Origin of the sequence: Pseudomonas sp. F8002 (assembly GCF_013385495.1) — a bacterium.
In the GTDB taxonomy this organism is placed as follows: Bacteria; Pseudomonadota; Gammaproteobacteria; order Pseudomonadales; family Pseudomonadaceae; genus Aquipseudomonas.
Window position 1 is genome coordinate 434,324 of the sequence record NZ_JACAPW010000001.1, and the last position, 50,569, is coordinate 484,892.

Annotated in this window: 50 protein-coding genes and 2 tRNA genes (1 of these 52 only partly in view); 30 read left to right on the plus strand and 22 right to left on the minus strand. The window is 60.5% G+C overall.

What is annotated here, in order from left to right; translation table 11 throughout:
* The 14 genes from HX811_RS01990 to recX all read left to right on the plus strand — a co-directional run.
* Positions 1 to 1,418: the 3' portion of a hypothetical protein gene (locus HX811_RS01990; protein ID WP_177044513.1), read on the plus strand. Its footprint begins 199 nt before the window's first position; the window shows 1,418 of its 1,617 coding nt (coding positions 200-1,617); its start codon lies off the left edge, out of view; it ends in the stop codon at positions 1,416 to 1,418.
* On the plus strand, positions 1,405 to 2,643 hold the full coding sequence (locus HX811_RS01995) for a DNA circularization protein (RefSeq protein WP_177044514.1): 1,239 nt from the start codon (positions 1,405 to 1,407) through the stop codon (positions 2,641 to 2,643). The genes HX811_RS01990 and HX811_RS01995 overlap by 14 nt, the downstream gene beginning before the upstream one ends.
* 3 nt (positions 2,644 to 2,646) lie before the next feature.
* Positions 2,647 to 3,684 carry a phage baseplate assembly protein gene (locus HX811_RS02000; protein WP_177044516.1) on the plus strand — a complete coding sequence of 346 codons (1,038 nt, stop codon included), beginning with the start codon at positions 2,647 to 2,649 and terminating at the stop codon, positions 3,682 to 3,684.
* Positions 3,685 to 3,700: 16 nt separating this feature from the next.
* On the plus strand, positions 3,701 to 4,210 hold the full coding sequence (locus HX811_RS02005; RefSeq protein WP_177019268.1) for a phage baseplate assembly protein V: 510 nt from the start codon (positions 3,701 to 3,703) through the stop codon (positions 4,208 to 4,210).
* The gene (locus tag HX811_RS02010; protein WP_177044517.1) at positions 4,210 to 4,608 is read left to right on the plus strand and encodes a phage GP46 family protein; all 399 of its coding nucleotides are present in this window, start codon (positions 4,210 to 4,212) and stop codon (positions 4,606 to 4,608) included. Before HX811_RS02005 ends, HX811_RS02010 begins: the two co-directional genes overlap by 1 nt.
* Complete coding sequence (locus HX811_RS02015) at positions 4,598 to 5,638, plus strand: baseplate J/gp47 family protein (RefSeq protein WP_177044518.1); 1,041 nt, start codon at positions 4,598 to 4,600, stop codon at positions 5,636 to 5,638. The genes HX811_RS02010 and HX811_RS02015 overlap by 11 nt, the downstream gene beginning before the upstream one ends.
* Positions 5,626 to 6,225: a YmfQ family protein gene (locus tag HX811_RS02020; RefSeq protein ID WP_087695306.1), complete on the plus strand. Its 600-nt coding sequence runs from the start codon at positions 5,626 to 5,628 to the stop codon at positions 6,223 to 6,225. The genes HX811_RS02015 and HX811_RS02020 overlap by 13 nt, the downstream gene beginning before the upstream one ends.
* An 11-nt stretch (positions 6,226 to 6,236) precedes the next feature.
* Positions 6,237 to 7,358: a hypothetical protein gene (locus HX811_RS31900; protein ID WP_371132333.1), complete on the plus strand. Its 1,122-nt coding sequence runs from the start codon at positions 6,237 to 6,239 to the stop codon at positions 7,356 to 7,358.
* A complete protein-coding gene (locus HX811_RS02030; RefSeq protein WP_256344339.1) occupies positions 7,358 to 7,819 on the plus strand; it encodes a phage tail assembly chaperone in 462 nt (153 codons plus the stop codon). Before HX811_RS31900 ends, HX811_RS02030 begins: the two co-directional genes overlap by 1 nt.
* 27 nt (positions 7,820 to 7,846) lie before the next feature.
* Positions 7,847 to 8,404 carry a glycoside hydrolase family 19 protein gene (locus HX811_RS02035; protein ID WP_177044519.1) on the plus strand — a complete coding sequence of 186 codons (558 nt, stop codon included), beginning with the start codon at positions 7,847 to 7,849 and terminating at the stop codon, positions 8,402 to 8,404.
* Entirely contained in the window at positions 8,392 to 8,883 is a 492-nt protein-coding gene (locus HX811_RS02040; RefSeq protein ID WP_177044520.1) for a lysis system i-spanin subunit Rz, read from the plus strand. The genes HX811_RS02035 and HX811_RS02040 overlap by 13 nt, the downstream gene beginning before the upstream one ends.
* Positions 8,884 to 8,954: 71 nt before the next feature.
* The gene (locus HX811_RS02045) at positions 8,955 to 9,455 is read left to right on the plus strand and encodes a CinA family protein (protein ID WP_003208648.1); all 501 of its coding nucleotides are present in this window, start codon (positions 8,955 to 8,957) and stop codon (positions 9,453 to 9,455) included.
* Between the two features lie 83 nt (positions 9,456 to 9,538).
* Positions 9,539 to 10,597 (plus strand): recombinase RecA, encoded by a 1,059-nt coding sequence (gene recA / locus HX811_RS02050; protein WP_003208645.1) that lies wholly within the window; start codon positions 9,539 to 9,541, stop codon positions 10,595 to 10,597.
* Between the two features lie 8 nt (positions 10,598 to 10,605).
* Positions 10,606 to 11,073 (plus strand): recombination regulator RecX, encoded by a 468-nt coding sequence (recX, locus tag HX811_RS02055; RefSeq protein WP_003208644.1) that lies wholly within the window; start codon positions 10,606 to 10,608, stop codon positions 11,071 to 11,073.
* A 168-nt stretch (positions 11,074 to 11,241) separates the two neighbouring features.
* Here the strand turns inward: recX and HX811_RS02060 are convergent, their stop codons facing one another.
* Positions 11,242 to 12,351: a TIGR00730 family Rossman fold protein gene (locus tag HX811_RS02060; protein ID WP_177044521.1), complete on the minus strand. Its 1,110-nt coding sequence runs from the start codon at positions 12,349 to 12,351 to the stop codon at positions 11,242 to 11,244.
* Between the two features lie 375 nt (positions 12,352 to 12,726).
* The gene (locus tag HX811_RS02065; protein WP_003208640.1) at positions 12,727 to 13,167 is read right to left on the minus strand and encodes a PA3611 family quorum-sensing-regulated virulence factor; all 441 of its coding nucleotides are present in this window, start codon (positions 13,165 to 13,167) and stop codon (positions 12,727 to 12,729) included.
* 205 nt (positions 13,168 to 13,372) lie between these two features.
* On the opposite strand from HX811_RS02065, the gene HX811_RS02070 reads away from it, so the two are divergent.
* The 3 genes from HX811_RS02070 to HX811_RS02080 all read left to right on the plus strand — a co-directional run bounded on the left by HX811_RS02070 (position 13,373) and on the right by HX811_RS02080 (position 15,426).
* Entirely contained in the window at positions 13,373 to 14,083 is a 711-nt protein-coding gene (locus HX811_RS02070; protein ID WP_177044522.1) for a tRNA-uridine aminocarboxypropyltransferase, read from the plus strand.
* 254 nt (positions 14,084 to 14,337) lie between these two features.
* A complete protein-coding gene (gene erdR, locus HX811_RS02075; RefSeq protein ID WP_003208636.1) occupies positions 14,338 to 14,988 on the plus strand; it encodes a response regulator transcription factor ErdR in 651 nt (216 codons plus the stop codon).
* A gap of 75 nt (positions 14,989 to 15,063) precedes the next feature.
* Positions 15,064 to 15,426 (plus strand): diacylglycerol kinase, encoded by a 363-nt coding sequence (locus HX811_RS02080; RefSeq protein WP_003208635.1) that lies wholly within the window; start codon positions 15,064 to 15,066, stop codon positions 15,424 to 15,426.
* Here HX811_RS02080 and HX811_RS02085 read toward each other — a convergent pair.
* Entirely contained in the window at positions 15,423 to 16,349 is a 927-nt protein-coding gene (locus HX811_RS02085; protein ID WP_003208633.1) for a LysR family transcriptional regulator, read from the minus strand. The two genes, HX811_RS02080 and HX811_RS02085, sit on opposite strands and share 4 nt — an antisense overlap.
* 124 nt (positions 16,350 to 16,473) lie before the next feature.
* Here HX811_RS02085 and fpr point away from each other — a divergent pair, with 124 nt between their 5' ends.
* Positions 16,474 to 17,253, plus strand: coding sequence for a ferredoxin-NADP reductase (fpr, locus tag HX811_RS02090; RefSeq protein WP_003189055.1), 780 nt, complete (start codon positions 16,474 to 16,476; stop codon positions 17,251 to 17,253).
* A gap of 217 nt (positions 17,254 to 17,470) precedes the next feature.
* Here the strand turns inward: fpr and tsaA are convergent, their stop codons facing one another.
* The 5 genes from tsaA to rimO form a co-directional block, all read right to left on the minus strand.
* Positions 17,471 to 18,166 (minus strand): tRNA (N6-threonylcarbamoyladenosine(37)-N6)-methyltransferase TrmO, encoded by a 696-nt coding sequence (gene tsaA, locus HX811_RS02095; RefSeq protein ID WP_177044524.1) that lies wholly within the window; start codon positions 18,164 to 18,166, stop codon positions 17,471 to 17,473.
* Between the two features lie 4 nt (positions 18,167 to 18,170).
* On the minus strand, positions 18,171 to 18,632 hold the full coding sequence (locus tag HX811_RS02100) for a DUF1456 family protein (RefSeq protein ID WP_003208629.1): 462 nt from the start codon (positions 18,630 to 18,632) through the stop codon (positions 18,171 to 18,173).
* Positions 18,633 to 18,709: 77 nt separating this feature from the next.
* On the minus strand, positions 18,710 to 19,420 hold the full coding sequence (locus tag HX811_RS02105) for an rRNA pseudouridine synthase (RefSeq protein ID WP_003208627.1): 711 nt from the start codon (positions 19,418 to 19,420) through the stop codon (positions 18,710 to 18,712).
* Between the two features lie 71 nt (positions 19,421 to 19,491).
* Entirely contained in the window at positions 19,492 to 19,965 is a 474-nt protein-coding gene (locus tag HX811_RS02110; RefSeq protein ID WP_003208626.1) for a GNAT family N-acetyltransferase, read from the minus strand.
* A 103-nt stretch (positions 19,966 to 20,068) separates the two neighbouring features.
* Positions 20,069 to 21,409 carry a 30S ribosomal protein S12 methylthiotransferase RimO gene (gene rimO, locus HX811_RS02115; protein ID WP_218172220.1) on the minus strand — a complete coding sequence of 447 codons (1,341 nt, stop codon included), beginning with the start codon at positions 21,407 to 21,409 and terminating at the stop codon, positions 20,069 to 20,071.
* 301 nt (positions 21,410 to 21,710) lie between these two features.
* Here rimO and HX811_RS02120 point away from each other — a divergent pair, with 301 nt between their 5' ends.
* Positions 21,711 to 23,612, plus strand: coding sequence for a potassium transporter Kup (locus HX811_RS02120; protein WP_010170040.1), 1,902 nt, complete (start codon positions 21,711 to 21,713; stop codon positions 23,610 to 23,612).
* A gap of 54 nt (positions 23,613 to 23,666) precedes the next feature.
* On the opposite strand, the gene HX811_RS02125 is transcribed toward HX811_RS02120, so the two are convergent.
* The 4 genes from HX811_RS02125 to HX811_RS02140 all read right to left on the minus strand — a co-directional run bounded on the left by HX811_RS02125 (position 23,667) and on the right by HX811_RS02140 (position 28,235).
* A complete protein-coding gene (locus HX811_RS02125) occupies positions 23,667 to 24,953 on the minus strand; it encodes a virulence factor family protein (RefSeq protein ID WP_177044525.1) in 1,287 nt (428 codons plus the stop codon).
* Entirely contained in the window at positions 24,953 to 27,595 is a 2,643-nt protein-coding gene (gene mprF / locus HX811_RS02130; RefSeq protein WP_003208619.1) for a bifunctional lysylphosphatidylglycerol flippase/synthetase MprF, read from the minus strand. The genes HX811_RS02125 and mprF overlap by 1 nt, the downstream gene beginning before the upstream one ends.
* A 280-nt stretch (positions 27,596 to 27,875) precedes the next feature.
* Positions 27,876 to 27,952: transfer RNA gene (locus HX811_RS02135), tRNA-Met, on the minus strand.
* Positions 27,953 to 28,158: 206 nt separating this feature from the next.
* A tRNA-Met gene (locus HX811_RS02140) sits at positions 28,159 to 28,235 on the minus strand.
* A gap of 291 nt (positions 28,236 to 28,526) precedes the next feature.
* Between HX811_RS02140 and dinB the strand changes: the two genes are divergently transcribed.
* Entirely contained in the window at positions 28,527 to 29,585 is a 1,059-nt protein-coding gene (gene dinB / locus HX811_RS02145; RefSeq protein ID WP_134327257.1) for a DNA polymerase IV, read from the plus strand.
* Positions 29,586 to 29,700: 115 nt separating this feature from the next.
* Here dinB and HX811_RS02150 read toward each other — a convergent pair whose 3' ends face one another.
* The 4 genes from HX811_RS02150 to HX811_RS02165 form a co-directional block, all read right to left on the minus strand.
* Positions 29,701 to 30,654 carry a hypothetical protein gene (locus HX811_RS02150; RefSeq protein ID WP_177044526.1) on the minus strand — a complete coding sequence of 318 codons (954 nt, stop codon included), beginning with the start codon at positions 30,652 to 30,654 and terminating at the stop codon, positions 29,701 to 29,703.
* A gap of 20 nt (positions 30,655 to 30,674) precedes the next feature.
* Positions 30,675 to 32,390, minus strand: coding sequence for a proline--tRNA ligase (locus HX811_RS02155; protein WP_003208614.1), 1,716 nt, complete (start codon positions 32,388 to 32,390; stop codon positions 30,675 to 30,677).
* Between the two features lie 179 nt (positions 32,391 to 32,569).
* Complete coding sequence (locus HX811_RS02160) at positions 32,570 to 34,111, minus strand: AmpG family muropeptide MFS transporter (protein ID WP_008433581.1); 1,542 nt, start codon at positions 34,109 to 34,111, stop codon at positions 32,570 to 32,572.
* Positions 34,112 to 34,154: 43 nt separating this feature from the next.
* Positions 34,155 to 34,508 (minus strand): MGMT family protein, encoded by a 354-nt coding sequence (locus HX811_RS02165; protein ID WP_177044527.1) that lies wholly within the window; start codon positions 34,506 to 34,508, stop codon positions 34,155 to 34,157.
* Between the two features lie 163 nt (positions 34,509 to 34,671).
* On the opposite strand from HX811_RS02165, the gene HX811_RS02170 reads away from it, so the two are divergent.
* Complete coding sequence (locus tag HX811_RS02170; RefSeq protein ID WP_003208606.1) at positions 34,672 to 35,679, plus strand: DUF481 domain-containing protein; 1,008 nt, start codon at positions 34,672 to 34,674, stop codon at positions 35,677 to 35,679.
* A gap of 15 nt (positions 35,680 to 35,694) precedes the next feature.
* Here the strand turns inward: HX811_RS02170 and HX811_RS02175 are convergent, their stop codons facing one another.
* Positions 35,695 to 36,453, minus strand: coding sequence for an SDR family oxidoreductase (locus HX811_RS02175; protein ID WP_003208604.1), 759 nt, complete (start codon positions 36,451 to 36,453; stop codon positions 35,695 to 35,697).
* A 74-nt stretch (positions 36,454 to 36,527) separates the two neighbouring features.
* Between HX811_RS02175 and HX811_RS02180 the strand changes: the two genes are divergently transcribed.
* From HX811_RS02180 to groL, 4 genes are all read left to right on the plus strand, one after another.
* Positions 36,528 to 37,259 carry a HugZ family protein gene (locus tag HX811_RS02180; protein WP_003208603.1) on the plus strand — a complete coding sequence of 244 codons (732 nt, stop codon included), beginning with the start codon at positions 36,528 to 36,530 and terminating at the stop codon, positions 37,257 to 37,259.
* Between the two features lie 66 nt (positions 37,260 to 37,325).
* Positions 37,326 to 37,802, plus strand: a complete 477-nt coding sequence (locus HX811_RS02185; protein ID WP_003208601.1) for an FxsA family protein — start codon at positions 37,326 to 37,328, stop codon at positions 37,800 to 37,802.
* A 248-nt stretch (positions 37,803 to 38,050) separates the two neighbouring features.
* Complete coding sequence (groES, locus tag HX811_RS02190) at positions 38,051 to 38,347, plus strand: co-chaperone GroES (RefSeq protein WP_003208599.1); 297 nt, start codon at positions 38,051 to 38,053, stop codon at positions 38,345 to 38,347.
* A gap of 50 nt (positions 38,348 to 38,397) precedes the next feature.
* Positions 38,398 to 40,041 (plus strand): chaperonin GroEL, encoded by a 1,644-nt coding sequence (gene groL, locus HX811_RS02195; RefSeq protein ID WP_003208597.1) that lies wholly within the window; start codon positions 38,398 to 38,400, stop codon positions 40,039 to 40,041.
* Positions 40,042 to 40,172: 131 nt separating this feature from the next.
* Here groL and HX811_RS02200 read toward each other — a convergent pair whose 3' ends face one another.
* From HX811_RS02200 to HX811_RS02220, 5 genes are all read right to left on the minus strand, one after another.
* A complete protein-coding gene (locus tag HX811_RS02200) occupies positions 40,173 to 41,600 on the minus strand; it encodes a glycosyl hydrolase family 8 (RefSeq protein WP_177044528.1) in 1,428 nt (475 codons plus the stop codon).
* Between the two features lie 85 nt (positions 41,601 to 41,685).
* Positions 41,686 to 42,981, minus strand: a complete 1,296-nt coding sequence (locus HX811_RS02205) for a HAMP domain-containing sensor histidine kinase (protein WP_177044529.1) — start codon at positions 42,979 to 42,981, stop codon at positions 41,686 to 41,688.
* Positions 42,971 to 43,669: a response regulator transcription factor gene (locus HX811_RS02210; RefSeq protein WP_102369812.1), complete on the minus strand. Its 699-nt coding sequence runs from the start codon at positions 43,667 to 43,669 to the stop codon at positions 42,971 to 42,973. Before HX811_RS02210 ends, HX811_RS02205 begins: the two co-directional genes overlap by 11 nt.
* A 73-nt stretch (positions 43,670 to 43,742) precedes the next feature.
* Positions 43,743 to 44,486, minus strand: a complete 744-nt coding sequence (locus tag HX811_RS02215; RefSeq protein ID WP_177044530.1) for a phosphatase PAP2 family protein — start codon at positions 44,484 to 44,486, stop codon at positions 43,743 to 43,745.
* A gap of 54 nt (positions 44,487 to 44,540) precedes the next feature.
* A complete protein-coding gene (locus HX811_RS02220) occupies positions 44,541 to 46,490 on the minus strand; it encodes an LTA synthase family protein (RefSeq protein ID WP_177044532.1) in 1,950 nt (649 codons plus the stop codon).
* A gap of 201 nt (positions 46,491 to 46,691) precedes the next feature.
* Between HX811_RS02220 and colR the strand changes: the two genes are divergently transcribed.
* From colR to HX811_RS02245, 5 genes are all read left to right on the plus strand, one after another.
* Entirely contained in the window at positions 46,692 to 47,375 is a 684-nt protein-coding gene (gene colR, locus HX811_RS02225) for a two-component system response regulator ColR (RefSeq protein ID WP_003208587.1), read from the plus strand.
* Positions 47,365 to 48,645, plus strand: a complete 1,281-nt coding sequence (locus HX811_RS02230; protein ID WP_102369809.1) for a HAMP domain-containing sensor histidine kinase — start codon at positions 47,365 to 47,367, stop codon at positions 48,643 to 48,645. The genes colR and HX811_RS02230 overlap by 11 nt, the downstream gene beginning before the upstream one ends.
* 188 nt (positions 48,646 to 48,833) lie before the next feature.
* A complete protein-coding gene (locus HX811_RS02235) occupies positions 48,834 to 49,514 on the plus strand; it encodes a class I SAM-dependent methyltransferase (RefSeq protein WP_008433602.1) in 681 nt (226 codons plus the stop codon).
* A gap of 4 nt (positions 49,515 to 49,518) precedes the next feature.
* Positions 49,519 to 50,235: a lipopolysaccharide kinase InaA family protein gene (locus tag HX811_RS02240; protein ID WP_023659223.1), complete on the plus strand. Its 717-nt coding sequence runs from the start codon at positions 49,519 to 49,521 to the stop codon at positions 50,233 to 50,235.
* Entirely contained in the window at positions 50,235 to 50,465 is a 231-nt protein-coding gene (locus HX811_RS02245; protein ID WP_008433604.1) for a hypothetical protein, read from the plus strand. The genes HX811_RS02240 and HX811_RS02245 overlap by 1 nt, the downstream gene beginning before the upstream one ends.
* Positions 50,466 to 50,569: the final 104 nt, after the last annotated feature.

A 50,569-nucleotide genomic window follows, 5' to 3' on the forward strand; every position in this document is an offset into this window, starting at 1 on the left:
CGGCGTTGGCGTTCAAGGCTGAGGTCGGCGAGGTCAATGCCGCCGTGGGGCAGGGCGTTACCGAAACGGCGGCGCAAGGGCTGAAGGATTTCAACGCGTCGCTGGACAAGGTGTCGGTGGCGTTTGGTACTGCACTGTTGCCGGCCGTCACGGCGGTGGTGGTCGGGTTGGAGCCGTTGCTGACGACGGTGGCCCAGGTGCTCACCGAAAATCCGCAACTGGTGCAGGGCCTGGCTGCCGGCGCAGTAGCGTTTACCGCGATGCAGGCGGCCGTCACCGGCGTGTCTCAGGCACTGGGCTTGATGCAGCTGGTGCTCAGCGCCAATCCGATAGTTTTGGTGGCTGTAGGCATTGCCGTGGCGGCAGGCTTGATCGTTGCCAACTGGAAGCCGATTTCGGCATTTTTTGTCGGGCTCGGCGAACGGGTGATGGCGGCGATTGGAACCTTGGGCGATTTTTTCCAGACGGTCTTTGCGTTTCGTCCGCTGGAACAGGTGATGCGCTTGTGGGGGCCGATCACAGGCTTTTTTGCCGGGTTGTGGACGTCGCTGAAGGTGATGGCGCAGCCCTTGGTCGGCTTTTTCACCACACTGTTTTCCTGGTCGCCAATGGGTTTGATCGTCAACAACTGGACGCCGTTGAGCGGCTTTTTTGCGGCCCTCTGGGACTTGCTCAAGGCACTGAGTGTGCCGGTGGTCGAGTTCATGAAAAGCCTGTTCAGTTGGTCACCCCAAGGGCAAATCATTGCCAACTGGGGCGTGATCAGTGAGATGTTTGCGGCGATCTGGAGTGACTTCAAACTCACCGCGCTGGCGGCTTTTACCATCGTCAGCAGTTACTTCGATTGGTCGCCCCTGGACAAGGTTTCTGCCGTCTGGGGTAGCGTCAGCGGTGCATTCGCCTCGATCTGGGGCGATATCAAGTTGCAGGCCCAGGACGCCTTTGTAGTGTTGAGTGGCCTGTTCGACGACTGGCATCCGATGGAGCAACTTGAAGCCATGTGGGCACCGGTGCTGAGTTGGTTCACCGCGCTGTCGGAGAAGCTTGCGGTGATCACCGCACCGATTCGCAAGCTGTTCAACGGTGGGCTGGGTGAAGTGATCAACCAGGCGACCGGCAGTGTGCTGGAGTTGACCACCGAGCAACAGGAACGTAATGCCGAAAGCGCGCGTAACCCATCCTGGTTCCGCAAGGGTCCTGGCTTGGTATCACCGCTGGCGTCCAGCTCCAGTTCGCTGCTGCAACAAACCGCTGCCAACAACCGCACGCAGCTCAACGGCGATTTGCGGGTGAGCTTCGACAATGCACCGGCCGGCCTGCGGGTCGACCAGCCCAGAACCAACCAGCCCGGCCTGAGCGTCACCCCACGTGTCGGCTACCGTTCCCTGTCCCTTGGAGGCTCCAATGAGCTGGCGTGATCGTTTGTTGCCGGCGTCGTTTCGTGGCGTCGGGTTTTGGGTTGACCAGGCGAAAGTCCCGGTCGGCAAGAAGGGCCAGTTGCACGAATACCCTCAGCGCGACCTGCCTTTTTTTGAAGGGCTGGGCCAACAGTCCAGGGTGCATGAGCTGACGGCATTTGTAGTGGGCGAGGATTGCCTGGAGCAACGCGACAAGTTGCTCAAGGCCCTGGAGGAGGGGGCCGGCGAGCTGGTGCACCCGTGGCTTGGACGGTTGCAGGTCAAGGTCGGCGAATGCGAGATGACCCAAACCCGCCAGGACGGCGGGCTGGTGACCTTTGCCCTGAAGTTCTATCCCGACGAACCTTTGAAGTTTCCCACTACGGCGGTCAATACCCGCCAGCTGTTGCTGGTGTCGGCCGACAGTTTGCTGGGTTCGGCGGTGCTGCGCTTTGAGCAGGCCGTCGCACTGGTGAAGCAGGCGCGGGTGGGCATCCAGGCGTTGCGCAATGGCCTGGCAGAGGTTTACCAGGTAATTGAGCAGCAGTTTGCCCCACTGATTCAGTTGTATGGCGACCTGAATGCCTTGGTCAAAGCCATCAAGGAAGTGCCCAAGGAATTGAGCGCCGAGTTCAAGGGCTTGCTCGGTGATGTGAAGGAGTTGAAGGCATTTGCCCGCAGCGGCTATCGCGGCATGTTGGCCAACCTCTCGCAGCAGGTGGAAGCGGCTCGCACTATCGACGTGCCGAAGCTGACCACCGGCAAGGACAGCGTGGCGGCGGTGCAAGCCACTGCCAACCTGGTACAGGATGCGTTGTGGGTGAAGATCGCCCATTGGCTGGCGGACGTACCGGTGGCGACAAAAGCGGTGACGCTCAGTACCACGCCATCCCTGGCGCAACAGGCGGCACAGCCGGTGCAGCGCCGCGAAGTGCCGGTGGCCGACGATGTGCTGGTGCTGCGTGACCTTCTGAACGAAGCCATGTGGCAAGCCGCATTGAAGGCCGACGCCGGGCACTATGTTGCGCTGAACGACCTGCGCCAACAGATGTTCGCGCATCTGACGGCAGTGGCTTCGTCCGGTGTCCGGCTGGTCAATCTGACGCCGATGCGCAGCATGCCCGCCTTGCTGTTGGCCTATCAGCGTTTCGGTGACGCGACGCGAGTGGGCGAGGTGGTGCAGCGCAATCGGGTGGCCCATCCGGGCTTCCTGCCACCGGCGGATCTGCAAGTGGTCAGGGAGTAACCCATGAACGAGTTGGACAATGCCGTCACCCTGACCGTGGACGGCCTGGACTATGGCGGCTGGAAAAGCGTGGAAATCAGCGCCGACCTGGAGCGTCAATTTCGCACCTTCACCCTCAACATCACCTGGCAATGGCCCGGGCAAACCCTGGCGGCGCCGATCAAGCCCGGCGCCCGTTGCCAGGTACGCATCGGTTGCGACCTGGTGCTCACCGGCTTTGTGTTCAAGGCGCCCATCAGTTACGACGGCCGACAGATCAGCCTGAGTATTCAGGGCGGCTCAGTGACCCAGGACCTGGTGGACTGCGCAGCGATAAACCAGCCCGGCCAGTGGCGCGGGCAAAGTGTGCTGAGCATCGTCCGGGCGCTGACGGCCGCCTATGACGTGGAGGTGCACAGCGAGATTGCCGAAACCGCGCGCCTGCATACCCACAGCATCGTGCCCGGGGAGACGGTATTTCAATCCATCGACCGCTTGCTGACGTTGTATCGGGTGTTCTCCACCGACGATGCGGATGGGCGCCTGGTATTGGCATCGCCCGGTAGTGCAGGGCGTGCGAATGACAGCCTGGAGCTGGGCCAGAACATCCTTTCGGCTAACGCACCGATGGACTTCAGCTCGGTATTTTCCGAGTACCGCGTCATCGGCCAGCACAAGGGCGATGATCAAAAAAACGCAGCGGCGGTCAGTGAGGTTTCAGGGATTTCCCGGGATGAAAAAGCCACGCGAAAACGCGTCACGGTGATCAGCGAACCGACGCAGTTGACCCCCGAGCTGGCCCAGCAACGCGCCGACTGGGAACGCGCCACCCGTACCGGAAAAGCCCTGACCACCACCTACACCGTGCAAGGCTGGCGGCAGTCCAACGGCGATTTGTGGCGCCACAACCTGTTGGTGCGGGTGATCGATCCGGTGCTGGGCTTTGACCAGGACATGCTGATCTCCAAGGTCACCTGGTCGCTCTCCGACCAAGGTTCGATCACCACGCTACAGGTGGCGCCGCCGTCCACCTTTGATGCCAATCCGTTGCCATCCGCTTAACCACCAAGGAATTTCCATGAGCTTACTGACTCGCCTGCTGGCGCGCGGCACTGTCGTGCTCGCCCACTCGGCCACCAAGCTGCAATCGCTGCAAATGCGCCTGACGGCAGGCGAAGTGAACGACGACATGGAGCACTTCGAACCCTACGGTTTTACCAGCAACCCTCTGGCGGGTGCTGAAGGCATCGCCACCTTCCTGGGCGGTGACCGCTCCCATGCCATCGTGCTGGTGGTGGCAGACCGTCGCTATCGCTTGCAGTCCCTGGCGCCGGGTGAAGTGGCGATCTATACCGACGAAGGCGACAAAGTTCATTTCAAGCGCGGGCGGGTAATCGACATTGAAACCGGCACCTTGAATATCCGCGCCAGCCAGGCGGTGAACATTGATACGCCGACCCTGACCCAGAGCGGCAAGATCATCTCCCAGGGCGACCAGATTGCCGGCGGCATCAGCCAGATCCAGCACGTGCATGTGGGCGTCCAGCCCGGCAGCGGCCAGACCGGTGCGCCGGCGGGAGGCCAGTGATGTTTGTCTCCGACAACCTGAAAAAGGCCCTGACCCGCTCGGTGCTGATCAGCCTGTTCACCTGGCGCCGTGCCGCGCCCGACGATGCGGTTGACGATGACGAGCGCTTCGGCTGGTGGGGCGACAGTTTTCCCAGCGTGGCCGACGACCGTATCGGCTCAAGATTGTGGTTGCTGCGCCGGGTCAAGCTGACCCACCAGACGCAACTGGACGCCGAATTCTATGCCCGCGAAGCCTTGCAATGGCTGATCGACGACGGGCATTGCAGCGCCATCGAAGTCCTCAGTGAGCGCCTCGACGCCCAGCGGCTCAACCTGCGAACGCAGCTGACCCTGGCCGATGGCGAACGCCTGGACATCAACCCTGATAACAGTTGGCAGGTGATCTATGCCGTTTGAAACCCCTTCGCTGCCGGTGCTGATCAAACGCACCCAAAGCGACCTGGCCAGCGATTCGCTGCGCCAGTCCGATGCCCAGGTCCTGGCGCGCACACTGAGTGGCGCTGCGTTCGGCCTGTACGGTTATCTCGATTGGATCGCTGAGCAGATCCTGCCGGATACCGCCGATGAATCCACCCTGGAACGCATCGCTGCGCTGCGTTTGAACCAGGCACGCAAGGCGGCGGTAGCCGCCAGTGGCACCGTGAGTTTTACCGCAGCGGCGGGCGCGGTGCTGGATGTGGACACGGTGCTGCAAGCCAGTGATGGTCGCAGCTTCAAAGTCACCGCTGCCGGTACCACCCATGCAGGCCTCAACACCGCCACGGTGCAGGCGATTGATGCCGGCACGCTGGGCAACGCTGATGCCGGGCTGAGCCTGATCGCGGTCCAGCCGCTGCAAGGTATTGGTTCGACCTTTACCGTGCTGGCGCCGGGGCTGACCGGCGGTGTGGCGCGAGAAACCCTGGAGTCGCTGCGGGCGCGGGTGATTCGTTCCTATCGCGTTATTCCCCAGGGCGGTTCGGCACAGGATTACGAGACCTGGTCCCTCGAAGTGCCCGGCATTACCCGCGCATGGTGTCGCGGCAATTACCTGGGGCCGGGGACGGTGGGGGTGTTCGTGATGCGTGACGACGACCCGCAGCCGATCCCCAATGCAGCGCAGTTGGCGCAGGTTCAAGCCCATATCGAACCGCTGCGGCCAGTGACCGCTGATGTGTATGTGTTGGCGCCGGTGATGAAGCCAGTGGTTTATCAACTGCGCTTGACCCCCGACACCAGCGCCGTGCGCGCGGCCGTCGAGGCCCAACTGCGAGACTTGCACAATCGCGAGGCGGGGCTGGGCGACAGCTTGTTGCTGACCCACATCGCCGAAGCCATCAGCACCGCCACCGGTGAGACCGATCACACACTGACAAGCCCGCTGGCGGACGTTACGGCGGCGACAAACCAGTTACTGGTGTTTGGAGGTATCACATGGCTGGGATAAGGACGGCTGGCCAGTACGAGGAACAACTGATCGCCCTGTTGCCCAGCGGTCCGGCCTGGGACCTGGAGACCATGCCGCAGTTGCAGACGGTGCTCAAAGGCATCGCCGAAGAACTTACGCGCATCGACGCCCGCGCCTGCGACCTGCAAAACGAAATGGACCCCGTGACCGTCAGCGAACTGGTGCCGGAGTGGGAAAGGGTGATGCAACTGCCCGACCCTTGCCTGGGCTTGAGCCCGCTGTACGACGACCGTCGCCTGGCGGTGCGTCGACGTCTGTTGGCGGTGGGCAGCCAGCGCGCCGCGTACTACATCGAAATCGCCCGCAGCCAGGGTTATCCCGACGCCAGTGTCACTGAACATCGCGCCCCGCGCATGGGCCGCTCACGGTTTGGCGCGGCGCATTTTGGCACCTGGCAGGCGCACTTCATGTGGACGCTCAACACCGGCGGCCGCCAGCACCTGGGGCGGCGGTTTGGGGCGAGTTATTGGGGAGAGCGGTTTGGCGTCAACCCGGGCAATGCCCTGGAGTGCCTGATTCATCGCAGCGCACCTGCTCATACGCAGGTGCACATCAATTATGACTAGAGGGTAGAAGCGTGGATTATCCAAAGAGTGTGCCCAGCGTTGGGCTGGTGAATGGCAAGTTTGTGGATGAAAACCCGGTGACCGGGACGCCGGGGAGTTTGATTCCGGCGGCTTGGGGGAATGGGGTTACGCAGGAGATTTTGAATGTGCTGGCGGCGGCGGGGATTGCGCCGGATGAGACGAAGACCGATCAGTTAGCGCAGGCGCTTAGCGTTTTGAGTGATTGGTTGAAGTTGAAGAATAAGCCGACGACGTTGGCGGGGTATGGGATTAAGGATGCCATGCCTGCGGGGGCGGGCGGACTTCTTACTATTCCTGCCGTGGTGAAAGGAAACTCCTCAGAGTTAACTTCCACGCAGTTCGTGACACTCGCCGACGCTACGACGGATCGGCCCGATGCGGTCAGATACGGCGCTGGGCTGCATATAAAGTATCCCGATGGTAAGTATGGGTTTGATCTCCTTGCGGGGATTACAGGCGAATGGTTCGGAGTACGTCGAGTTGCAGATGATGGCAAGGGAACTTGGCGCATGTTGTGGCATGACGGAAACTTCAATCCGGCAGCCAAAGCAGATAAGGCAACATCGCTGGCAGGATATGGAATCACTGACGCATTGGTGGTTGGGGGGACCAGTCGTCAACGACCTAGTTTGTCCGCGCAAGTCTTGGGAGAACTTGGCAATGGTGTTGGTGGTGCGTTGGAAATTCGAGAGGCGCAGGAAGTCAGTAATACCCAGACCAGTTTCGATTACGCACCGCGAATCCTGTTTCACTGGGCGGGGCTGATTGCCAGGTCTTTGGCTATGAACTCTGCTGGAGAACTCTCGTGGGGATCACAGACGGTTTGGACCTCCGGCAATTTTGACCCTGCCCGTAAAGCGAACGTGGCTACGACGCTGGCGGGTTACGGGATTACCGATGCTCTGTCAGCTTCCAGTTTTTTAAAACCGGTAGCAGGGCAATGGATCGCGCTAGGCGGTAGCGGTGTACTTCCGGCAGGCGGAACGTGGGCCTTTTTCTGCGCCAATTACAACGGCAATGGGGCCGCACTTGGCGGCAACGCTGGAGTGGCCGCCGGAGGCACTGCAGTGGGCAATGGAAACTGTGTTGGTTTTGCATGGAGGATCCAGTAATGGATAACAAGACGACTGTTGAGGATCTGGATGCCACCTCGTCTACGAGTTACAAAATCGAGGACATTTTTCTAAAAGCCGATGGTAGCTACCTGGTGACGCTGGATGGCTATCCGTACCATGCTACCGAGGCCGAAACACCGGATGTTTATCGCGCGGTGCGTTTGCTGATCGATTCGGGTGAGCAGTGCCAGGAACATATCGCCCCGGTCATTTCCGATGCTGAAGTCAAGGCTAATGAGCGCATGTGGCGTGATTCAGAAATTCAGCGCATCAGTTGGGTACGTGATCGTCATCGTGACCAGTTGGAAATGGGATTGAAAACCACGCTGTCAGATGAGCAGTTCAAAGAGTTGCTCAAATACACTCAAGCATTGCGTGACTGGCCCCAGGCTGAGAGCTTTCCTTCGATAACTAAACGGCCCGTTGCATTACCTTGGTTGGATGCTGTTGCTCAGTAAACGTGTCGGCTGCGAGAGTAGAAATCGATGGTAATAACCCTTCCCCAACTTATCCAGGTAATGCCTGGAGCCCGCCTCAGAGCGGGCATTTTTTTGGCTCCTTTAAATGAGGCTACCGCACGTCACCAAATCACAACATCCAAACGCATCGCCGCCTTCCTCGCCCAAATCGGCCACGAATCCGGCGAACTGCGCTACGTACGTGAACTGGGCAGCGATCAATACCTGAGCAAATACGACACCGGTACCTTGGCCGCCCGCCTGGGCAACTCCCCTGAAGCCGATGGCGACGGCCAGAAGTATCGCGGCCGCGGCCTGATCCAGATCACCGGCCGGCGCAACTACCTGGCGTGCAGTCAGGCACTGTTCGGCGATGAGCGTTTGTTGCACCAACCGGAGTTGCTGGAGACGCCGCAATGGGCGTGCGAATCTGCCGCGTGGTTCTGGCAGCGCAATGGCTTGAACGAGCTGGCTGACCAGGACCAGTTCACCACGATCACCCGGCGCATCAATGGTGGCCTCAACGGTCTGGAGAACCGTATGCAACGGTGGGCGCGGGCGAAGGCGGTGTCATGGGCTTCCTGACGTCGTATCGCCTGCTTGGGTTTTGCCTGTTGTTCGCAGTTTCGGCGGGTGTTGCCTGGCAGGTACAGGCTTGGCGATATGGCGCACAAATCGAGCACCTGCAGGCTCTGCATGCCGCAGCACTCAGCCAGCAACAACAGGTGGAACAGGACAAACGGCTGGCACTGGAGCAACAACTCAGCGCCAGCGACCAACAACACACCCGGGAGCTTTCCGATGCACAACGCGCTCAGGCTCACCTGCGGGATCGCCTGGCCACTGCTGATGTGCGGTTGTCAGTCCTTCTCGACGCCAGCGATTCAGCCAGCGGCTGTGCAATGCCAGCCACCGCCCCCTCCGGCAGCCTGGTTCATGGCGCCCCGCGAGCCCGACTTGACCCGGCGCATGCTCAACGAATTATCGGCATCACCGACGACGGCGATAACGCAATGATCGCCTTGCGCGCCTGCCAGGCGTATGTCCGGGCCGTCGCGCGTTAGTCTCTTGTAACTTGCATGGCCCATGGGCTCCTGTAGGGTAGGCAAACGCCCGTCCACTCCAGGAGATGACCGTGAAGGAAATTACTCAACTCGCCGCTGAACTTGGCCGACGCTTGCAGGTTCTCAATGCCCACGTCACGACGGCCGAGTCGTGCACCGGCGGCGGTATCGCCGAGGCAATCACGCGGATTCCCGGGAGTTCGGCCTGGTTCGAGGCGGGCTATGTCACGTATTCCAATCGCCAGAAGACGCGGCAACTGAATGTGCCGGAAGCTCTGTTCCCCAAGGTCGGTGCCGTCAGCCGCGAAGTGGTGGAGGCGATGGTGCGGGGCGCCCAGGAGAAAAGCCTGGCGCGTTTTGCCGTGGCAGTCAGCGGCGTGGCCGGGCCCGATGGCGGTTCGCCGGACAAGCCGGTGGGCACCGTATGGCTGGCCTGGGGCGTGGGCGATGAGGTTACCGCCGAGCTCGAACACTTCCCCGGCAACCGCGACGAGGTCCGCCGACAAACGGTAAAGGCCGCGCTAGAGGGCTTGTTGCGACGAGCTGCAGCAGAAATAGAAAATCAGGGGTAGGCGATCACGGATCTTTGTGGAACAATACTGTCTACTTATACAGGTGTTGGCCGTCAGGCCTTATTGATTACGTGAGGACTTTAATGGACGACAACAAGAAGAAAGCCTTGGCTGCGGCCCTGGGTCAGATCGAACGTCAATTCGGCAAGGGTGCCGTAATGCGTATGGGCGATCACGACCGTCAGGCGATCCCGGCTATCTCCACAGGCTCTCTGGGTCTGGACATCGCGCTCGGCATTGGCGGCCTGCCAAAAGGCCGTATCGTTGAGATCTACGGTCCTGAATCTTCCGGTAAAACCACCCTGACCCTGTCGGTGATTGCCCAGGCACAAAAAATGGGCGCCACCTGTGCGTTCGTCGATGCCGAGCACGCCCTGGATCCTGAATACGCCGGCAAGCTGGGCGTCAACGTTGACGACCTGCTGGTTTCGCAACCGGACACCGGTGAGCAAGCGCTGGAAATCACCGACATGCTGGTGCGCTCCAACGCCATCGACGTGATCGTGGTCGACTCCGTGGCAGCCCTGGTACCCAAGGCTGAAATCGAAGGCGAAATGGGCGACATGCACGTGGGCCTTCAAGCCCGCTTGATGTCCCAGGCCCTGCGTAAAATCACCGGTAACATCAAGAACGCCAACTGCCTGGTGATCTTCATCAACCAGATCCGGATGAAGATCGGCGTGATGTTCGGCAGCCCGGAAACCACCACCGGTGGTAACGCGCTGAAGTTCTACGCTTCGGTCCGTCTGGACATCCGTCGTACTGGCGCGGTGAAGGAAGGTGACGAGGTTGTCGGTAGCGAAACCCGCGTTAAAGTCGTGAAGAACAAGGTGGCCCCGCCGTTCCGTCAGGCCGAGTTCCAGATTCTCTACGGCAAGGGTATCTACCTGAACGGCGAGATGATCGACCTGGGCGTGCTGCACGGTTTCGTCGAGAAGTCCGGTGCCTGGTATGCCTACAACGGCAGCAAGATCGGCCAGGGCAAGGCCAACTCGGCCAAGTTCCTTGCGGATAACCCGGATGTTGCCGCTACGCTCGAGAAGCAGATCCGCGACAAGTTGCTGACCCCGGCACCTGACGTCAAGGCTGCCGCCAACCGCGAGCCGGTTGAAGAAGTAGAAGAAGTCGACACTGACATCTGAAGCAAACGATGAGCGTTGTCCTGGATACACCCGTCGCCGTAAGGCGCACTGCAATGGACCTGCTCGCACGGCGCGAGCATGGTCGAGTCGAGCTGACGCGTAAGCTGCGTCAGCGTGGCGCAGATCCCGAGATGATCGACGCAGCCCTTGACCGTTTGACGGAAGAAGGGCTGCTGTCGGAGTCCCGTTACCTCGAAAGTTTCGTCTCCTACCGAGCCCGATCCGGCTATGGCCCTGCACGAATTCGTGAAGAGCTGAGCCAGCGTGGCTTGCAGCGTGCTGATATCGAACTCGCGTTGCGTGAGTGCGGCATCAGTTGGCAGGCACAACTGGAAGAAACCTGGCGGCGCAAGTTTGCCGGTCATCTGCCTATTGATGCGCGTGAGCGGGCTAAGCAAGGTCGCTTCCTGAGTTATCGCGGGTTTTCGATGGAGATGATCAGTCGCCTGTTGAGCGGTCGGGATATGGATGACTGAAGGCTGCGCCTGGTAAATGGTTGCTCTGATCACTACGGGGCTTGGTGTGGCGAGGGAGCTTGCTCCCGCTGGGCTGCGCAGCGGCCCCAACCTGCGCATCGTTCTACCTGACACAACCCAAAAGGCCCGCTATGAAAATAGCGGGCCTTTTTTCGATTCAGTGTCAGGTCACGCCGTCTCCGTCACCCGCTGCTGCGTTTTCCCCTGAGCCTGGGCCCAGTTTTCCGGCAAGTTGATGTAATCCACCAATTCCCGCAACCGTCCCTGATCACGCCCGTTGAAGTTGAACACCAGCCGCGTCAGATGGCTGAAGCTTGGCTCGTCATGCTCTTCGCCGGTGTACGGAATTTGTTGGAAGTCGCCACTGAGGCGAAGACTGGCAAATGCCTCCTGCAGATGGGCCAGTGCGCGGTCACTCAACGGATGATTCATGCGAATTACAAACTGGCGCTTCAGCCAGCGGGTGGAGTGGAAGTTGGCGTAGAACTGGTTGATTTCGTCCACCGCCTCTTCGGCGCTGTACACCAGGCGGACCAGCTTGAGGTCGGTGGGCAGGATGTAGCGATTGGCCTCAAGCTGGCTGCGGATAAAGTCCAGTGCGCCTTGCCAGAAGCTACCGCCCGGTGCATCCAGCAGTACCACCGGTACCAGCGGGCTTTTGCCGGTCTGGATCAGGGTCAGCACCTCCAGCGCTTCATCCAGGGTACCGAAACCGCCCGGGCACAGGATCAAGGCGTCGGCTTCCTTGACGAAGAACAGCTTGCGGGTAAAGAAGAAGTGGAAGGACAGCAGGTTCTCGGTGCCATCGATGGTCGGGTTGGCGTGCTGTTCAAAGGGCAGGGTGATGTTGAACCCCAGGCTGTGCTCCAGGCCGGCACCCTCGTGGGCCGCCGCCATGATGCCGCCGCCACCGCCCGTGATCACCATCAGGTCCGAACGGGCCAGGACCGCGCCCACTTCCCGGGCCAGTGCATACAACGGGCTTTCCACCGGCGTGCGCGCCGAGCCGAACACCGTGACTTTGCGCCGCCCCTTGAACTGTTCGAGCACGCGGAAGGCGTGGTCCAGTTCCCGGATCGCCTGCAAGGTGATCTTGGCATTCCAGCGGCTGCGGTCGTCCTGGGCCATGCGCAACACGGTGAAGATCATGTCGCGATAAAGGGGGATATTCGGGCTGTTGGGCGCAATCGAGTGGAGTTGCGCGTCGACCTGCTGCGTGAGGTCGGTGCCGTTTTCTTCAAATTGACGGATCAGGAGTTCATTCGGTTCGTAAGGCATTCAACTTCTCCTTCTTCACAGAACCCTGGGTGCCGACGAGAGATTCGTCGGGACCACGACACTGCATGTGTCGTTGCCTCTGGTTAACGAGGTGGGCGAAACCGGTTCTGTATATTCCTTATGATTAAAAACCTTTGCATTGCACGCTCAGGAGGGCAACCCTCTTTTGCCCTGAAAATGTTACAGGACGGTGTGAAAACCCGATGTTCCAGGCGTTCCGGATGAATTGATCATGAGCCTATAAAGTCTTGGCTGGCAACCGCTTATTGATCACTTCTGAGGGAGTTTAGACGCTGCCGTGAACAGGCACTTGCGGATAGTTCGGTGGGGCATATTGCGCGCCGCTGATCAGCAGCGCGCGACAGGGAGCATCGCTTACTTTTTCTTCTTCGCCGCAGCCGGCGCCGGGCAATCTGCTTCCTGGAACTTCACCGAGGCTACCGGGCGGTTGGTTTTGTTCTCGGTGATTTCATAGCGCATGATCGCGCCCTTGGCCATCAGCTCGCGGTAACCCTTGTTCAGGCACACACTTTGGCCGAGCTGGAAGTACACAGCCTTGGGATTGGCGCGCATTTGCTCGGCGCGGTCTGGCAGTACGCTGAGATGATCAATCAGTTGCAGGCCTTCAACGGTGTAGGCAACTTCCAGGGTCTTTTCGTCAATTTCCCGTGGCAGTTCTTTGTTGGTTTCCTCTGCGACGCTTTGCAGCTTCCTGTTCAGTTGAGCCTCCAGCAACGAGGCCGCTTGGGCACCCAGAGGCAACACCAGCGCGAGGGCGACGGACGGAACTACAAGGCGTGGCATAAGACGCAGCATGAAACTCTCCTGATTCGGTTACTGGTGCATAGACCAGCCACTGCGCTGTGCGTTCAGTGGCGCGGGATTATAGGTGACCGCTTGCCCCTAGGGCCAGCCTATTGCCGGGAAGTGCAGGTGGCCGGGGGCGGCTCTGGTAAACTGCGGTAACTTTTGCCTTCCGAGTTCTATCCGTGTCGATTTCCACTTCCCTGCTGCGCACCCGATGAGCCATGCCGTCTCCCGTTTGCGCACGCAGCGCCTGGCCCGTGCCGTAAAACCGTTTGTAGCGCGAGGCTCGCGGGCCGAACGCTGCCCCGGCTGCCGGGTGATTCCCGAGTACTGCCTGTGCGCCTGGCGGCCCAAGGTCCAGGCCAGATCCGGCATGTGCCTGCTGATGCACGACGTAGAGCCGATGAAACCCAGCAACACCGGCTGGCTGATTGCCGATGTGATCAACGACACGTCCGCGTTCCCCTGGTCGCGCACTGAGGTTGAGCCGGAGTTGCTGAACTTGCTGGACGACCCGCAATGGCAGCCATACATCGTCTTTCCCGGCGAATTCGTGGCCCCGGAGCGGGTGGTCCATCAGGTCAGGCTGGAGGAGGGCAAGCGCCCGCTGTTCATTTTGCTGGACGGCACCTGGAGCGAGGCGCGCAAGATGTTCCGCAAGAGCCCGTACCTGGAGCACTTGCCGGTGCTGAGCCTGGCGCCCGAGCAACTGTCGCGCTACAAGCTGCGTCGCTCCAAGCGTGATGACCACTTCTGCACCGCCGAAGTCGCCGCGCTGTGCCTGGAGCTGGCTGAAGATGCCGCAGCCAGTGAAGTCCTGGATGCCTATCTGGACGTATTCAGCACTCACTACCTGGCCGCCAAGTTTCAACTGGCGCTGGACCCGGCCGATGTCGTCCATACTCGCCTTGCACCTTATCTCTAGGTGTCATGGCCAGCCGACCTTTGCATGATGGCCGCGCAAACGCGCAGCCCGCTAAAATAGCCACGGGCGTAGCGCTTGACCACCCAGGCTACGCTGGGCATGCTTGGCGCCGATTGGGGCGCTGTCACAGATTGGATACGTCGCTTTTTGACGTTGAGCGCGCCCTTTGGTGACTGCTGGCCTGGCAGCCACCTTGCGCGTTGGCGGGCACTGAACCCATCAGTGCCGCCCTAAAAAACAGGATCATTTAATAAATGGCCACATACGAAATCCTGATTGCCGATGACCACCCGCTGTTTCGCAGTGCGCTGCACCAGGCGGTCACGCTGGGCCTGGGGCCGGATGTACGCCTCGTCGAAGTCGCCAGCATTGCCGAGCTGGAAACCCGCCTTACCGAAAAGTCCGACTGGGACCTGGTCCTGCTGGACCTGAACATGCCGGGTGCCTACGGTTTTTCCGGGCTGGTGCTGCTGCGTGGGCAATACCCGCAGATACCGGTGGTGATGGTATCGGCCCAGGAAGAGGCGTCGGTGGTGGTGCGCTCCAAGGAGTTCGGTGCCAGTGGTTTCATTCCCAAGTCCAGCTCCATGGAAGACATCCAGAAAGCCGTGCGCACGGTGCTGGATGGCGATGTCTCCTGGCCGCCGCAGGCCTTTGAAGAGATCAACGTCTCCGACGAAGCCAAGGCCGCGCGTGATGGCCTGGCCAGCCTCACGCCCCAGCAGTTCCGCGTATTGACCATGGTCTGCGAAGGCCTGTTGAACAAACAGATTGCCTACGAGCTGAGCGTGTCGGAAGCGACCATCAAGGCTCACGTCACGGCGATCTTCCGCAAGCTCGGCGTACGTACGCGAACCCAGGCGGCGCTGCTCTTGCAACAACTTGAGTCAATTTCGCAGCATTAAGACGCTGTTCATTCACGTTTTTTTGACTTTGCTTGCTCTAGTTTCCCCACACCTTTTTGCTCAGTTGCCTACTCTATGTCGCCTTTCAAGGGTCAAACCGGTATCAAACGTATTTTCAACGCAGGCGGATATTCCCTGGATGGCCTGCGTGCGGCTTTCACCGGCGAGGCGGCGTTTCGTCAGCTGGTGTTGCTCAATGTCATCCTGATCCCGCTGAGTTTCTTCCTTAACGTCAGCCGGGTAGAGCGGGCGCTGCTGATCGCCGTGTGCCTGCTGGCGTTGATCGTCGAGTTGCTCAACTCCGCCGTCGAAGCGGCGATCGACCGGATTTCCCTGGACCTGCACCCCTTGTCGAAAAATGCCAAGGACATGGGCAGCGCCGCGCAGTTCGTAGCGCTGACCATGATTACCCTGGTGTGGGCCGTGATCCTGATCTAGGCAATGGTCGGCAGTACAATCTCGTCGCTGCGCTGCACCCCGGCGGTGAACGACCGGCACAGCTCGAGGAATTCGCGCATCGCCGAGGTCTGGTACTTTTGCTTGTGCCAGATGAAATAGAACTGCCGGGCCAGGTCCAGGTCCGGGGTTTCCACCGGTACCAGGCTGCCACGCCGGAAGGCGTCGCGCAGCGCCAGCCGGGAAATGCAGCCAATCCCCAAGCCTGATTCCACCGCGCGTTTGATTGCCTCGGTGTGTTCCAGCTCCAGGCGGATATTCAGCGCGCTGCGGTGATGCCGCATGGCCTGGTCAAAGGTCAGGCGTGTTCCAGAGCCTTGTTCCCGCAGGATCCAGGCTTCATGGGTCAGCTCTTCCATGGTCGCCTGGCCGCGCTTGGCCAAGTGATGCTGGGGTGCGCAGAACACCACCAGTTCATCTTCCACCCAGGTTTGCACCTCGATGTCCGGGTGGCTGCAGTCGCCTTCGATTAGACCCAGATCAATTTCGTAGTGCGCCACCTGATGCACGATATGCGCAGTGTTCTGCACATGCAGCTTCACCTGGCTCTCGGGATGCTGCTGCATGAAGCTGCCGATCAGCAGCGTGGCCAGGTAGTTGCCGATGGTCAGCGTGGCCCCGACCGCCAGGGAGCCGAAGCCCGACTTGCCGTTGAGCAGGTCCTCGATCTCCTTGGCCTGGTCCAGCAGTGCCACCGCCTGGGGCAATAGCTGGTGACCGAGGGCGTTGAGGCTCAGGCGTTTGCCCGCGCGGTCGAACAATTGGCAGCTGGATTGCCGCTCCAGCTCGGTAATCGACGTGCTGGCGGCGGATTGAGATAAGGCCAGAAGGCCAGCAGCGCGCGAGACGCTTTCCTGCTGGGCGACGGCGACGAAGACTTGCAGTTGACGTAGAGTAAATCGCATATCGATATAACCGATAACCCTTATCTTAATAATCCAGTTAACAGATATTGTCGCCGCCATTAGAATGCTGTGCAATTGCGCATCCATCATTTGGCGCAGACCCATTTCCAGGAGTCCCCCGTACATGAGCAACATGAACCACGAGCGTGTCCTCAGTGTTCATCACTGGAACGACACTCTGTTCAGCTTCAAGTGCACCCGCGATCCGGGCCTGCGCTTCGAGAACGGTCAGTTCGTGATGATCGGCCTGCAACAGCCCAACGGCCGCCCGCTCATGCGCGCTTACTCGATTGCCAGCCCGAACTGGGAAGAGCATCTGGAGTTCTTCAGCATCAAGGTGCCCGATGGCCCGCTGACTTCCCAATTGCAGCACTTGAAGGAAGGCGACGAGATCATCATCAGCAAAAAACCGACGGGCACCCTGGTGCTTGACGATTTGAAGCCGGGCAAGCACCTGTACCTGCTCAGCACCGGCACTGGCCTGGCGCCGTTCATGAGCGTGATCCAGGACCCTGAAACCTACGAGCGTTTCGAAAAAGTGATCCTGTGCCACGGCGTGCGTTACGTCAACGAAGTCGCCTACCGCGAATTCATCACCGAGCACCTGCCGCAGAACGAGTTCTTCGGCGAGGCGCTGCGTGACAAGTTGATCTACTACCCGACCGTGACCCGTGAGCCGTTCGAAAACGAAGGCCGCCTGACCGACCTGATGCGCAGCGGCAAGCTGTTCAGTGACATCGGCCTGCCGCCGATCAATCCTGAAGACGACCGCGCCATGCTGTGCGGCAGCCCAAGCATGCTGGATGAAACCAGCGAAGTGCTCAACAGCTTCGGCCTGAAGGTTTCCCCGCGTATGCGTGAGCCGGGCGACTACCTGATCGAGCGTGCGTTCGTCGAGAAATAAGCGAACCGATTTGCTTTTGTGGCGAGGGAGCTTGCTCCCGTTGGACTGCGAAGCGGTCCCGGCGAGGCCACCTGGTTGTTCCAGATAAAATGGGGTGTCAGGTTTTGGGGCCGCTGCGCAGCCCAACGGGAGCAAGCTCCCTCGCCACATGACTTTGGTGCGACTAAAAAGCCCGCGTTGCCTTCACAGGCAGCGCGGGCTTTTTCGTTTCCGGGATTTACTTGGCGGCAATCACTTCCAGCACACAAATCATCCCGGCTTCGGGATAGTGCCAGCGCACATCAACATCCCAGAACTGCGCCCCGTATTCCCGCTCCGGCCCCGGCGTCTGGTAGGCCGGCCGTGGATCCTGCGCCAGGCACTGCTCGATCAACGCCACCAATGGCTCGCCAAGGCGCTGAGCGTGGCCTTCTGCCTGTTGCAGCGCAGTCTTCAGCCACTGCACGGGAATCAGCGGTGGCGCAGCGCTGGCGATGCTGTTGGTCGCAGTGTCAACTATGTCTGCGTACGGCACGTAGGGCTTGATGTCGAGAATCGGTGTGCCATCCAGCAGGTCGATCCCGGATATCCACAGGCGCCCATCTTCCACCTTGTCCAGCTTGACCACTGACTGGCCGATGCCGTTGGGCCGGTGCGTCGCGCGGGTGGCGAACACGCCCATGGACGTGTTGCCACCCAGGCGCGGCGGGCGCACTTTCAGCCGTGGTTTATCTTCCAGCGCCTGGTGGAACAGGAACAGCAGCCACACATGGCTGACCTGTTCCAAACCCTGCACTGCCTCACCCTGGTCGAATGGTGCCACCAACTCCAGCACGCCCCGGGCGGCAGGCGCCAGTTGTGGCTGGCGCGGGATGGCGAACTTCTCCTTGAAGCAGGAGCGGACAAAGCCGATGGGCGAGACGCTGTAGTTCACGGGTTTAGGCGCGAACGCGCAGGGTCAGGCCCTTGAGGAAGTTGCGCAACAGTTGGTCACCACAGGTGCGGTAGTTGGTGTGGCCGAACTTGCGGAACAGCGCGCTCAGCTCAGGCTTGGACACCGGGAACTCGGAGGCCTTGAGGATCGCGTGCATGTCGTCTTCCTTCAGTTCGAAGGCCACGCGCAGTTTCTTCAGGACGATGTTGTTGGTCACCGGCAGTTCGATCGGCTGCGGTGGACGGCTCTCGTCCTTGCCGCGCTTGAAGATCACCAGGCCATCGAGGAAATGCGCCATGACTTCGTCCGGGCAGAACACGAAGCCTTCTTCCTCGTCTTTCTTGAGGTAGGTCAGCAGGTCGTCCTTGGTGACTTCCATGCCGCCGAGCTTGATGATCTCGACCATCTTGTTGTCGCTGATGTCGAGCATGTAGCGCACGCTGCGCAGTACATCGTTGTGAATCATGGTGGGCAATCCTGGTCATTCAACTGTGGACACCGCCCAGGCAGGCGGTATCGAGAGATTCGGCGGCGAAAAAAGTCTTAGAACTTTTCTTTGCCGGACAGATAGCGCCATTGGCCTACCGGCACTTTGCCGATGGAGACTCCGCCAATGCGGATGCGTCGAATGGCGACGACTTTCAGGCCGACGGCTTCGCAGAACAAGGCAATCACACCCGGTTGCGGGTTTTTCAGCGCAAAGCGCAGGCGGTTCTCGTTCTGCCAGCTGGCTTTCACCGCCGGCAATTCCTTACCCTTGTAGGTCAGGCCATGGTTGAGGCGGTTCAGGCCGTGGGCGACCATGTCGCCGGACACCTCCACCACGTATTCCTGTTCGATCTTGTTCGCGTCAGCGGTCAGCTTGCGCAAAATCTTCCAGTCCTGGGTGAACACCAGCAGGCCGCTGGCCTTGGCTTGCAGGTCACTGCTGGCGGTCAGGCGCAGGAAGTGGCCCTTGAGCGGGCGCTTGCTGAAGCGGTGTTCTTCCGACAGGGTCTCGGCGTTGATCGACGCCATGGCTGTCTCGGCATCCACGCCGGCGGGGGCGTGGAACAGGATGGTCACCGGCTCCGGCGCTGTGGCCTTGGCCTCAGGGTCAAGCTCGACCTTCTGGGTGGTGACCTTGAACTGCGGCTCGTCGATCACTTCGCCGTCCACCGTGACCCAGCCGCCTTCGATGAACAGCTCAGCCTCCCGACGGGAGCAACCGACCAGTTCGATGAGGCGTTTGGAGAGGCGTAGGGGTTCAGTCATGACAAGGGCCGAAACAAAAGGGGGCGGCTATTGTACCTGTGTGGCGCCGGTTAATCCCGGCTCCATTTCATTTAGCCGCGACGTGCCTGTGGCTGGGCCTGGCGCAAACGCATGTGCAGCAACGGATAAGGCTGGCCCATGCCGTCATGGTCCGTGCGTCCGATCACCTCAAAGCCCTGCTTGAAGTAAAAGCCCAGGGCCTGCGGGTTCTGTTCGTTGACGTCCAGTTGATCGGCATTCATCGACTCGATGGCATAGCGCAGCAATTGCCGGCCCAGGCCCTGGCCACGGTGCTCGGGGTCGATAAACAGCATCTCGACCTTGCCCGCCGCCACTCCGGCAAATCCGGTGATGCGCTGGCGCGAGTCCTTGGTGCAGATCAGCATCACCGCGTCGAGGTAGCGGGTCAGCACCAGGTTTTTCAGCAACTCGATGTAACTGTCCGGCAGGAAGTCATGGGTGGCCCGCACCGAAGCCTCCCAGATGCGGGTCAGTTCCTGATAGTCGCTGGATTTGGGTGTATGGATAACCGAATGCTGACGCATGCCCGCTGCCCCTTGCCGATGATTGGCGCCGATGGGCAAAACGATAGACCTAAAAAAGCCCCGCATCTTGTCCAGAGGCAGGGCTTTTTCAATTCTTTACACCTTATGCGCGTTTTTCAGCCCACAGGTCGTACTCGTCGGCGTCGGTCACGGTGCACCAGACCTTGTCGCCCGGCTTCAGGCCGCTGGCATCGTCGATGAACACGTTACCGTCGATTTCCGGCGCATCGAAGAAGCAGCGGCCTACAGCGCCTTGCTCGTCGACTTCGTCGATCAGTACTTCGATCTCACGGCCGATGCGCAGTTGCAGGCGCGCCGAGCTGATGGCCTGCTGGTGCGCCATGAAGCGCTCCCAACGGTCCTGCTTGACGTCGTCCGGCACGATGGCAGCGTCCAGCAGGTTGGCCGGAGCGCCTTCCACCGGCGAGTACTGGAAGCAGCCGACGCGGTCCAGCTGGGCCTCGGTCAGCCAGTCCAGCAGGTACTGGAAGTCTTCTTCGGTTTCGCCGGGGAAGCCGACGATGAAGGTGGAGCGGATGATCAGGTCCGGGCAGATCTCGCGCCAGTTCTTGATGCGCGCCAGGGTCTTGTCTTCGAAGGCCGGACGTTTCATGGCCTTGAGGATTTTCGGGCTGGCGTGCTGGAACGGGATGTCCAGGTACGGCAGGATCTTGCCGGCGGCCATCAGCGGGATCAGCTCGTCAACGTGCGGGTACGGGTAAACGTAGTGCAGGCGCACCCATACGCCGAGGCTGCTCAGGGCTTCGCAGAGTTCGGTCATGCGGGTTTTCACCGGCGCGCCGTTCCAGAAGCCAGTGCGGTATTTGACGTCGACGCCGTAGGCGCTGGTGTCCTGGGAGATCACCAGCAGCTCTTTCACGCCGGATTTCACCAGGCGCTGGGCCTCGTCCAGTACGTCGCCCACCGGGCGGCTCACCAGTTTGCCGCGCATCGACGGGATGATGCAGAAGCTGCAGCTGTGGTTGCAGCCTTCGGAAATCTTCAGGTAGGCGTAGTGGCGCGGCGTCAGCTTGATGCCCTGCGGCGGCACCAGGTCGATCAGCGGGTTGTGGTCCTGGCGCGGCGGCACTACGTCGTGCACGGCGTTGACCACTTGCTCGTACTGCTGCGGGCCGGTCACGGCCAGCACGCTTGGGTGCACGTTGCGGATGTTGCCTTCTTCCACGCCCATGCAGCCGGTGACGATCACCTTGCCGTTTTCCTTGATGGCTTCGCCGATCACTTCCAGGGACTCGGCCTTGGCCGAGTCAATGAAGCCGCACGTGTTGACCACCACCACGTCCGCGTCCTGGTAGGTGGACACGACGTCATAGCCTTCCATGCGCAGTTGCGTAAGGATGCGTTCGGAGTCGACCAGAGCCTTTGGGCAACCCAGGGATACAAAGCCGACCTTGGGGTTGGCTTTTGCGATGGTGGTGGACATGTCTAACCTCGGTATTGAATGACGCCGCCCGTCGTGCACGAAAGGTGGCGGATGGGCACTTGGTGTGCCTCTGATCAAAAAGTGCGCAATTCTAGCGACGGGAATCGCTCTTGACCAGCTTTATGCAGGGAAATACGACGAGTGCTGCGCTATGCTTCGCGCCGTTGCACCTGAGTGAATTTCCTCGGTCAATAAATCGTCTGTAACGAGAAGTAAAACAGCGCATGCTGTGGACAGCATAGGCGCCCGCAGCAGGCGCGCTGTTTATAAAAGACCGCAGGTCAAAGGGCAGGAGTGGTTGATGGGTCAGGCAAGTAGTCAGGCAGCAGGTGCCGAGCAGTCCAACGCAAAGCCGATCGGCATGCTGGTGGCGGCAGTGGGGGTAGTTTACGGCGATATCGGCACCAGCCCGCTCTACACCCTTAAAGAGGTGTTTACCGGTGGTTATGGGGTTCAGGTCAACCATGACGGTGTGCTGGGGATCCTGGCGCTGATCTTCTGGTCGCTGATCTGGGTGGTCTCGATCAAGTACATGCTGTTCGTGTTGCGCGCCGATAACCAGGGCGAAGGCGGCATCATGGCCTTGACCGCGTTGGCGCGACGAGCAGCGGGTGAGCGCAAGCGGCTACGCAGTTTCCTGGTGGTCTGTGGCTTGTGCGGCGCGGCGCTGTTCTACGGCGACAGCATGATCACCCCGGCGATTTCCGTGTTATCGGCGGTGGAAGGTCTGGAACTGGCCTTCGATGGCCTCGAAAAATGGGTGGTGCCGATCGCCCTGATTGTGCTGGTGGCCCTGTTCCTGATTCAGAAACACGGTACCGACCGCATCGGCAAGTTGTTCGGGCCGGTGATGGTGACCTGGTTCCTGGTGCTGGGCGGCCTCGGCGCCTACGGCATCACCCAGCATCCGGAAGTACTCAACGCCATGAACCCGATGTGGGGCGTGCGTTTCTTCGAGGCTCACCCGGGCATTGGCGTGGCCATCCTCGGTGCCGTAGTGCTGGCGTTGACCGGTGCCGAGGCGCTGTACGCCGACATGGGCCACTTCGGCCGCAAACCCATTGCCCGCGCCTGGTTCATGCTGGTGTTGCCGGCGCTGGTGCTGAATTATTTCGGCCAGGGTGCCTTGTTGCTCGGCGATCCTGAGGCCGCGCGAAACCCGTTCTACCTGCTGGCGCCGAGTTGGGCCCTGATCCCGCTGGTGGTGTTGTCCACGCTGGCCACAGTGATCGCGTCCCAGGCCGTCATCTCCGGTGCGTTCTCCCTGACGCGCCAGGCCATCCAGCTCGGTTATATCCCGCGCATGCATATCCAGCACACCTCCAGTGCCGAGCAGGGCCAGATCTACATCGGTGCGGTGAACTGGTCGCTGATGGTCGGCGTGATCCTGTTGGTGCTGGGCTTTGAGTCCTCTAACGCACTGGCATCGGCCTACGGCGTGGCGGTGACCGGCACGATGCTGATGACCACTATCCTGGTGTCGGCAGTGATGCTGCTGCTGTGGAAATGGCCACCGATATTGGCGGTGCCGGTATTGGTCTGCTGCCTGCTGGTGGACGGCCTGTACTTCGCGGCCAACGTGCCGAAGATCGTCCAGGGCGGCGCCTTCCCGGTACTCGCGGGGATTGTGCTGTTCGTGCTCATGACCACGTGGAAGCGCGGCAAGCAATTGCTGGTGGACCGTCTCGACGAGGGCGGCTTGCCGTTGCCGATCTTTATCAGCAGTATCCGCGTACAACCGCCTCATCGCGTGCAGGGCACCGCGGTGTTCCTGACGGCGCGGCCAGACGCCGTGCCTCATGCGCTGTTGCACAACCTGCTGCATAACCAGGTACTGCACGAGCAGGTGGTGCTGTTGACGGTGGTCTATGAAGACATTCCACGGGTGCCGGTCGCACGCCGCTTCGAGGTGGATGCCTACGGCGAAGGCTTCTTCCGGGTGATCCTGCATTTCGGCTTTACCGATGAGCCGGACGTGCCCGAAGCGCTGAAGCTGTGCCATCTTGATGACCTGGACTTCAGCCCGATGCGCACCACCTACTTCCTCAGCCGCGAAACCGTGATCGCGTCCCGCATCAAGGGCATGGCGCGTTGGCGCGAAGGGTTGTTCGCGTTCATGCTGAAGAACGCCAACGGCAACCTGCGCTTCTTCAAGTTGCCGGTTAACCGGGTGATCGAGCTCGGCACTCAAGTAGAAATGTAAGCCCAACAAAAAGCCCCCGGTGCCTTGCGGCAGCGGGGGCTTTTTTGTGGGCGCTTATTCGGCCAGGGTCTTGCCCTGGCGCTTCTCGATGATGTCTACCAGACGCTTGGCCAGCGCCGGGTAGTTCTCGTCGAAGTGATGGCCGCCAGGCAGCTTCACGGCTTCGCCGACAGCGGTCTTGTCGGTACAGCCGCTCTCGTCGACTTCTTCGGCACCGTAGATGCACACCACCTTGTCGGCCGGCAGCTTGGCCATTTCCGGGCCGGTTGCAGCTTCCTTGCCGGCGTTGCCCAGCCAGCCTTCCACTTCGATCTCGAAGCTGCCGGTGCGGGCGAAGGCCAGCAGGATGATCGCGTCTACACGCTGCTGCTCGTTTTCCGGCAGGCGGTTGTAGATGGCCGGCAGCACATCGGCGCCGAACGAGTAGCCGGTCAGCACGAAGCGCTTGGTACCCCATTTTTGCCGGTAGTGCTGCATCAGCTCGGCGAGGTCCTTGGCGCTTTGTTCCGGGGTCTTGTGCTGCCAGTAGTAGCGCAGGGTGTCGATGCCGACCACCGGGTAGCCGATCTTGGCCATTTCACCGGCCACGTCGCGGTCCAGGTCACGCCAGCCGCCGTCACCGGAGAGGAACAGGGTGACGGTGTCCTTGGCCTGGCCAGCCGGCACTTCGACCACCGGGATCGCCAGGCCGCCGTTGTCCGAGCCCACCAGTTGCTTGCGCAGCTCGTTGTTCAGCACTTGCGGGTAGTGAACGTCGTAGTCGCTGATGCTGGTGGTGGCACGCGGTGTGTCGCGTACGAAACTGGCAGCATCATCGTCAGGGTTATCGTTCCAGGCCACCAGCCAGCTACCGTGTGCCGAAGTCTTCGGCAGCGGGTCGTTGCAGCCTGGCTGCGCCAGCGCGAAGCCGACGGAGATGGCATTGGCCTTGTCGTCGTTCTGTGCGGCCAGCCAGCGCCAGGCCAGGGCTGCGCCAGGGCCGATGCCGCTGACCAGGGTCGCCGGGCCGGCAAGCTGGCCCAGGGCGGTTTGCAGGGCCTGTTCCTGCAGCTTGCAGTCGTCCTTGGGCAGGATCACCTGGACGATCTGCGCTGCGCCGCCCTGGCTCAGGGCGATCAGTTGGCTGTCGGTCAGGGTTTCGTCGGCCAGCACGGCCACCGCCACGCGGGCCTTGGGTGCGGTACCCGGGGTCACGCGGGTCAGGACGGTGCCGTCAGCCTGTGGCAGTTGTTCCAGAGTAGGTTGCGGTGCAGGGCGGTTCCAGTACCAGTAGCCGCCACCGAGGATCAGTGCCAGTACCACCAAAAATGCCAATACATACCGCCAGGAGCGTCGAATCATCAGCGTTTCACCAATCCAGTCAAGCCGCCCGCAATCAGGGCGGCGGTGTCGGCCAGTGCCACCAGCGGATCAAGTCCTGCGGGCACGGCCATATAACGGGGTTCCCAGTCAGGCTGGAACTTGTCTTTGAAGCGGCGCAAGCCTTGGAAGTTATACAGTTGCTCGCCACGGCGGAACACCATCGAGCCCAGGCGTTGGGTCAGCGGGGCGCCACGTCGTGGTTGCAGGCCCGACAACGGCACCATGCCGAGGCTGAAGCGGGCGTAGCCATGGTTCTTATAATGTTGAATCAGGCCGACCATCATGAATTCCATGGTCAGTTTCGGCGCGTCCGGGTGCGCACGCATCAGGTCGAGACTGGCCAGGTCGTGGCTGTAGGTCTCAAGCAGGTTCGCAAACGCTACCGGGCGCCCTTCGAAGCGAATGATCGCAATACGAAAGTGCTTGAGGTAGTCGTCGCTGAATCGTCCGAGGGAAAAGCCTTTTTCCCGCACATTCTTGCCGGTCAGCCATGCGTCGGAGATGACTTTCAACTCCTCCATCGGGGCCTGGCCGGGTTCATGGATCTCCAGGGACAAGCCATCACGGGTCCCGCGGTTCCAGGTGTAGCGCAGGTCCTTCATCTCTTTGCCCTTGGCTTCCAGGTCAAAGCGTTTGAGGTCGACCCGGGCTTCTTCACCCAGTTTGATCGCGGTGAGGCCGATGTCCATGTAGTACGGCAGGTTCTCCGCGCGCACCTGGTAGAACACCGGGCGGGCGTGGTGAATGTCGCACAGGTCGCGGAACTGCCAGATCATCTCGGCCCGTTGCAGGGTCGGGCCAATCGGATCGTACAAGGCCACCAGGCTGCGACCGCGACGAGCGTACATCAGGAACGCTTCGTCGTTGGGATGAAACAGCAGGGCCTTGTCGCCGGTCAGCGCCAGGCCGCCGTCGGGTTGTGCAGAGTTCATCAGGATCTTGGTGGCGCGCTCCAGTTCATCCGGTGTCGGCAAGTGGATGATCGGGCGCGCGGTACGCAGCAGCCAGGTCAGCGACACCACCACCAGCACCACGGCCGCGCCCAGCAGCGAGCGCAGGCCACGCGGGGCGTTGGCGTCGAGGGTGAACTGCCACCACAACTGATGGCTATAGGGCACGTCCTGGTAGGCGAACAACAGCAGCCAGATCGACGCACCAAGTACGCACACGCTGGCCACCAGGTACAGCGGCGAGAACGGCAGTTCGGTCAGGCGGCTGGCGCGATAGAACGAGCGCCGGAAGATCGCCAGCAGCACCGCCGTCATGGTCATCAGGCTGGCTTCTTCCCAGTCGAAACCCTTGAGCAGGGAGAGCAGGGCACCGGTCAGCAGCAGCACCATGGTCAGCATCCACGCCGCGGACAACCGTCGACGCAGGCCCTGGGCCAACAGAAGGCAGAGCACGCCGATCAGGCTGGCACCAAAGTGCGAAGCGTCAATCAGGCGATGAGGAATCAGGAAGCCGATGTTTTCCAGGCGTGAGTCGATTTCCGGGGTTGCGCCGGAAAACAGCAGGACCACGCCTGACAAAAAAACCAGTACGGCCAGGATCGGCGCAGCGAGGCCAGAGGCCGCGCGCAGGCTTTGTTGCGTATGGAACAGGCGCTGGGCTTCATTGACCAGCAGGAACACACAAGCGATCAACAGCGGCAGCACCACATAGATCATCCGGTACAGCAGCAGTGCGGCCGCCAGTGGCGCGGCACCGAGCTTGTCGGCGAAGGCAGCCAGCAGGATTGCTTCGAACACCCCGACGCCACCGGGTACATGGCTGAGCACACCGGCGGCCAGGGCCAGCAGGTACACCAGCAGGAACGGGCCAAAGGGCGGCGCTTCCGGCAGCAGCATATACAGCACGGTAGCGGCCGCAGCCACGTCGAGGGCGGTGATGATCAGTTGCAGGAAGGTCAGGCGACGGCCCGGCAGGCGCAAGGTGCGACGCCCGGCCTTGACCAACAGGTTGTCCGGATACGGTTGTTCCGGCAGGCGGCGGCGGTAGATGCCGATGCACAGTGCGGCTGTTAACAGCAACACAGCACCGGCGATGCCGCCGAGCAGGCTGGCAGGTAGATGCAGGGCATTGGACGCGGCAGGCAGGTTGCTCAGGGTGGCCAGCGCAGCGAGCGGCGGCAGGGCGCAACCCAGGGCCAGGCTGGCAAACACGGTCATGCGCGCCACTTCCGAAGCGCCGATGCCATACCGTGCATATAAACGGTAGCGTACCGAGCCGCCCGAGAGCATCGACAGACCAATCGCGTTACCGATGGCGAATGCGGTAAAGCCGCCGTAGGCCAGAGTCTTGGCAGGCAGCTTCACGCCGGCATAACGGGCACCGGAAAATTCATAGCCCAACAAAATGATAAAGCCGGCGACAGCAGCACCGAACGCACCCAGCAGTGCAGGCTTGGGCACTTCAAGGATTGAATCGTGGAGCGCGTAAAGATCCAGTTCAAGCAACAGGTGGCGACAGGCGATAAGGGCGATTGCGAACAGCAACAAGGTGACGGCCAGCCCGATGGGTTGGCGGTATTTGCTCAACAGATCCAGCCAGCGCAAACGGGTGGGAGTGATCGGTTGTGTCGCTGTGACAGAGTCTTGTGGTTCAGACGAGTTGGCGCGCATCAATCACCTCGTGGATTGTGCGCGACAGGATGGAGGTATCCAGCCAAGTTACCAATCCCTATGGACAAAATAATTACAAATATTAACGCGTATCGCGAAGTGCGGCGACAGCGCCCATTGGTCGTAGAAGGACAGTGCTTGAAGACTTAGCATAGCTTGCAATGAGATGGACTCTACAAACCGTGTACGGTTTCATGAAAGATGCCATGCCATTGTTTCAAAAGGACTTTTTCGTCAGATACAAAAAAGGCCACTCTTTCGAGCAGCCTTTTTTGATGTTTGGTTGCGGGAGCCGGATTTGAACCGACGACCTTCGGGTTATGAGCCCGACGAGCTACCAGACTGCTCCATCCCGCGTCTGTGTGGCGGCATTCTACAGAGCAACGGCGGGGTGTCAACCGTTAATCGAACGATGGGTCAAATAAGTGCAATTTAGCTTCGGATTGTCACGCGGGTGCGGTAAGTGCGCGATTGGGAAAGGTTTTTTGTCAGACAATCGGCGCGAGGGCTAAAACAGACAGGCACAAAAAAGGCCACTCTTTCGAGTAGCCTTTTTTGATGTTTGGTTGCGGGAGCCGGATTTGAACCGACGACCTTCGGGTTATGAGCCCGACGAGCTACCAGACTGCTCCATCCCGCGTCTGTGTGTCGGCATTCTACAGAGGAACGCGAGTGTGTCAACCGCTGATTCAAAGAAAAGCGCTTGTGGTTCAATCGGTTAGCTCTCCAAGGTGGCCCCTTGATAGGCCGCGGGGCCAGTCTGGCCGAGGCTTTCAGCTCTATTGGGGGGTGTGTTTCGATTGAGAAAATGAATTCGCCTGCGAATTTTCCTACCGCTTAAGCGGAAGATTCAAACTACTGGTGCTATATACAGGTGTGAGTGAGATACTGCCGGCCTGTCCGTTTTCTGCCCAGAACCACTGCCTTATATATGACGCAGCGCAAAATCATCCACGTCGACTGTGATTGCTTCTACGCCGCCATCGAGATGCGCGACGACCCGACCCTGGCGCAAAAGCCCCTGGCGGTCGGCGGTTCGGCAGACCGTCGTGGGGTGATCGCCACCTGCAACTATGAAGCACGGGCTTATGGTGTGCGTTCGGCTATGTCGTCCCGCCATGCCCTGAAGCTGTGCCCGGACCTGACCATCGTCAAGCCGCGCATGGATGCTTATAAAGAAGCATCAAAGGAAATCCAGGCGATCTTTCGCGACTACACCGACCTGATCGAACCGTTGTCCCTGGACGAAGCCTACCTGGACGTCTCCGACAGCCCGCATTTTGGCGGCAGTGCCACGCGCATTGCCCAGGACATTCGCCGGCGGGTCTCCAACCAGTTGCACATCACCGTTTCCGCGGGCGTGGCGCCGAACAAGTTTCTCGCCAAGATCGCCAGCGACTGGAAAAAGCCCAACGGACTGTTTGTGATCACCCCCGACCAGGTGGAAGACTTTGTCTCGGCGCTGCCGGTGAAAAAGCTCCACGGCGTGGGCAAGGTGACGGCCGACAAGCTGGCGCGGCTGGGGATCGAGGACTGCCTGCAACTGCGGGAGTGGAACAAGTTGGCGCTGGTGCGAGAGTTTGGCAGTTTTGGCGAGCGGCTTTGGAGCCTGGCGCGTGGGATTGATGACCGGGTGGTGCAGAACGACAGCCGCCGGCAATCCATCAGCGTGGAAAATACCTACGATGTCGACCTGCCGGACTTGCCCAGTTGCCTGGAAAAGCTGCCGGAGCTGATGGACACCCTGGCCGGGCGCATGGCGCGCATCGACAGCAGTTATCGTGCGGGCAAGCCGTTCGTCAAAGTGAAGTTTCACGACTTTACCCAGACGACCCTGGAGCAGGCGGGGGCAGGGCGGGACCTGGAGAGTTACCGGCAGTTGCTGACCCAGGCGTTCAATCGCGGCGACAAGCCGGTGCGATTGCTGGGAATAGGCGTGCGTTTGCTGGATTTGAGCAACGGCAACGAGCAGCTCCAATTTCCCTGGTAGAAACCGAAAGCCAAATGTGGGAGCGGGCTTGCTCGCGAATGCGGCGTGTCAGCCAGCACATGCGTCACCTGACACACCGCATTCGCGAGCAAGCCCGCTCCCACATTTAAAGGCTTCAGCGTGCTCCGGGGTCCGCCACCAGGCGTCCGGCATCCTTGGTCAAGGCCTGCAGGAATTCCTGCTGCAACTCCGGATCGTTGCGGGTCAGTTCGATCAGGCTCTGTTCCAGCTCGCTGGCTTCTTCTTCCAGGCCCAGCTCCGACAGGCGCTTGACCCGGTGCACCCACTCGTTGACCTCGTCGTCTTCCAGGTCGTCATAGATCAAACCGTGAGCTTCGAGCAATTTGCCCCGCAGGGTGCCGCTGATGGCCAGGGATGAGTCCGAGTGCACGTCATCCTGGGCATCTTCAACACTGATCTTCAGGGTGCTGATGCGGTTCAGGTCCTGCTCGGCAAACGGGCTGTCCAGCAGGTTCAGGCGCAGCACACCATCGCGGTCGGTGGTCAGCTCATGGGTTTGCTTGCCGGCAGTCACCTGTACCGGGCGCTCGCTCCAGGGCAGGCTCGAATACTCCACGCGCTTGTCGCGCTGGACTTCATCGATACCCGCCAGGTTCTGTTGCGCACGGCCGTTGGATTGCACGTTCATGAACGGGTTGATCCCGTCCACGCCATAGCTGAGCCAATCCCGGGTCATGCTGGCAGGCAGGTTGCCCAGGGCAAACACATTCGCCACGTTGGCGCCGACGCCCGCCACCAGCGCGACCGCGCCCAGGGGCATCTCATAGAGTTTGCGCCAGGGCTGGTAGGGCGTGTAGCGGTCGTAGCGACGGGTAACTTCGAACTCGGTGACCTCAAAGGTCTTTTGCTCGTGAATGCGCACCCGGCGTTGCGGCAGCTCCAGCACCTTCGGCTCGCCCACGTCGATCTGCAGGCTGTGATCGAGCAATTTGCGCTCGATGCGTTCCTCGTGCTCGCTGCGTTGCGACATTTGGTTGGCGCAGCCGCTGACCAGCAGGGCGCCACATAACGTGGCGCCCCCCAGGGCTATGGTGTTTCGCTTGAACATGACGACTCTTGATCTGGTTTTCAGCGACGAATACGCGCCTGAAGGAAAGACAGCACGTCAGCCACCGGCAACGGTTGGGCCTCGGCTTCGGTCCGGCTCTTGTATTCCAGATTGCCATCGGCCAGGCCGCGGTCACTGACCACGATCCGGTGCGGGATGCCAATCAGTTCCATGTCGGCGAACTTGATGCCCGGGCTGGTTTTCTTGTCCCGATCATCCAGCAGCACTTCAAAACCGGCAGCCGTGAGTTCGGCATACAGTTTGTCGGTGGCTTCGCGTACTTGCTCGGTTTCGTAGCGCAGCGGTACCAGGGCAACCTGGAATGGCGCCAGGGCGTCGCTCCAGATGATGCCTTTCTCGTCGTTGTTCTGCTCGATGGCAGCCGCAACCACGCGGGATACGCCAATGCCGTAGCAGCCCATTTCCAGGGTGATCGGCTTGCCGTTCTCGCCCAGCACTTCGCACTTCATCGCCTTGCTGTACTTGTTGCCCAGCTGGAAGATGTGCCCGACTTCGATGCCGCGCTTGATTTCCAGGGTGCCCTTGCCGTCCGGGCTTGGGTCGCCGGCCACCACGTTGCGCAGGTCGGCCACGGTCGGAACCGGCAGGTCACGTTCCCAGTTCACGCCAAAGTAGTGCTTGTCATCAATGTTCGCACCGATGCCGAAGTCGCTCATCAGCTCTACCGAGCGGTCGATGATGATCGGCAGTGGCAGGTTCAGCGGGCCGAGGGAACCGGCACCGGCGCCAATGGCGTCACGCAGTTCTGAGTCGGTGGCCATGACCAGCGGGCTGGCAACGCCTGGCTGCTGGGCGGCCTTGATTTCGTTGAGCTCGTGGTCGCCACGGATTACCAGGGCGATCAGCTTGCCTTCTTCCTCGGCGCGCACGATCAGGGTCTTGATGGTCTTTTCAATCGGCAGATTGAATTTCTCCACCAGGGCCGCGATGGTCTTGGTCTCGGGCGTGTCCACCAGGCGCAGCTCTTCGCTTGGCGCAGGGCGGGAGGTTTCCCGTGGCACGGCTTCGGCTTTCTCGATGTTCGCCGCGTAGTCGGAACCGTTGCTGAACACGATGTCGTCTTCACCGGACTCGGCCAGCACGTGGAACTCGTGGGAGCCGGCACCGCCGATGGAGCCGTTGTCCGCTTCAACCGGGCGGAATTTCAGGCCCAGGCGCGTGAACACGTTGCAGTAGGCGGTGTGCATGCGGTCGTAGGTGACCTGCAGGGACGCCTGGTCAGCGTGGAACGAATAGGCGTCCTTCATGATGAATTCGCGGCCGCGCATCAAACCGAAGCGTGGGCGGATTTCGTCACGGAACTTGGTCTGGATCTGATACAGGTTGAGGGGCAACTGCTTGTAGCTGCTCAACTCGTTGCGCATCAGGTCGGTGATCACTTCTTCGTGGGTCGGGCCGGCGCAGAAGTCCCGGCCATGACGATCCTTGAAGCGCAGCAATTCAGGGCCGTACTCTTCCCAGCGCCCGGATTCCTGCCACAGCTCAGCCGGTTGGGTGCTCGGCATCAACACTTCCAGAGAGCCGGCAGCGTTCATTTCTTCACGAACGATGGCTTCGACCTTGCGCATCACCTTCAAGCCCATGGGCAGCCAGGTGTACAGGCCCGAGGCCAGTTTGCGGATCATGCCGGCGCGCAGCATCAGCTGATGGCTGATCACGACCGCGTCGGAAGGCGTTTCTTTCTGTGTGGCGAGCAAATATTGACTGGTGCGCATGGTAGGCCGTTGTCGGTTGCTTGAACTTGAAATGACTTGGGATTGTACGGGCGCTTGCTGCCGACGTACAGGCATCTGGTTGCTGGAGCAGGGCTTCTCTGGGAGCTGGCATGCCTGCGATGCAGGCAACACGGTGTGTCAGTTACACCGCGGTGATGCAATCGCAGGCAAGCCAGCGCCTACAGTGATTCGTTTTCCTCGGGAGGATTCAAGCGAATCCGTCGGCTTTCCTGAAACCAGTGCAAGGCGATCAGGACCAGCGTCGGCACACCCAGCAGGCAGGTGATCATGAAGAAGTTGTGGTAACCGAACTTCTCGACCATCACCCCCGAATACCCGCCGATCAAGCGTGGCAGCAGCAACATGATCGAACTGAGCAGGGCGTATTGGGTGGCGGAGAACTTCAGGTTGGTCAGGCTCGACAGGTACGCGACAAACGCCGAGGTCGCCATGCCGGAACTGAAGTTGTCCAGGGAGATGGTGAAAATCAGCATCTGCAAGTCCGGGCCCATGTCGGCGAGCATCACGAACAGCAGGTTGGTGCCGGCCGATGCAATGCCGCCAATGAACAGGATCGGCAGAATCCCGAAGCGCACGATCAACAGGCCACCCATGCCGGCACCCAGCAGGGTCATGATCAGGCCGAAGACTTTGCTGACACCGGCGATCTGGTCCTTGGTAAAGCCCTGGTCGATATAGAACACGTTGGCCATTACGCCCATTACCGTGTCCGACATGCGGTAGGTGGCAATCAGCCCCAACAGCAGGAAGGCCTGCCAGCGGTAGCGCAGGATAAAATCGTTGACCGGCGTGAGCACCGGCGCCAGGCCCCGGCGGCCCATGGTCGACAGGCACAGCGTGGTCAGGATGATGTAGAGGATGGCCCGCAGGAACGCGCGATCTTCCAGCAGCAGGTCCAGCAGGCTGACCCCATGGAACAGCACGCTGGCGAAATCAGTGTTGTACAACTGGGTGAACATCGCCGGCACCGACACCAGCAGCACGATCAACACGAACACCGAGACCAGCTGGTGAGCAAAGCTGTAGCGCCCGGCCTGCAATTGGGTACGCAGCGGCACATTGGGTTCGCGCATGAACAGCGTGGTCAGCAGCGCAGGCACCATCAGCGCACCAAACAGCACGTACGTACCGGCCCATGCCGAGTGCTTGTAGTTGAACCCGGTGGAACCGAAGCCTTCGGCAAAAAACAGCGCACCTGCGGTGGCAAGCAGCGCGGCCACGCGATAACCGGACATATAGCTGGCGGCAAGCGCGGCCTGCTGGCTGTCGCTGGCGATTTCCAGGCGGTAGGCGTCTACGGCGATGTCTTGCGTGGCGGAAGCGAAGGCCACGATCACGGCGATGGCGATCAGCCAGGACAGATGCTTTTGCGGATCACAGAAACCCATGCCGATCAATCCGAGGATCACCAGCGTCTGGGACAGTACCAGCCAGGAGCGACGACGTCCGAGCTTGCCGAGCAGTGGCAGGCGCCATTGGTCGAGCAGGGGCGACCAGACCCACTTGAAGGCATAGGCCAGGCCGATCAGGCTCGCATAACCGATGGTTTCGCGGGCCACGCCGGCCTCGCGCAACCATACCGAGAGCGTCGAGAACACCAACATGTAAGGCAAGCCGGCAGCAAAGCCGAGCAGCAACAGCACTAACGTCGAGGGGCTGGCATAGGCGGCGAGCGCGGCGCGCCAGGTTTTACGGGGCATGGGCTGGAGTCTGCCTCAGAATTACGCAAATAAAGCGCGCACTCTAACCGCTGTGCTCTACCGGGCGCCAGCCATGACGCTGAATATCAACACGATTGTTCAGGATGCTGACGCCTTCGCCGCGCAAACGCGCACGTTGCTCGTCACCCGAGGCACTGCCCACCGGCAGACTTATCCGACCACCGGCACCCAGCACGCGATGCCAGGGCAGTTTGGTGTCCTCGGGCAGTTGGCTCAGGGTGCGCCCCACCCAACGTGCGGCGCGACCCAAACCGGCGAGGTGTGCCAGCTCCCCGTAGCTGATCACGCAGCCTTCGGGCACTTGGGCGAGGGTCAGGTACAGCACGGTGCGGCGCATTTCAGCGGGGCTTTGCGGAGCGTCGGTCATTTCGTTCATGGTGGCATATCCGATGAAAATATCCGTCCATTTGTAGGAAATTTCTGCAAAATGGGGGGCTGGGAGCGGAACTCGATACGAATACCCGAGTCAGTCCTTGCTAAGAAGTTATCCACCCCGATAATGCCCGTTTTTTCGTCAAACTCGAGCCCCATATCCGCTTATGTTGTCCAGAACCCTGCTGTGCCTCGCTGTTTTCAGCGCCTCCACCCCGTTGCTCGCCGACACCGTCTGGTTGAAGAACGGTGACCGCCTGACCGGCAAGATCAAGGTTTTCGACGGCGGCAAGCTGCTGATCCAGACCGACTATGCCGGCGCGATCCCGGTGGACTGGAAGCAGGTCAAGACCCTGGAGAGCGATCAGGAATTGCTGGTCAAGCAGGATGCCTACAGCGGTGAGAAGGCCAAGTCCCTGCAGCCGGCCGACGATGGCAAGGTCATCCTGGCCAACGGCGAGGCGCCCAAGACCGTCGAGCTGGCGAGCATCCAGCAGATCATCAAGCCCAAGCCGGTGATCGAGGACCTGGTGTGGAAGGGCAATGTCGATATGGCGCTGGACTACAAGCGCGCGGAAAAAGACACCAACGACTACGACATCGACTTCAAGACCACTGCCCGCCATGGCCAGTGGCGCCATACCGCCGAGGGCGAATACAACCGCGAATTCCAGGACGACGTGACCACCACCGACAACTGGGCGCTGGAGTACGACCTGGACCGGTTCATTACCGAACACTGGTTCTGGCAGGGCCGCTTGACCTACAAGCGCGACAAGGTCGAGGACCTGTCCCGCCAGCGCACCGTGGGTACTGGCCCGGGCTACCAATTCTGGGATGACGAACTGGGCGCGTTCTCCCTCGGTTCGCTGGTCAACCGCACCGACTATGAATACCAGGACGGCGGCAAGGACAACTTCTACTCGCTGGCCATGAAGTGGAACTACAACCGCTACCTGGTGGGCAAGACCGTTGAATTCTTCACCAATGGCGAAGTGGGCAAGCCGCTGGCCGGGCCGTCCGAGTACTCCCTGGATGCGGAAATGGGCTTGCGCTACAAAGTCACCGAGTGGGCCTCCCTCAACCTCAAGGCCGAGCGCGACATTATTAGTGGCGACTCGGAAAGCGCGTTGAGCAAGACCCGCTACACCGCAGGGTTCGGCGTCGCCTGGTAACGAGCCGCCTGGTAATTAAAGGCGTAACCCGCCGTCCATTTCCAGAATCCGCCCGGTGTAGTAGTCGTTCTCGAAGATATACGCCGCTGAATGGGCAATCTCCTCAGGCCGCCCCATGCGCTTGAGGGGAATGCCGGCGGTCATCTTCTCCAAGGCCTCGGGCTTCATGCCCAGGGTCATCTCGGTCTCGATAAACCCCGGTGCGATGCCCGCCACGCGGATGCCGTAGCGCGCCAGCTCCTTGGCCCAGGTCACAGTGGCGGCCGCTACACCGGCCTTGGCGGCGGAGTAGTTGGTCTGCCCGACATTGCCGGCCCGCGAGATCGACGAGATATTGATAATGGTGCCCTGGTTCTTCAGCTCCACCATTTTCGCCGCCACCTCACGGGTGCACAGGAACACCCCGGTAAGGTTGACATCGATCACCGCCTGCCACTGGGCCAGGCTCATCTTGGTCATCTCGCCGTCCTTGACCTTGAGCAGCAAGCCATCACGCAAGATCCCGGCGTTGTTGATCAAGCCGTTGATCGCACCGAAGTCTTCGGCGATCTGTGCCACGGTGTGGGTCACCTGCTCTTCATTCGCCACGTTGCACAGATAGGCGCGTGCCTTCACCCCATGGGCCTGGCAGGCGGCCACCGCCTGGTCGAGTTTTTCCTGATTGAGGTCCACCAGCGCCAGGTTGGCACCTTTGGCGGCAAAATACTCGGCCATGGAGCGGCCCAAACCCTGGCAACCGCCGGTGATAATGATTACTTTGTCGTTGAGATGCATTCGCAAGTCCTGTGGGCAGAATTAAGCGGCTATCCAGGTTTTTTTTTGACGAAATTTATCGAAGGAGTCATAAGTTGAGCGCGCACGTTGCCAAGAATGCCCGAGAACTACTGCTCAAGGAATACCGTGGGGCACTCGCCACCTTGTCCAAGGCCATGCCCGGTTTCCCGTTTGGCTCGGTGGTGCCGTATTGCCTGGACGCCGAGGGCCGGCCGCTGATCCTGATCAGCCGTATCGCCCAGCACACCCATAACCTGCAGAAAGACCCCAAGTGCTCGTTGCTGGTCGGTGAGCGTGAGGCGGACGACGTGCAAGCGGTAGGGCGCCTGACCTACCTCGCCGAGGCCGAAAAGCTCGAAGACGGCGCTGCGATTGAAGCCGCCGCCGAGCGTTATTACCGCTATTTCCCGGACTCGGCGAACTACCACAAGGCCCATGATTTTGACTTCTGGGTGCTCAAGCCGGTGCGCCATCGTTATATCGGCGGGTTCGGCGCGATCCACTGGGTCGACCAACTGACCCTGGCCAATCCGTTTGCCGGCAAGGCCGAACTGAGCATGGTCGAGCACATGAACAGCGACCACACCAAAGCGATTGCCCACTATGTCGAACTGGCCGGCCTGCCGACCTCCGAGCCTGCGCAACTGGCCGGTATCGACAGCGAAGGCATGCACTTGCGCATTGGCCAGGCCCTCTATTGGCTGCCCTTTGCCGAGCCTTGCAACACGCCGACACAAGTACGCGAAGCCTTGGTTTTCCTGGCTCACGCCGAGGTCTGGCCGAAAAAAGCAGCCGCTGAAGCTTGAATTCACGAAACGGCGACGTCATCTAAGGTGAAGTAGCAAGGCATTCTTGCGTTGAGGAACCATTTGATGCGCCCTTTTTTGTTGCTCTTTTTGTTATTTCCGGTGCTTGAGCTGTTCGTATTCGTACAAGTCAGCGGGGCAATCGGGTTTTTCCCGGCGCTGCTGCTGATCATTCTCGGCTCGATGCTCGGCGTACTGGTGCTGCGCGTCGCCGGCCTGGCCACGGCGCTGCGTGCCCGTGAAAGCCTGAATCGCGGCGAGCTGCCGGCCCAGACCATGCTCGAAGGCCTGATGATGGCGTTGGCCGGTGGCCTGCTGATCCTGCCGGGCTTTATCAGCGATGTGGTTGGCCTGGTGATGTTGCTGCCATTCACTCGCAAAGTGCTGGCGGGCAAGATGCGCCAGCGTGCCGAAGAGGCTGCCATTCGCCAGCGCGCCTTTGCCGATGACCTGCAACCCCGTGGCGGCCCGGCCCCGCGCCAGCCCCTGGGGCGCGAAGGTGACGTGATCGAAGGTGAGTTCGAACACCGCGACCCCAAGTAATCTCCTCACTGGCACGGCACCCGCGGGTGCCGTGCGGCTTTTGAACACGTCCCCGACACAAAAATTTTCATCTCTGTACCCTTGTAATAAGCTTATGCGCCCTTATGTAACGGTCACCGCAAGGTTTCTGGTGGCGACACCAGACAGACTTCCGCGTTTCGCACCGCGAACCGCGACCGGCACCGCCGGAATTTAACTAGCCGGAATTGACACCGGCCGATGAAAAACACAATTAGGAGAGATCGACAATGAGCAAGCTTCGTCCTCTGCATGACCGCGTCGTCATCCGTCGCAGTGAAGAAGAAAAGAAAACCGCTGGCGGTATCGTGCTGCCAGGTTCGGCTGCTGAAAAAGCCAACCACGGTGTGATTCTCGCTGCTGGCCCAGGCAAGACCCTGGAAAACGGTGAAGTACGTGCGCTGGCTGTGAAAGTGGGTGACAAGGTTGTTTTCGGCCCTTACTCCGGCAGCAACACTGTGAAAATCGACGGCGAAGACCTGCTGGTAATGGCTGAGAACGAGATTCTCGCTGTTCTGGAAGGCTGATTTCCCCGCTCATCTTCCCGTTACTACAAAGTATTTAAGGAATATCGATCATGGCTGCTAAAGAAGTTAAATTCGGCGATTCCGCCCGTAAGAAAATGCTCGCCGGTGTGAACGTCCTGGCTGACGCAGTAAAAGCGACCCTGGGCCCTAAAGGCCGTAACGTGATCATCGAGAAGAGCTTCGGCGCTCCGACCATCACCAAGGACGGCGTTTCCGTCGCCAAAGAAATCGAGCTGAAAGATCGCTTCGAAAACATGGGCGCGCAGCTGGTCAAAGACGTTGCCTCCCGTGCCAACGATGACGCAGGCGACGGCACCACCACCGCGACCGTCCTGGCTCAGTCGATCGTCAACGAAGGCCTGAAAGCCGTCGCTGCCGGCATGAACCCGATGGACCTGAAACGCGGCATCGACAAGGCGACCATCGCCATTGTCAAAGAGCTGAAGTCCCTGTCCAAGCCATGCGCTGACACCAAGGCAATCGCTCAGGTCGGCACCATCTCGGCCAACTCCGACAGCTCCATCGGCGACATCATTGCCGAAGCCATGGAAAAAGTCGGTAAAGAAGGCGTGATCACCGTTGAAGAAGGCTCGGGCCTGGAAAACGAACTGTCGGTTGTTGAAGGCATGCAGTTCGACCGTGGCTACCTGTCCCCGTACTTCGTCAACAAGCCAGACACCATGACCGCCGAGCTCGACGGCCCGCTGATCCTGCTGGTTGACAAGAAGATCTCCAACATCCGTGAACTGCTGCCAGTTCTGGAAGCTGTTGCCAAGGCCGGCCGCCCACTGCTGATCGTTTCCGAAGACGTTGAAGGCGAAGCCCTGGCGACTCTGGTTGTGAACAACATGCGCGGTATCGTGAAAGTGGTTGCTGTCAAGGCACCTGGTTTCGGCGATCGTCGCAAGGCCATGCTGCAGGACATCGCTGTCCTGACTGGCGGTACCGTTATCTCCGAAGAGATCGGCCTGAGCCTGGAAAGCGCTACCCTGGAACACCTGGGTAATGCCAAGCGCGTCACCGTGACCAAGGAAAACACCACCGTGATCGACGGTGCTGGTGTTGAAGCTGACATCCAGGCACGTGTTACCCAGATCCGCGCTCAAGTGGCTGATACCACTTCCGACTACGACCGTGAAAAACTGCAAGAGCGTCTGGCCAAGCTGTCCGGCGGCGTTGCAGTGATCAAGGTTGGCGCGGGTTCCGAAGTTGAAATGAAAGAGAAGAAAGCCCGCGTTGAAGACGCCCTGCACGCTACTCGTGCAGCCGTTGAAGAAGGCGTGGTACCTGGCGGTGGCGTGGCACTGGTTCGCGCTCTGCAGGCTATCTCCGAGCTGAAAGGCGACAACGCTGACCAGGACGTCGGTATCGCTCTGCTGCGTCGTGCTGTTGAAGCACCTCTGCGCCAGATCGTTGCCAACTCCGGCGACGAGCCAAGCGTCGTTGTCGACAAGGTCAAGCAGGGTTCGGGTAACTTCGGTTACAACGCTGCTACCGGCGAATACGGCGACATGATCGAAATGGGCATCCTGGACCCGGCTAAAGTGACTCGTTCGGCTCTGCAAGCGGCTTCGTCGATTGCCAGCCTGATGATCACCACTGAAGCAATGATCGCCGAGATCAAAGAAGATGCTCCAGCTGGCGGCGGTATGCCAGACATGGGCGGTATGGGCGGCATGGGCGGCATGATGTAAGCCAGCCTTACCCCGATACTGAAAAACCCCGCCTGCAGTGATGCAGGCGGGGTTTTTTTATGCTGATCGTTCCCACGCTCTGCGTGGGAATGCCGCCAGGGACGCTCCGCGTCTCTCTTTACGCGCACGCCTCAGCTGACGCCGCGACGCCCCAGCAGTTTCTTGAACATGAAGCCGCGAGCCAGCATCAGGTGCGAGGCGGGCGGCAAAGATGCCACGGGTCCCGGTGCCGCAATGCCGGATGACGGATGGACAGGCACGTGTGCGGTTTTTTTGAGGGGCGCCGGTTGGGGCCGCTCCCAATGGCCGGACATGACCACCATGCCCAGCAGTTTGAGGGTATTGCCGTAATAGTCATGGTCACGGATGGACCGGCGTTGCAGGTTGTCCCAAAGGTTATTGAGCCACAGCTGATTGTCGGGGTTGATCATTGCGCTGACCCCGAGTGCCGCCACAAAGGCCGGCTCATTCTGCGCTTGCTCGATCGCACTGCCGTCGATTCGGTAACCACTGTTGAAGTTGCCCGGCTCATCGTGGGTGGTGGCACGTGCCCAGCGGTTGAAGGTGGTCAGGGTGTACAGCGCACGCGGGTCACCGTACATCAGGTAATCCAGGCCGATGCGCCAAGGGTAGCGGGCCGCGTTCCACGAATAGCTGCCGTCGTATGGGCCTTCCACCAGATCGGGCCGCGCCGGAGTGATCGAGGTGTCCAGGTGGCTGATGAAGTCCGGCACCAGCCCGCTGTTGGCGCTGTACCGTTGGGTAAAGTCACTGATGATCGAATAGGTCTTGTCGCGCACCGCCTGCCAGCGCTTGTCCCCGGTCATGGCGAAAAAGCTGTAGAGGTGCGACTGCATGAAGTCCGAGCTGCGGGTGGTGTACTCAAGCTCTGCGTCACCGTCGGTACCGGCCCAGTCGCCGAGCATCAGGTGCTGAGTCCTGGGGTGCACCTCGTGTTTCATGATCGCCGCCATCACCGTGTTGGCCTCGCTGCGATAGTCAATGGTGCCCTCGCTGCCCCATTTCTGATCGGCCAGCAGCAGGGCGTAGGCGATGTCCAGGTCGCCATCGGTGGCACTGACGTCACCACGGAAAGGGTCGGTGGAGTCGCCGCATCCCTCGGTCTGGTTCCAGGCCATCAGGCCGGGATCGGACGCTGCCGGGTGATCCTGGAAGTAGCGCACCATGCCGTCGAAAGTCCGTTGGGCCTGGTCATCGTAGTCGGCCATCATCACAGTGAGCAGCATGCCGTAGCCATGGGCCTCGGACACGGTGATGGTGTTGGGCGCGGCGCCACCACCCACGGGTTTGTGGTCGGCGTTGACCTTGATGAAATACCGGCCGCTGCCGCATTCCCCCGACAGGTAAACCGCCTTCCAGTCCTTGTAGAACGTGACCAGTTGTTGATCCATGATCGCCTGGGGCTGGCGATTGGGCAGGATGGTGCCGGGGTAGTAGGGCGCGTGGACATTCTGGGCCGCAACGCCGCCTGACCATGAACCGGCGGCCATGCACAGTGATAACAGCAGCGTGGGCAGATGCCGTCTAGGGTGACGCATGAGCTGACTCTCCAACCTGATCCAAAGGGCAAGGTCGCGAGGTTAGCGGCAGCGCGGATGTTCCACTGTCACAGGCTGTAACAGCCTAGGCCGGGCGCAGTGCCAGGGTCAGGGTCAGGCGTGCGCCGCCCAACGGGCTGCGGGTGATCGACAGCTCACCCCCGTGCCAATGGGTGGCGCGCTTGGCCAGTGCCAGGCCGAGGCCAAAACCGCTGGGCTCGTCGCCGCCCATGGCCAGGCGCACGAAGGGTTCGAAGATCTTTTCGCGGTTTTCCGGCAGCACGCCCGGGCCGTCATCATCCACATGCAGCACCAGGTGCTCGCCCTGGCACGCAGCGCTGACGTTCACCCGTTCGCGGGCGTAGTTAATGGCGTTGCTTAACAGGTTGCGCACGATCAGATGCAGCAGGGCGCGGTCGCCGATCAGTTCCAGGTCGGCCGGGTCGGTGTCCAGGGTCAGCAAGCGATGGTGCCCGTCCAGCAGGGCAAACTCCTGCTGCAGCCAGGCATGGATGTTGATTGGCTCATGCTGCAGGTCGCTGGGTGCATCGGCCAGCCGGGCAAAGGCGAGGCTGGCGCGAACCAGCGACTCCAGCTCTTCGATATCGGTGTGCAGGCGCTCTTGCAGGCGGGTGCGGGTGTCGGGGTCGGCGCTTTTACTCAGCAGTGCCAGGGCAAAACGCATCCGCGCCAGGGGTGTGCGCAGTTCGTGGGACACCGCCTGGGAAACCTCCCGGTGGCGTTCGCCCATCGAGCTGATATCCAGCGCGTGCCGTTGCAAGGTCAGCAGCAGCGGCGCCCACTCCTGGCTCATCGCGGGCAGCAGCGTGTTGGGCGAGCGGGCGAGGGTAGCAATGCAGGCATTAAGGGCATCGAGGTCATGGGTGTATTTGCGCCGGGCACGCAGGGCAATCCAGAGAAACAGCAGTACCGGCAGGCCGGCGACACAGGCGGTCACCCAGTACACCGGATATTGCAGCAAGTCCTTCACTTCGGCGGTTCCCCACAAGGGGCCGAATTGAATCACCGTGTCATCGTCCAGCGGGAAGTAGGTGACGTCCTCATCACTGTTCTGCGCCGGCTGATGGTGGTCGAGCATCACAATAGCTTCAGGCGGCAGCTCGATATCATCCTTTTTCACCAGGCTCACCGGGTACTGAAAGCGTGCTTGCAGTGACTCGATGCGCGCCTCCCGTTGTTCGGCGGGCAAGGCCTTGAGTTGCTCGGCAACCAGATAACCCGGCCCGGCCATCAGCCGCAGAAAACTGTAGTCCCCGATAAACACCGAGGCGTTCGAGCACAACCACAACAGGTAAAAAGTGAGGGCGGCCCAGCTGGTGCCGGCCGCGATGGCCATCCACGGGCGGACTTTAGACAGCATGCTGGCTCCCCGTCGGGATTTCGACGAACAGGTATCCCTGCGCCGTGATGGTCTGGATGGTCACGGGGCACTCAAGGCTCATCAGCTTTTTGCGCAAGCGCGACACCCGCATATCAATCGATCGGTTCAGCCCGTCGTACTCCAGGCCGCGCAGGCGCTGGAGCAGCTTTTCCCGCGTGAGCAATACGCCGCAATGGCGGGCAAAGATGGCGAGCAACTCGAATTCGGCCACCGAAAACTGCAAGGGCGCCTCGCCAAGCCAGGCGAAGTGGTTGTTCAGGTCCAGCCGAAAAGCGCCCCACTGGTAGTAACTTCGAGGTGCCTGGGGATGGCGGCGCAGCAGCGAGCGGATCCTTGCCAGCAACAGTTGCGGGTCGATCGGCTTGACCACGTAGTCGTCGGCCCCGGCGGCAAACCCCACCAATTGTTCGGCGTTCTCGTCCAGGGCCGTCATCATCAGGATCAGCCCGGGGTAGTGGTCGCGAATCTGTCGGCACAGGGTAAAACCGTCGATGCCCGGCAGCATCACATCGAGGATCAACAGTGCCGGTTGTTCATCCTGGATACGCTGGGCGGCGTGGTCGCCACGGTGTTCCACTGCGACGGTAAAGCCTTCGGCGCGCAGGAACTCGGCCGTCAGTGCCGCCAGGGGCAGGTCGTCTTCGATCAGCAACAGGGTATCGGACATGGCTCAGCAGGATCGTTGCCAAAAAGTGCGCAGAGTGTTGCGCCCTTGCCCCCGGCTAGGCAAGGGCTGTTCATCACGGCGTCACGGGCTGCTTGCGGAAGGCGGGCTGCGGTGTTTTCACCGGCCGGTACAGCAGGAAGTAATAGGCGCCCAAACAAATCAGCCAACTGAAAATTGCCGTCCACACGTTGTGGGAAAGAAAGTGCGCCCCTTGCATCGTGCGGCTCACCGAAAGCACCGTGCCCAGGCCCAGCGCAAACATGAACGCCGAGCGCGCCATCCGCGGTCGGCGATCCCTCAGGGCAAAAAACAACGCAAACAGCGCAAACCCGGTCGCCGCATGCCCGCCCGGCCAGCAACGGCCAGGCTTGTCGGTCGGCGGCCTGGGGCTCAGCAGCTCGCTGTACGTCTCCTGGCCGCCAAACTCCTTGACGCTCCACGGGCATTGCACCCCGGTCACCGTCTTCAACGGTGAAACGAACGAGGTGGCCAGTGCCAGCGACAGCACCAGGCAGCCCAGTTCCCGGCGATAGGGTTTGAGCCGCTCAAAGACAAAGGCCCCGGCAAACCCGGCGATTGCCAGCACCGAAAACACGATCACCAACTGCTTGGCGCGGTCGTGAAGAATGTCCTCCAGAAAAAAACTGTGCCGGCCCACGAAGCCGCCTTCGGACGCGTCGTAAAACAGCCTGGCGATGTCCATGTCCAGCGACGTCAGCTCCAGCAGCAACATGGCCACCGCCAGAACGGCAGGCACACCGAGGCACAGCCAGAAGTTGAGGGGTTGGGATAACGGACGAACAGCGATTGCGTGCATGGCGAACTCAGACTCTAAAAAAAGCCCCGGTCAGACCTGGCCGGGGCATTCTGGTTAGCGTGTACTCACTTGGGGAGCCTCGTCCTTGGGCACCCTCCAGCTCAGCAACTGTTGCTTGTAGTCATAACTGGCGCCCTGGTAGTAGGTGATGGCCCGTTGGATCAACGGGTCATCGCTGCCAACGCGGATTTCGTGGCTGTCGCCCAGGGCCTGGTCATGCCGACGCAAGCCTTGGCGCGGGCTGAGAATCGCCAGGTCCTTGCCGTCGAACAACCCCAGGTACTGGTAATTGCCGACTACTACCCGTGGCGGCAGCGGGTTGTCCTGCAGCAGGTTGCGGCCAAAAAACGTCGACTCGTAGCTCAGGTTCAGCAAGCCCAGCAGGGTCGGGGCGAGGTCGATCTGGCTGGCCAGCTTCGCGTTCTCGCCGGCGTCTACCAGCTTGGGTGCGTAGATGAACAGCGGGATCTGGTAGTTGACCATCGGCAGGTCTTCCTTGCCGGCGCTGCCCGCCGTGTGGTCGGCGACGAAAATAAAGATCGTGTTGTCGAACCAGGGTTTCTGGCGCGCCGCCTCCAGGAACTGGCCGATGGCATGGTCGGTGTACTTCACCGCGCCGTCGCGACCGTCACCGGATTTGATATCAATGCGGCCAGCCGGATAGGTATACGGACGGTGGTTGGAGGTGGTCATCAGTTGCAGCAGGAATGGTTGCTGCTTGGCGTAGTCGGCGTCCGCCAGTTTCAGCGTCTGTTTATAGAGGTCTTCGTCGGCCATGCCCCAGGCGTTTTTAAAGCTGATTTCGGATTCGGGCACGCTGCTCTGGTCGACCACGCGGTAACCGTTGCCGCTGAAAAACGCGTTCATGTTGTCGAAGTAGCCCCGGCCGCCGTAGACAAACACGCTGTCGTAGCCAATGGCGTTGAGCTGCTGGCCCAGGCTGCCGAAACCGCTTTCCCGGCCGATACGCTTGACGATGGAGCGCCCGGGCGTTGGCGGGATGGCCAGGGTGATGGCTTCCAGGCCACGGTCGGTACGGGTGCCGGTGGCGTAGAAGTTATTGAAGTACAGGCTCTGTTTGCGCAGCGCATCGAGGTTGGGCGTGAGGTTATTCGGGTCGCCGTTGCTGCCCATGTACTTGGCACTGAAGCTTTCGATGGTCACCAGCACGATGTTGGGTTTGCGCAGCGTGCCGGGGTTGGTAATGGCGCGACGGATATCCAGCGGATCCGTGCCGATAAACCGTGCGTTGGGCTCGCTGAGTTCGGCGCGCAACTGCTTGGCGACTACATCCGCCGGCAGGCTCTTGTAGAACTGGGTGTAGTCCAGTTCGTTGTTACGGAAAGCGGCGAAGAACTGATAGGGGCCGTTGCTGGCCAATTCGTTGTTGTAGGCGTTACCGCCCTGGCTGCGCGGGCTGTCCTGGTTGATCAGTTGCAGGCTCAGGCCGGCCACCACCAACAAACCAAGGGCGTTGAGCAGGCGTTTGCGCATCGCAGGCAACGGCGAGTTCATCGCCGCGTTGAATGGTTTACGCAAGGCCAGGCTCAAGACAATCGCCATCACGGCCAGCAGGCTCAGTAGCTTGCCGATCGGATACGACTCCAGCAGGTTGTTCAACACCTCTTTGGAGTACACCAGATAGTCCACGGCAATAAAGTTGAAGCGCACGCCGAACTCGTCCCAGAACAGCCATTCGGCCACGCTGGTGAAAAGCATGGCGAACAGGCTGACGGTGAGTACCGCCTGCAGGAACCAGCGATGGCCACGAAGGCGCCACAACCCCGGTGGGCACAGCAGCAAATACAGGCCCAGGGGCAGGGCGGCATAGGCGAGGAAGCCGAGGTCATACAGCAGCCCTACGCCGAATACCGGCAGCAGGTTGCCGCTCACCTCATCCAGATGGGTTACCAGCAGCACGCTGCGGGTCAGTAGAAAAACCACCAGCCAGGCACCGGTCACCAACAGCAAATAGCGCATTGGCGCCGTTTTTGGAAAACCCATGTCAACGTTCCTTATTTTCGATGGGCGCGATCTTCGCGCTGACACTGTAGTCAGCTTGTGAACCTATAGTGAAAAACTCGTTAAGTTCCCCAATCGGTTGAAAACAGTAATCGGCGCGGCCTTCAGGCCTAGCCGTGAGCCATACTTGGCCTTAAGCTGCGCGAGCCAACACGGCCGTTACCGCGTACGGAGACACTGCCCATGCGAATTTTATTGGTTGAAGACAACCGCGATATTCTGGCCAACCTGGCCGATTACCTGGGGCTGAAGGGCTACACCGTAGACTGTGCGCAGGACGGTTTGTCGGGCCTGCACCTGGCTGCCACCGAACATTACGACCTGATCGTGCTCGACATCATGCTGCCTGGCATTGATGGCTACACCCTGTGCAAACGCCTGCGTGAAGACGCGCGCCGCGACACGCCGGTGATCATGCTCACTGCGCGCGACCAACTGGATGACCGGCTGCAGGGCTTCAAGTCCGGCGCCGATGACTACCTGCTCAAGCCGTTTGCGCTGTCGGAGCTGGCCGCGCGTATCGAAGCGGTGCTGCGTCGTGCCCAGGGTGGCGGGCGCCGTGCCTTGCAAGTGGGTGACCTGAACTACGACCTCGACACCCTGGAAGTCACCCGCGAAGGGCGCCTGCTCAAGCTCAACCCGGTCGGCCTGAAGCTGTTGGCGGTGCTGATGCAGAAAAGCCCGCATGTATTGCGCCGTGAGATTCTCGAAGAAGCCCTGTGGGGCGATGACTGCCCGGACAGCGACAGCCTGCGCAGCCATGTCCATCAACTGCGTCAGGTGATTGATAAACCCTTCGCCAAGCCGTTGCTGCAAACGGTGCACGGTGTGGGTTATCGCCTGGCCGAGGGTCGTGATGGAGTTTAAGCAAAGCCTTGCCCAACGGATCATCATCGCCTTCGCCTTGATGAGCGCGTTGGTGGCGGGGGCCTTCGCCATGGGCATCGTCGCAACGGTGCACCTGGTGGAAGAAAAACTCATTTCGGCAGGCCTGGGCGGTGACTTGCAACGCCTGTTGCTGATGGACAGCGTCGAGGACTGGAGCCATCGCCCCGAGCCCGACCAGTTGTTCTACTTCAGCGGCGGCCCCGGCGATTTCGAACTGCCCAAGGACTTGCGCCATCTGGAGCCTGGTTTTCACGAGGTGTTTCGGGAGGCGCTGTCCTACCATGCCATGGTCGAGGTGGTCGACGGCCGCCGTTATGTCCTGCTGCAAGACCAGAGCGATTTCGAAGAGCGCGAGCGCGTGCTGTTTGCCGTGGTGCTGGTGGGGTTTGTACTCAGCCTGGCGCTGGCGGTATTCCTCGGCTGGGTGCTGGCGCGCAAGGTAATGGCGCCGGTGGTGCGCCTGGCCCGCCAGGTGCGGCACCGCGACCAGTTACTCGGCCTGGCACCACCGCTGGCGCCGGATTACGCCGCGGATGAAGTCGGCGAATTGGCCGTGGCCTTCGACGCCACCCTGGGCCGTTTGCGCCAGGCATTGTCCCGGGAGCAACTGTTTACCAGTGACGTGAGCCACGAATTGCGCACCCCGCTGATGGTGCTCGCCAGTTCCTGCGAGCTGTTGCTGGAGAACCCCGCGATTGACCAGCGCGGCCGCAAGCAGGTCGAGCGCATTGCGCGGGCCTGTGAAGAAATGCGCGAACTGGTGCAGACCTTCCTGATGCTGGCCCGTGCCCAGCGCGAGGAGGCCGGCATGTCGCCCCAGGCCAACCTGGCCCAGGTGGCCGAGGACTTGCTGGGGATCTGGCGTGAGCCGATCGAGCGCAAAGGCCTTGAGCTGATCTATCAACCGGGCAATCCACTGGATACCCGCTACAACGCGACCTTCCTGCACGCGGTCATGGGCAACCTGTTGCGTAATGCCCTGCACTACACCGAGCATGGCTTGATCCGCCTTACCCTGGAACCGAGCGGTTTTGTGGTGGAAGACACTGGCGTGGGCATTCCCGAGGACAAGCGCGAAGCGATGTTCGAACCGTTTGTGCGTGGCAGTGAAAAGCGCGGTGAAGGCCTTGGCCTGGGTTTGTCCTTGGTTCAGCGCATCTGCGAGAACCAGGGTTGGAGCGTCAGCCTCAGCACCATGGAGCCCAACGGCTGCCGCTTTCACGTCGAATTGAGTCAGGTCAAAGCCTGATGCCTGCCCTGCCGCTAAGCTGCGGCAGACTTCCTGATTTTCGCCGAAGATGGCATCATGCCACGAATTGTGTCTGCAAAGTTTTGTAATGTATACGATTCGACAGGACAAGTTTTTCACAACGTGTTGACCTGTTGATCACAGGATTCTTTTTAAGGTTGTAGGCATCAGTAACTGGAGACCCGGTGATGCCTACCCCGATCAAGCTCGAATTTTCCGAAAAGTACGACGATCAGCACGCGCAGAATTATTTACTCAAACACCAGGACAATCTGGCTCGCCGGTTGTCCCACAAACGCGACGAGCAATTGGCCCGTGGTGCGCTGGCCATGGCCGGTGAGCCTGGCCTGGTGCTGGATTTGCCATGTGGTGCCGGGCGTTTCTGGCCGTTGCTGGCAGAAAAGCCCAACCGCGTGATCATCGGCGCCGACAACTCCGCGTCGATGTTGAAGATTGCCACCGTCGCCCAGCCGGCGGATGTGGTGAAACGGGTACGCCCCTTGCAAACGTCTGCCTTTGATATCGATTTGCCAGATAATGCGGTCGACAGTATTTTCTGCATGCGCTTGATGCACCACATTGGTGACCCCGAGCACAGGCTGGCAATACTGCGCGAATTTCAGCGTGTTACCCGTGACAGCGTGATTATCTCGTTGTGGGTGGATGGCAACTTCAAGGCGTGGAAGCGCAAGCGTGCCGAAGTGCGGCGTCGCAACAAGGGTGAGCAGGAAGGTTACCAAAATCGGTTTGTGTTACCGGCTGCTACTGTTGAGGCAGAGTTTGAGCAGGCCGGTTTCCGTGTTCAGGAATCTCTGGACTTCATACCGCTCTACGCCATGTGGCGAGTGTATGTATTGCGCAAGAGGTAACAGGATGGCTGTCGAGTGTTTACCAGGTAGTGAAGTAGCTCCCGAAGAGCGATTTGATTATTTCTGGCGCCAGCAGGGCGAGTGGGTCGAAGAGCCCAATCGTCGTCGCGGCGGTGAAAGTGGTGTGCAACGGGTGACGGGCACCAATGGGCGTTTGCTCTACAGCAAGCGCCAGACCGGTCATATCTACCGTAGTTGGCTCCATCCGTTTGGGCGCCCCACTGTGTTGCGTGAGCGTGACGCCCTGAAGGGCCTGCGCTTGCTGGATGTACGCGTGCCGGAGTTGGTGTTCTGCGAGGCCCGCCGCGATCCTGAGCACCAATGGAAGGCGTTGTTGGTGACGGCGTCGCTGGACGGTTTCGACGAGATCGAAAACTGGTACGCCGCCGGTGGTCGTGAGCAGTATGGCGAGTTGGTGCATGAGCGTTTGCTCAAGGAACTGGCGGGTACGTTGGCGCGGATGCACAAGGGGCGTTGGCAGCATGGTTGCCTGTATATCAAGCATATCTTTGTGCGGGTGACGGGTGAGGGGGACGCGGCGAAGGTTGAGGTGGCGTTGCTGGATTTCGAGAAGTGCCGGCAGCGCTTGACCGCTTTGCGGGCGGCCCGGCATGACATGTTGCAGTTGCGCCGCCATTCGTCGTGGAATGCTACGGACTGGCAAAAACTGAGCTACTTTTACGAGACGGCGTTTGGCAGCGCTATCAAGGGTTTAACGTAATGAAGCTAGAAATTGCACGAGGTTTGTTTCTGTTGGGGGCGTTGGGCATAGCTGCCCTGGCCCTGGCTGCCTGGGAGCAGCCCCGGACACAAGTTCTCAGTGCGGTGCAGGGTGTCGGGCAGCAATGCCCGATGCCGCGGATCGCCAAGGTCGGTGTCGCGGCCAAGCCTGATCATGAGTTGTTGTTGTTCATGTTTGGGATGTCCCAAGGGATGAGGCCACAGAGTTGAAGAGATTGAAGCCCAAATAAAAGGCCTCGCTAGTTCGAGGCCTTTTATTTGGGCTTGGGTTTTGGGTTGGTTGATTGATCGAGTACATATCCGTTGCTGCGGTA

What these genes read in the sequence shown, in the direction of transcription:
- HX811_RS01995 (WP_177044514.1), top strand. Translation starts at nt 1,405, where the DNA reads ATGAGCTGGCGTGATCGTTTGTTGCCGGCGTCGTTTCGTGGCGTCGGG.
- HX811_RS02000 (WP_177044516.1), top strand. Translation starts at nt 2,647, where the DNA reads ATGAACGAGTTGGACAATGCCGTCACCCTGACCGTGGACGGCCTGGAC.
- HX811_RS02005 (WP_177019268.1), top strand. Translation starts at nt 3,701, where the DNA reads ATGAGCTTACTGACTCGCCTGCTGGCGCGCGGCACTGTCGTGCTCGCC.
- HX811_RS02010 (WP_177044517.1), top strand. Translation starts at nt 4,210, where the DNA reads ATGTTTGTCTCCGACAACCTGAAAAAGGCCCTGACCCGCTCGGTGCTG.
- HX811_RS02015 (WP_177044518.1), top strand. Translation starts at nt 4,598, where the DNA reads ATGCCGTTTGAAACCCCTTCGCTGCCGGTGCTGATCAAACGCACCCAA.
- HX811_RS02020 (WP_087695306.1), top strand. Translation starts at nt 5,626, where the DNA reads ATGGCTGGGATAAGGACGGCTGGCCAGTACGAGGAACAACTGATCGCC.
- HX811_RS02030 (WP_256344339.1), top strand. Translation starts at nt 7,358, where the DNA reads ATGGATAACAAGACGACTGTTGAGGATCTGGATGCCACCTCGTCTACG.
- HX811_RS02035 (WP_177044519.1), top strand. Translation starts at nt 7,847, where the DNA reads ATGGTAATAACCCTTCCCCAACTTATCCAGGTAATGCCTGGAGCCCGC.
- HX811_RS02040 (WP_177044520.1), top strand. Translation starts at nt 8,392, where the DNA reads ATGGGCTTCCTGACGTCGTATCGCCTGCTTGGGTTTTGCCTGTTGTTC.
- recA (WP_003208645.1), top strand. Translation starts at nt 9,539, where the DNA reads ATGGACGACAACAAGAAGAAAGCCTTGGCTGCGGCCCTGGGTCAGATC.
- recX (WP_003208644.1), top strand. Translation starts at nt 10,606, where the DNA reads ATGAGCGTTGTCCTGGATACACCCGTCGCCGTAAGGCGCACTGCAATG.
- HX811_RS02060 (WP_177044521.1), bottom strand. Translation starts at nt 12,351, where the DNA reads ATGCCTTACGAACCGAATGAACTCCTGATCCGTCAATTTGAAGAAAAC.
- HX811_RS02065 (WP_003208640.1), bottom strand. Translation starts at nt 13,167, where the DNA reads ATGCTGCGTCTTATGCCACGCCTTGTAGTTCCGTCCGTCGCCCTCGCG.
- HX811_RS02070 (WP_177044522.1), top strand. Translation starts at nt 13,373, where the DNA reads ATGAGCCATGCCGTCTCCCGTTTGCGCACGCAGCGCCTGGCCCGTGCC.
- erdR (WP_003208636.1), top strand. Translation starts at nt 14,338, where the DNA reads ATGGCCACATACGAAATCCTGATTGCCGATGACCACCCGCTGTTTCGC.
- HX811_RS02080 (WP_003208635.1), top strand. Translation starts at nt 15,064, where the DNA reads ATGTCGCCTTTCAAGGGTCAAACCGGTATCAAACGTATTTTCAACGCA.
- HX811_RS02085 (WP_003208633.1), bottom strand. Translation starts at nt 16,349, where the DNA reads ATGCGATTTACTCTACGTCAACTGCAAGTCTTCGTCGCCGTCGCCCAG.
- fpr (WP_003189055.1), top strand. Translation starts at nt 16,474, where the DNA reads ATGAGCAACATGAACCACGAGCGTGTCCTCAGTGTTCATCACTGGAAC.
- HX811_RS02100 (WP_003208629.1), bottom strand. Translation starts at nt 18,632, where the DNA reads ATGATTCACAACGATGTACTGCGCAGCGTGCGCTACATGCTCGACATC.
- HX811_RS02105 (WP_003208627.1), bottom strand. Translation starts at nt 19,420, where the DNA reads ATGACTGAACCCCTACGCCTCTCCAAACGCCTCATCGAACTGGTCGGT.
- HX811_RS02110 (WP_003208626.1), bottom strand. Translation starts at nt 19,965, where the DNA reads ATGCGTCAGCATTCGGTTATCCATACACCCAAATCCAGCGACTATCAG.
- rimO (WP_218172220.1), bottom strand. Translation starts at nt 21,409, where the DNA reads ATGTCCACCACCATCGCAAAAGCCAACCCCAAGGTCGGCTTTGTATCC.
- HX811_RS02120 (WP_010170040.1), top strand. Translation starts at nt 21,711, where the DNA reads ATGGGTCAGGCAAGTAGTCAGGCAGCAGGTGCCGAGCAGTCCAACGCA.
- HX811_RS02125 (WP_177044525.1), bottom strand. Translation starts at nt 24,953, where the DNA reads ATGATTCGACGCTCCTGGCGGTATGTATTGGCATTTTTGGTGGTACTG.
- mprF (WP_003208619.1), bottom strand. Translation starts at nt 27,595, where the DNA reads ATGCGCGCCAACTCGTCTGAACCACAAGACTCTGTCACAGCGACACAA.
- dinB (WP_134327257.1), top strand. Translation starts at nt 28,527, where the DNA reads ATGACGCAGCGCAAAATCATCCACGTCGACTGTGATTGCTTCTACGCC.
- HX811_RS02150 (WP_177044526.1), bottom strand. Translation starts at nt 30,654, where the DNA reads ATGTTCAAGCGAAACACCATAGCCCTGGGGGGCGCCACGTTATGTGGC.
- HX811_RS02155 (WP_003208614.1), bottom strand. Translation starts at nt 32,390, where the DNA reads ATGCGCACCAGTCAATATTTGCTCGCCACACAGAAAGAAACGCCTTCC.
- HX811_RS02160 (WP_008433581.1), bottom strand. Translation starts at nt 34,111, where the DNA reads ATGCCCCGTAAAACCTGGCGCGCCGCGCTCGCCGCCTATGCCAGCCCC.
- HX811_RS02165 (WP_177044527.1), bottom strand. Translation starts at nt 34,508, where the DNA reads ATGAACGAAATGACCGACGCTCCGCAAAGCCCCGCTGAAATGCGCCGC.
- HX811_RS02170 (WP_003208606.1), top strand. Translation starts at nt 34,672, where the DNA reads ATGTTGTCCAGAACCCTGCTGTGCCTCGCTGTTTTCAGCGCCTCCACC.
- HX811_RS02175 (WP_003208604.1), bottom strand. Translation starts at nt 36,453, where the DNA reads ATGCATCTCAACGACAAAGTAATCATTATCACCGGCGGTTGCCAGGGT.
- HX811_RS02185 (WP_003208601.1), top strand. Translation starts at nt 37,326, where the DNA reads ATGCGCCCTTTTTTGTTGCTCTTTTTGTTATTTCCGGTGCTTGAGCTG.
- groES (WP_003208599.1), top strand. Translation starts at nt 38,051, where the DNA reads ATGAGCAAGCTTCGTCCTCTGCATGACCGCGTCGTCATCCGTCGCAGT.
- groL (WP_003208597.1), top strand. Translation starts at nt 38,398, where the DNA reads ATGGCTGCTAAAGAAGTTAAATTCGGCGATTCCGCCCGTAAGAAAATG.
- HX811_RS02200 (WP_177044528.1), bottom strand. Translation starts at nt 41,600, where the DNA reads ATGCGTCACCCTAGACGGCATCTGCCCACGCTGCTGTTATCACTGTGC.
- HX811_RS02205 (WP_177044529.1), bottom strand. Translation starts at nt 42,981, where the DNA reads ATGCTGTCTAAAGTCCGCCCGTGGATGGCCATCGCGGCCGGCACCAGC.
- HX811_RS02210 (WP_102369812.1), bottom strand. Translation starts at nt 43,669, where the DNA reads ATGTCCGATACCCTGTTGCTGATCGAAGACGACCTGCCCCTGGCGGCA.
- HX811_RS02215 (WP_177044530.1), bottom strand. Translation starts at nt 44,486, where the DNA reads ATGCACGCAATCGCTGTTCGTCCGTTATCCCAACCCCTCAACTTCTGG.
- HX811_RS02220 (WP_177044532.1), bottom strand. Translation starts at nt 46,490, where the DNA reads ATGGGTTTTCCAAAAACGGCGCCAATGCGCTATTTGCTGTTGGTGACC.
- colR (WP_003208587.1), top strand. Translation starts at nt 46,692, where the DNA reads ATGCGAATTTTATTGGTTGAAGACAACCGCGATATTCTGGCCAACCTG.
- HX811_RS02230 (WP_102369809.1), top strand. Translation starts at nt 47,365, where the DNA reads ATGGAGTTTAAGCAAAGCCTTGCCCAACGGATCATCATCGCCTTCGCC.
- HX811_RS02235 (WP_008433602.1), top strand. Translation starts at nt 48,834, where the DNA reads ATGCCTACCCCGATCAAGCTCGAATTTTCCGAAAAGTACGACGATCAG.
- HX811_RS02240 (WP_023659223.1), top strand. Translation starts at nt 49,519, where the DNA reads ATGGCTGTCGAGTGTTTACCAGGTAGTGAAGTAGCTCCCGAAGAGCGA.
- HX811_RS02245 (WP_008433604.1), top strand. Translation starts at nt 50,235, where the DNA reads ATGAAGCTAGAAATTGCACGAGGTTTGTTTCTGTTGGGGGCGTTGGGC.